Source organism: Alteromonas gracilis, from assembly GCF_036870955.2.
Classification (GTDB): Bacteria; Pseudomonadota; Gammaproteobacteria; order Enterobacterales; family Alteromonadaceae; genus Alteromonas; species Alteromonas gracilis_A.
On record NZ_CP145482.2, the window covers coordinates 1,845,487 to 1,903,157 of the forward strand.

At 45.3% G+C, this 57,671-nt stretch carries 41 protein-coding genes, 4 tRNA genes and 6 pseudogenes (2 of these 51 only partly in view); 33 read left to right on the forward strand and 18 right to left on the reverse strand.

What is annotated here, in order from left to right; translation table 11 throughout:
- A pseudogene (locus V6N89_RS08985) lies at positions 1-2,694 on the reverse strand (TonB-dependent receptor); it reaches 13 nt to the left of the window's first position.
- 356 nt (positions 2,695-3,050) lie between these two features.
- Here V6N89_RS08985 and V6N89_RS08990 point away from each other — a divergent pair.
- The 8 genes and pseudogenes from V6N89_RS08990 (at position 3,051) to V6N89_RS09025 (ending at position 12,389) form a co-directional block, all read left to right on the forward strand.
- A complete protein-coding gene (locus tag V6N89_RS08990) occupies positions 3,051-3,971 on the forward strand; it encodes a diguanylate cyclase domain-containing protein (RefSeq protein ID WP_338517259.1) in 921 nt (306 codons plus the stop codon).
- Position 3,972: 1 nt separating this feature from the next.
- Positions 3,973-4,806 carry a hypothetical protein gene (locus tag V6N89_RS08995; RefSeq protein WP_346993670.1) on the forward strand — a complete coding sequence of 278 codons (834 nt, stop codon included), beginning with the start codon at positions 3,973-3,975 and terminating at the stop codon, positions 4,804-4,806.
- 13 nt (positions 4,807-4,819) lie between these two features.
- Positions 4,820-5,137: a helix-turn-helix domain-containing protein gene (locus V6N89_RS09000; RefSeq protein ID WP_346993671.1), complete on the forward strand. Its 318-nt coding sequence runs from the start codon at positions 4,820-4,822 to the stop codon at positions 5,135-5,137.
- A gap of 104 nt (positions 5,138-5,241) precedes the next feature.
- Positions 5,242-6,589: pseudogene (locus V6N89_RS09005) on the forward strand (Na+/H+ antiporter NhaC family protein).
- A gap of 247 nt (positions 6,590-6,836) precedes the next feature.
- A pseudogene (gene hrpA / locus V6N89_RS09010) lies at positions 6,837-10,851 on the forward strand (ATP-dependent RNA helicase HrpA).
- Between the two features lie 265 nt (positions 10,852-11,116).
- Positions 11,117-11,419 carry a PilZ domain-containing protein gene (locus V6N89_RS09015; RefSeq protein WP_015067025.1) on the forward strand — a complete coding sequence of 101 codons (303 nt, stop codon included), beginning with the start codon at positions 11,117-11,119 and terminating at the stop codon, positions 11,417-11,419.
- A 250-nt stretch (positions 11,420-11,669) separates the two neighbouring features.
- On the forward strand, positions 11,670-11,861 hold the full coding sequence (locus tag V6N89_RS09020) for a DUF2061 domain-containing protein (protein ID WP_338517262.1): 192 nt from the start codon (positions 11,670-11,672) through the stop codon (positions 11,859-11,861).
- Positions 11,862-11,966: 105 nt separating this feature from the next.
- The gene (locus V6N89_RS09025) at positions 11,967-12,389 is read left to right on the forward strand and encodes a TraR/DksA C4-type zinc finger protein (protein WP_338517263.1); all 423 of its coding nucleotides are present in this window, start codon (positions 11,967-11,969) and stop codon (positions 12,387-12,389) included.
- Between the two features lie 74 nt (positions 12,390-12,463).
- Here V6N89_RS09025 and V6N89_RS09030 read toward each other — a convergent pair whose 3' ends face one another.
- A complete protein-coding gene (locus V6N89_RS09030; RefSeq protein WP_346993672.1) occupies positions 12,464-13,657 on the reverse strand; it encodes a class I SAM-dependent rRNA methyltransferase in 1,194 nt (397 codons plus the stop codon).
- Positions 13,658-13,894: 237 nt separating this feature from the next.
- Between V6N89_RS09030 and V6N89_RS09035 the strand changes: the two are divergent.
- Positions 13,895-14,874: pseudogene (locus tag V6N89_RS09035) on the forward strand (NAD(P)H-quinone oxidoreductase).
- An 8-nt stretch (positions 14,875-14,882) separates the two neighbouring features.
- Here V6N89_RS09035 and rnhA read toward each other — a convergent pair.
- Entirely contained in the window at positions 14,883-15,347 is a 465-nt protein-coding gene (gene rnhA, locus V6N89_RS09040; protein WP_338517264.1) for a ribonuclease HI, read from the reverse strand.
- A gap of 142 nt (positions 15,348-15,489) precedes the next feature.
- On the opposite strand from rnhA, the gene dnaQ reads away from it, so the two are divergent.
- From dnaQ to V6N89_RS09080, 8 genes are all read left to right on the forward strand, one after another.
- The gene (dnaQ, locus tag V6N89_RS09045) at positions 15,490-16,206 is read left to right on the forward strand and encodes a DNA polymerase III subunit epsilon (RefSeq protein ID WP_338517265.1); all 717 of its coding nucleotides are present in this window, start codon (positions 15,490-15,492) and stop codon (positions 16,204-16,206) included.
- Positions 16,207-16,314: 108 nt separating this feature from the next.
- Entirely contained in the window at positions 16,315-17,814 is a 1,500-nt protein-coding gene (locus tag V6N89_RS09050) for a TIGR03503 family protein (protein ID WP_346993673.1), read from the forward strand.
- 220 nt (positions 17,815-18,034) lie between these two features.
- Positions 18,035-18,111 (forward strand) — tRNA-Asp (locus V6N89_RS09055).
- Positions 18,112-18,141: 30 nt separating this feature from the next.
- Positions 18,142-18,218, forward strand: a tRNA-Asp gene (locus tag V6N89_RS09060).
- A gap of 30 nt (positions 18,219-18,248) precedes the next feature.
- Positions 18,249-18,325, forward strand: a tRNA-Asp gene (locus V6N89_RS09065).
- Positions 18,326-18,356: 31 nt separating this feature from the next.
- Positions 18,357-18,433: transfer RNA gene (locus V6N89_RS09070), tRNA-Asp, on the forward strand.
- Positions 18,434-18,739: 306 nt separating this feature from the next.
- Positions 18,740-19,438, forward strand: coding sequence for a lipoprotein-releasing ABC transporter ATP-binding protein LolD (gene lolD, locus V6N89_RS09075; RefSeq protein ID WP_338517267.1), 699 nt, complete (start codon positions 18,740-18,742; stop codon positions 19,436-19,438).
- A complete protein-coding gene (locus V6N89_RS09080; protein WP_346993674.1) occupies positions 19,438-20,664 on the forward strand; it encodes a lipoprotein-releasing ABC transporter permease subunit in 1,227 nt (408 codons plus the stop codon). Before lolD ends, V6N89_RS09080 begins: the two co-directional genes overlap by 1 nt.
- 80 nt (positions 20,665-20,744) lie before the next feature.
- On the opposite strand, the gene V6N89_RS09085 is transcribed toward V6N89_RS09080, so the two are convergent.
- Positions 20,745-22,091: a dicarboxylate/amino acid:cation symporter gene (locus tag V6N89_RS09085; protein ID WP_346993675.1), complete on the reverse strand. Its 1,347-nt coding sequence runs from the start codon at positions 22,089-22,091 to the stop codon at positions 20,745-20,747.
- Between the two features lie 116 nt (positions 22,092-22,207).
- On the opposite strand from V6N89_RS09085, the gene V6N89_RS09090 reads away from it, so the two are divergent.
- Entirely contained in the window at positions 22,208-24,754 is a 2,547-nt protein-coding gene (locus tag V6N89_RS09090) for an Ig-like domain-containing protein (RefSeq protein WP_346993676.1), read from the forward strand.
- A gap of 61 nt (positions 24,755-24,815) precedes the next feature.
- Here the strand turns inward: V6N89_RS09090 and astB are convergent.
- Positions 24,816-26,159 (reverse strand): annotated as a pseudogene (gene astB, locus V6N89_RS09095) (N-succinylarginine dihydrolase).
- 394 nt (positions 26,160-26,553) lie between these two features.
- On the opposite strand from astB, the gene topA reads away from it, so the two are divergent.
- The 3 genes from topA to V6N89_RS09110 all read left to right on the forward strand — a co-directional run bounded on the left by topA (position 26,554) and on the right by V6N89_RS09110 (position 30,480).
- Positions 26,554-29,214, forward strand: coding sequence for a type I DNA topoisomerase (gene topA / locus V6N89_RS09100; protein ID WP_346993677.1), 2,661 nt, complete (start codon positions 26,554-26,556; stop codon positions 29,212-29,214).
- 107 nt (positions 29,215-29,321) lie between these two features.
- A complete protein-coding gene (locus tag V6N89_RS09105; RefSeq protein ID WP_338517269.1) occupies positions 29,322-29,873 on the forward strand; it encodes a DUF2058 domain-containing protein in 552 nt (183 codons plus the stop codon).
- Positions 29,874-29,880: 7 nt separating this feature from the next.
- The gene (locus tag V6N89_RS09110) at positions 29,881-30,480 is read left to right on the forward strand and encodes a GNAT family N-acetyltransferase (RefSeq protein WP_346993678.1); all 600 of its coding nucleotides are present in this window, start codon (positions 29,881-29,883) and stop codon (positions 30,478-30,480) included.
- Here V6N89_RS09110 and V6N89_RS09115 read toward each other — a convergent pair.
- Genes V6N89_RS09115 through V6N89_RS09125 form a run of 3 tightly spaced genes read right to left on the reverse strand, consistent with a single transcriptional unit; the run spans position 30,432 to position 32,571 of the window.
- Positions 30,432-31,433, reverse strand: a complete 1,002-nt coding sequence (locus V6N89_RS09115) for a pyridoxamine 5'-phosphate oxidase family protein (protein WP_338517271.1) — start codon at positions 31,431-31,433, stop codon at positions 30,432-30,434. The genes V6N89_RS09110 and V6N89_RS09115 overlap by 49 nt on opposite strands.
- A gap of 3 nt (positions 31,434-31,436) precedes the next feature.
- Positions 31,437-32,087, reverse strand: coding sequence for a glutathione S-transferase family protein (locus V6N89_RS09120; RefSeq protein WP_346993679.1), 651 nt, complete (start codon positions 32,085-32,087; stop codon positions 31,437-31,439).
- A gap of 22 nt (positions 32,088-32,109) precedes the next feature.
- Positions 32,110-32,571, reverse strand: a complete 462-nt coding sequence (locus V6N89_RS09125) for a nuclear transport factor 2 family protein (RefSeq protein WP_338517274.1) — start codon at positions 32,569-32,571, stop codon at positions 32,110-32,112.
- 179 nt (positions 32,572-32,750) lie between these two features.
- Here V6N89_RS09125 and V6N89_RS09130 point away from each other — a divergent pair, with 179 nt between their 5' ends.
- The 5 genes and pseudogenes from V6N89_RS09130 (at position 32,751) to V6N89_RS09150 (ending at position 36,125) form a co-directional block, all read left to right on the forward strand.
- Positions 32,751-33,017, forward strand: coding sequence for a helix-turn-helix domain-containing protein (locus V6N89_RS09130; RefSeq protein WP_338517275.1), 267 nt, complete (start codon positions 32,751-32,753; stop codon positions 33,015-33,017).
- Entirely contained in the window at positions 32,950-33,660 is a 711-nt protein-coding gene (locus V6N89_RS09135; RefSeq protein WP_338517276.1) for a LysR substrate-binding domain-containing protein, read from the forward strand. The genes V6N89_RS09130 and V6N89_RS09135 overlap by 68 nt, the downstream gene beginning before the upstream one ends.
- Before the next feature lie 218 nt (positions 33,661-33,878).
- Complete coding sequence (gene yegQ, locus V6N89_RS09140) at positions 33,879-35,225, forward strand: tRNA 5-hydroxyuridine modification protein YegQ (protein ID WP_346993796.1); 1,347 nt, start codon at positions 33,879-33,881, stop codon at positions 35,223-35,225.
- A gap of 3 nt (positions 35,226-35,228) precedes the next feature.
- Positions 35,229-35,480: a YfhL family 4Fe-4S dicluster ferredoxin gene (locus tag V6N89_RS09145; RefSeq protein ID WP_338517278.1), complete on the forward strand. Its 252-nt coding sequence runs from the start codon at positions 35,229-35,231 to the stop codon at positions 35,478-35,480.
- A gap of 144 nt (positions 35,481-35,624) precedes the next feature.
- A pseudogene (locus V6N89_RS09150) lies at positions 35,625-36,125 on the forward strand (GNAT family N-acetyltransferase).
- A 42-nt stretch (positions 36,126-36,167) separates the two neighbouring features.
- On the opposite strand, the gene V6N89_RS09155 reads toward V6N89_RS09150, so the two are convergent.
- The 4 genes from V6N89_RS09155 to V6N89_RS09170 all read right to left on the reverse strand — a co-directional run bounded on the left by V6N89_RS09155 (position 36,168) and on the right by V6N89_RS09170 (position 41,518).
- Positions 36,168-36,806: a hypothetical protein gene (locus tag V6N89_RS09155; protein WP_338517279.1), complete on the reverse strand. Its 639-nt coding sequence runs from the start codon at positions 36,804-36,806 to the stop codon at positions 36,168-36,170.
- The gene (locus tag V6N89_RS09160; protein ID WP_346993680.1) at positions 36,803-38,992 is read right to left on the reverse strand and encodes a xanthine dehydrogenase family protein molybdopterin-binding subunit; all 2,190 of its coding nucleotides are present in this window, start codon (positions 38,990-38,992) and stop codon (positions 36,803-36,805) included. The genes V6N89_RS09155 and V6N89_RS09160 overlap by 4 nt, the downstream gene beginning before the upstream one ends.
- Before the next feature lie 2 nt (positions 38,993-38,994).
- Positions 38,995-39,456: a (2Fe-2S)-binding protein gene (locus V6N89_RS09165; protein WP_346993681.1), complete on the reverse strand. Its 462-nt coding sequence runs from the start codon at positions 39,454-39,456 to the stop codon at positions 38,995-38,997.
- Between the two features lie 202 nt (positions 39,457-39,658).
- A complete protein-coding gene (locus V6N89_RS09170) occupies positions 39,659-41,518 on the reverse strand; it encodes a serine hydrolase domain-containing protein (RefSeq protein WP_338517285.1) in 1,860 nt (619 codons plus the stop codon).
- Between the two features lie 149 nt (positions 41,519-41,667).
- Here V6N89_RS09170 and V6N89_RS09175 point away from each other — a divergent pair, with 149 nt between their 5' ends.
- Entirely contained in the window at positions 41,668-43,845 is a 2,178-nt protein-coding gene (locus V6N89_RS09175) for a winged helix-turn-helix domain-containing protein (RefSeq protein WP_346993682.1), read from the forward strand.
- A gap of 231 nt (positions 43,846-44,076) precedes the next feature.
- Here the strand turns inward: V6N89_RS09175 and V6N89_RS09180 are convergent, their stop codons facing one another.
- The 5 genes from V6N89_RS09180 to rne form a co-directional block, all read right to left on the reverse strand.
- Positions 44,077-44,916 carry an RDD family protein gene (locus V6N89_RS09180; RefSeq protein WP_338517287.1) on the reverse strand — a complete coding sequence of 280 codons (840 nt, stop codon included), beginning with the start codon at positions 44,914-44,916 and terminating at the stop codon, positions 44,077-44,079.
- Positions 44,917-45,009: 93 nt separating this feature from the next.
- Positions 45,010-45,525 carry a response regulator transcription factor gene (locus V6N89_RS09185; protein WP_338517288.1) on the reverse strand — a complete coding sequence of 172 codons (516 nt, stop codon included), beginning with the start codon at positions 45,523-45,525 and terminating at the stop codon, positions 45,010-45,012.
- Between the two features lie 162 nt (positions 45,526-45,687).
- On the reverse strand, positions 45,688-47,292 hold the full coding sequence (locus V6N89_RS09190; protein ID WP_338517289.1) for a sensor histidine kinase: 1,605 nt from the start codon (positions 47,290-47,292) through the stop codon (positions 45,688-45,690).
- Positions 47,293-47,408: 116 nt separating this feature from the next.
- The gene (locus V6N89_RS09195) at positions 47,409-48,527 is read right to left on the reverse strand and encodes an oxidoreductase family protein (RefSeq protein WP_338517290.1); all 1,119 of its coding nucleotides are present in this window, start codon (positions 48,525-48,527) and stop codon (positions 47,409-47,411) included.
- 139 nt (positions 48,528-48,666) lie between these two features.
- Positions 48,667-52,059: a ribonuclease E gene (gene rne / locus V6N89_RS09200; RefSeq protein ID WP_346993683.1), complete on the reverse strand. Its 3,393-nt coding sequence runs from the start codon at positions 52,057-52,059 to the stop codon at positions 48,667-48,669.
- A 784-nt stretch (positions 52,060-52,843) separates the two neighbouring features.
- On the opposite strand from rne, the gene rluC reads away from it, so the two are divergent.
- Both rluC and V6N89_RS09210 read left to right on the forward strand, forming a co-directional pair.
- On the forward strand, positions 52,844-53,791 hold the full coding sequence (gene rluC, locus V6N89_RS09205; protein ID WP_346993684.1) for a 23S rRNA pseudouridine(955/2504/2580) synthase RluC: 948 nt from the start codon (positions 52,844-52,846) through the stop codon (positions 53,789-53,791).
- Positions 53,788-54,480, forward strand: coding sequence for an HAD-IA family hydrolase (locus tag V6N89_RS09210; RefSeq protein ID WP_338517294.1), 693 nt, complete (start codon positions 53,788-53,790; stop codon positions 54,478-54,480). Before rluC ends, V6N89_RS09210 begins: the two co-directional genes overlap by 4 nt.
- Here the strand turns inward: V6N89_RS09210 and V6N89_RS09215 are convergent.
- Positions 54,477-55,097 (reverse strand): Maf family protein, encoded by a 621-nt coding sequence (locus V6N89_RS09215; RefSeq protein ID WP_338517295.1) that lies wholly within the window; start codon positions 55,095-55,097, stop codon positions 54,477-54,479. The two genes, V6N89_RS09210 and V6N89_RS09215, sit on opposite strands and share 4 nt — an antisense overlap.
- A 166-nt stretch (positions 55,098-55,263) precedes the next feature.
- Between V6N89_RS09215 and yceD the strand changes: the two genes are divergently transcribed.
- The 4 genes in view from yceD to V6N89_RS09235 are tightly spaced (at most 15 nt apart) and all read left to right on the forward strand, a layout consistent with a single transcriptional unit that may run on beyond the window.
- Entirely contained in the window at positions 55,264-55,797 is a 534-nt protein-coding gene (yceD, locus tag V6N89_RS09220; protein ID WP_346993685.1) for a 23S rRNA accumulation protein YceD, read from the forward strand.
- Positions 55,798-55,800: 3 nt separating this feature from the next.
- Positions 55,801-55,971 carry a 50S ribosomal protein L32 gene (gene rpmF / locus V6N89_RS09225; RefSeq protein WP_012518206.1) on the forward strand — a complete coding sequence of 57 codons (171 nt, stop codon included), beginning with the start codon at positions 55,801-55,803 and terminating at the stop codon, positions 55,969-55,971.
- A 15-nt stretch (positions 55,972-55,986) separates the two neighbouring features.
- A complete protein-coding gene (gene plsX, locus V6N89_RS09230; protein ID WP_338517296.1) occupies positions 55,987-57,012 on the forward strand; it encodes a phosphate acyltransferase PlsX in 1,026 nt (341 codons plus the stop codon).
- On the forward strand, positions 57,009-57,671 hold the 5' portion of the coding sequence (locus tag V6N89_RS09235; RefSeq protein ID WP_338517297.1) for a beta-ketoacyl-ACP synthase III. Its footprint extends 303 nt past the window's final position; only the first 663 of its 966 coding nucleotides appear in the window; it begins with the start codon at positions 57,009-57,011; its stop codon lies beyond the right edge, outside the window. The genes plsX and V6N89_RS09235 overlap by 4 nt, the downstream gene beginning before the upstream one ends.

Here is a 57,671-nt window from a genome sequence, read left to right on the forward strand (position 1 = left end):
CAGGTAAAGCCTAGTTCGAATGTACGTCCATACGATTCGTACTGGGCATTTCTATTGCGGGTATCGAAATAGTTGTAAAATGGCTCATCACCGAGGTTCACGCCGTTAAAATACACTTGCATGCTACTGTTAATGTAATAACGCGCCATAAAATCAATTTGCATATGGTCGTCTTCAAATCGCAGCATATCGCCATCTATTTCTTCAAAATTGTCGCTTTTATAGGTGGTTGCTAGACGTACACTAAAATCATTGGCTTCATAACCTACAGTAAGGTTACCAATGCGATCAGATTGATTGGGAAGGCTGGTTTCAAATTTCTCACCGTCCAAAAATGTCGTTGCATCTGAGTCGGTGAAGGTGGCATTTGCAGCCACAATGAAGCCATTGTTAAACGCTTTTACCCATGAAAGTTCAACACCAGTAAGGTCTGCAGAATCGCCGTTAATTGGCTGAATGACTTCTTCAAAACCTTCCCATTCGGCCGTACCAGCTACGTCTGCATAAACCACAAAATTGTCGATTTTCTTGTAAAATAGTCCCGCTGAGATAACGCCTATATCGCCGGGGTAGTACTCAAGAGAAACATCAAGGTTCTGTGCTTCATACGGTGTTAATTCTGGGTTACCGACTTCTGCCTCGCGTTCAGTAACAAAAACACCGTCATCGTCTTCTGTGGTGCTTTCGATGATTTGAAATGCAGCCACATCTTCAAACCTAGGGCGAGAAATAGTTTGTGTGTAGGCTGCACGTACTTGAAGCTTTTCTGAGAAGAGGTATCTTGCGTTTATACTTGGCAGCCAATGATCATAATCACGCTCTGCTTGCCATGGTGTGTTAATGACTTCTTCTACGTCGGTCTGTTCGTTTTCGACAAGCTCTACACGCATGCCTGAAGTTGAAAAGTCAGTGCGCTCATAACGTATACCTAGCCACAACTCTAAGTTTGTCGATATCAATACTGCCCATTGCGTATGCAGCAAAAATATCTTCTTCATTGATATAGGTTGCTCCACGAGACTCAACTTCAGAGTTCAGAGTGTCAATCTCAAGGCCCTGACGATTGTCATTGAAAAAGCTGCGCATTGCTGAGCGATGTAAACCTGGGCCAAAATTATCCAGTGAATAGTCGGGCGTAGCGGCGCCAAATTGTGAAACGGAAACGTCATCAAAATCACCATCAAAAATCGTTATGCGGCTATCTCTGTCTTTTTCTCGACTGCGGTACTTGGTACCCATCTTAAATTCACCAACGTAACCCCCAATATTCATTGGGCGCGCTACATCAATTTTTACGCTAGATTCTGTATCTTTGGTGTAATTGTCTTCAAAGCTGATTTCATCAACCTCGTAGGTTGAGAGATCCTGCGCCTGCGCATTTTGCACAACGATAGGGCGTCGAGTATTTAAGTCGCTTTCGATGCTGGCGTTGTCTGTTTTGAACAGATAGTAAAGCGCGTTAGGCTCATCTTCATCTGACTTGGCGTATCCTAGCTGCCAGTCTAGCTGCCACGTTTTAAGCTGGTGCTCGCCACCAAGCGCTAGAGTAAAGATACTCTGGCTTTCATAGCGGTCTTTACTCTCTCTTTCAATTTCAGAGTCTTCGCCGTCAAAGGTGAAAATATTTGCCTGGCGGTATTCATCATCAGAGAACTCGCTGTAGAGAGTTCGAAGAAAATACTGGTTATTAAAATCAGGGCGGTAATCGATGTTAACCGCGCTGCCTAGGCGCTCACGGGTTATGGTGTAGTGACGCTGCTCTAGCTCATCATCGCCGTTACTTTCTACATTGTCTGAACCAAAATCTCTATCAAAGTAAGAAATAGCCGCTGCCACACCCCATTCAGGCGTTAGCTTTTTGGTAAAAGTACCTGAAACCTTGGGGCTGGTTTGGTCGCGCAAGTCATTCTGACTGGCTTGCACGGTTACGCTTGCGGTATCACGTGGCTTATCAAACGCACTGACACTTTTAACCGCTACCGAACCACCAATGGCATCACCGTCCATATCTGGTGTAACAGACTTTGAAACCTCAAGAGTTTGTATTAGCTCTGAAGGGATGACATCAAGTGCAACAGAGCGTACGCCAGACTCAGGCGAAGGAATGTTTAAACCGTTTATGGTGACATTGTTCAAATTTGGATCGATACCGCGAATACCAACAAAACGGCCTTCACCTTGGTCACGCTCAATGGACAAACCGGGAAGGCGCTGTAAAGACTCTGCCGCATTCTGATCTGGAAATTGACCAATGGCGTCGGCAGAAACAATAGAGGAAATTCGGTCTGATACGCGTTGCTGGTTAATTGCGCTGGCTTGCCCACTACGCTGACCTCGTACCAATATTTCATCGATAGTATCGCCACTGCCAAGAACCACCGCAGCGCGGGCAATGCCACTATCCTCAACAATAACAGATTGAACAACGGTGTCTTCGCCTAAGTACGATATTTCAAGGGTGTAGGTCCCTGGTGGAATAGAGGCAAAGCGAAAGCTTCCGTCGCGGTTGGCTTCTGTTGTTAACCCTAGTTCTCGTATTTTAATTTTCGCGCCGTGATAACTACGCGCTTTAGCGGCATCTTTTACCGTGCCGATGACGATACCGTCGCTAGCGTAAGAGGGAGTAGCAACACCAAGGCCGAGTGCAGTAATGCAGGCCAAAGCAAGTGATGAATAAGCAGTTCTCGTTTTCATTATTGTCCCAAGTGAAATGTGTGTTGGTTAAGTGCGCATTTACCCTAGGAAGCGTGAATGACAGTTCTATGACAATTTATTGATGTAAATGAGTGGGTTAAGCGTTATTTGGACTTTTTAAAAGAGCGTGAGCTAAATTGACCCCTTAAATAACATGTTGAATTTAAATAACAATATTGGTGTATCTCGTTGTTTTGGTAATCTGTTGCAATGAAGTTGTCATATCAGTGAGCCAAACTGACCCTCGACAATAACAACGCTTTTAGGCAAGACTCCGGCCCAGACCTGCAATAAAGTGCGCCCTGATACTCAAGATGTTTACTGAGGCAACAGCGCAAAACTAACGAGAATTACTCATGTTTACATTAACCAATTCCACACAGTTTAAACGCCACAAGTTGTGGCTAGTGTTTACGTTAGGTGTGGTAAATGTGGCGGCGTTATTGGCTTTGTCTTTTGGCAATGCTAAGCCATTTGGTGTCATATCAGGCTTAGATGTCGTGGGTGAGGGCAGTATTGTATTGCTAACGCTCGCATGGATGTTAGCCGCGCTGGCAAGTCGTCCTCCGGGTAAGGTCACAAGCTCATTAATGGTGGGGTTAGGCTGCTTTCTCTTTTCGGTTTCCCTCGACTTCTTGGACGAGTTTCTTACCTACCCTGACCACGCCCATTGGATAAGTATGATTGAGTCATATCCTGCGGCACTTGGCATGTTGATAATGACAGGGGCTTTGTACCAATGGCACTTAGAACAACGCGCATTAAATCTTCAACTTCGCAGGCGTGAGTGGGACTGTCGTGATCATCAAGACATCGACGCTATCACTCAGCTGTATCGCGCCGAGTATTGGAAAAATCAAATTCATAAATTGCAGCAAAAGGGGTTAACCAGTGTTGTTGCCATTATTGATATCAACGGTTTTTCAGCGTTTAACTTGCGCTATGGTCAACGAGAAGGAGACCGTTACTTACATGAGGTGGCGCAACTTATCGTGATGAACTTACGAGAACAAGATCTCGTGTGCCGATATGCGGGAGACCGCTTCGCTATTTTATTGCCAGAAGTCACTTTACCCAAAGCCCAAGCCATTATTGATGAATTGAAACTAAGCATTGAGTATATGGCATTTAGAAACCGAACACATTCAGAAGCCATATACACAACCGCGAGAAGTAGCTTATCGGTTATTGAGCCTGGTGATAATTTACCTACCGTCTTGCGTGAGTTATTAATTCGCGTCGAACAGCACCCACAGCATCCACAGCATGTGGCGTAATATGATACTCACTCAAGAGCTAGGCAAAGCCTCAGATAGCCAAGATCAAGGCCCACATTACGGCTTAGATGTGAAGCGTCACGACGTTTCATCAATATCAGCGCCTGAGTTATTGTTTGACAACAAAAGCGATACATTGAGTCAAGAATGTGTTGCGTTGTGCACTGACAAAGTGATTTTGTCTTATGATTTGGTGCGCGCGGGTTTGGAAGTCGCGACGCCTAGAGGCGCGAATAAGCACAAGATACTGAGAGGTACAGGCATTTTCGATGATGCTATCGTACCAGATATGCAAATAAGTGTAGGCCAATACCTCGCTTTTCTTGAAAACATTCGCAGTCAAACGAAAGGGCATGACATTAGTTTTCTTATCGGCAGTGCTCTGGCGCATTCACTGATACAAAAGGGGGTAGGCTATCCACTTTGGTCACAAACTCAGCCTGATGCCTCTCAGTGTTTAGTCTCTATCTTTCGTTTCTTGTTTTACGGAAACGAAACAAAGTGGCGCGTTTTTCCACTTGTGTTTTTTCGTGAGTTTAACGTCAGCAATAAATGCATATTTATCGCCGAAGTTAATGTAGATAGTTCAAAACTAGCGCAATTTATTCTTGAGATAGGGCTATGCGCGCTGGTGGCGCTGCTAAAACACATTACAGGTAAACGTGTGCCTTTGCGCTATACGTTCAGGGTAGTGCGGCCTAGACATATTGCTGATTTTGAAACCCATTTAGGGCTACATAGTGCATTTCAAGCGCCGCTAAACAGCGTTAGCGTAGACACAAATTTTTCATCGTTTGAGCTAGGTGACTTCCGAAGCGGGATCCTTCACACATAAAGACGATATGCTAGTGACAGCGTCAGCAATGCTGTTACCCGACATCGTGCGCCATCAATTGTATCATTGTCAAAATGCCGCACTGTCTATCATCGCTCAGCGATGTAATATGAGCGTGGCGACATTTAAGCGTAAGCTCAAAGAATATGGAGCAAGCTACCGCGCACTGCACGAAGAGGTGCAATATCATCAAGCCATCGTATTGTTGTCACTTGCCAAACTCAGCAATGAAAAAGCCGCCAAAGCAATGCACATCTCTGACTTACCTAACTTTCGTCGGGTGGTAAAGCGACTGACAGGGAAAACGCCGAGTGAGCTTAGGGGCATTTAACGCTAATTCCCTTTGCAATACGCCAAAAAACTTTTATCCTTTTCAGCTTTATTTCGCCATTGCTTCAACACCTTGTCGCATGACCGAAACCGATGCCATTTTAAATCAGAGAGTTATTTGTGCACCAAAATCAAACCATAGCGCCAAACCCTTTGGGCCTTACTCCCATTTTGTTGTTTGTTGTCCTTGTTGTTGTAACAGGCATTACGACCAATGACATCACGGCAATGCCTATTCTTGTAGCGTTCTTTATTAGCGCGGGCTATGGCTTATGTTTGAACCCCAAAGGCGAAAAGGTGAGCTTTTCTCAAAAGGTACAGACCTTTTGTAAAGGGGGCGGAGATAAAAATATTATCCTGCTGGTGTTGATTTTTTTACTCGTAGGTGCGTTTTACGCCGTTACTATTGATATCGGGGCGCGCGACGCGACGGTGAACATGGCTTTGCAGTTTGTGCCATCGGCTCTTATTTTACCTGGCTTGTTTCTAATTTGTTGTTTCATTTCGTTTGCCATGGGCACGTCGATGGGTACTATCACGGCACTCTCTCCCATTGGTGCAGGGCTTGCCAGCAGCCTTGGTTTACTCGGTTGAAATGGCGCTGGGGATTGTGGTTGGTGGCGCAATGTTTGGAGATAACTTGTCATTTGTCTCAGACACCACGATTGCGGCCACACGCACACAAGGCGTGCAGCTTAAAGATAAGTTCCGCGCCAACCTAATGGTGGCGTTGCCCGCGTGTTTTGTCACCATGATATTGCTACTGCTGGTAGACGTGGATACCTCTGGCATTGTAGAAAGCGGTGATTATGATTTTTGGCGTATTGTACCTTACCTTTGCATTATCGCTTTTGCGTTAACGGGCTTTAATGTCATAAGTGTACTTGCGGTTGGCATAGCCAGTGCCTGTGTTGTGGGGCTATTGCAAGAAAGCTTTACACTATTGTCGATGATGCAAAGTATTCAAAAAGGCATGGGGTGGATGCAGGACCTTGCAATGATAGCCATTACCATAGGCGGTATTGTTGCCCTAATGCATGCGAACGGCGGCATTACGTGGTTAATTGAACGTTTAACGCGAAAAGTAACCACGAAAAAAGGGGCCGAATTTAGCATTGCAGGTTTGGTGAGTTTCTTAGACATTACAACGGCCAACAATACTATCGCCATTGTCACAGCAGGCCCTATCGCAAAAGACTTAAACGAAAAATATGGTGTTGACCCTCGTCGTACTGCGTCTTTGTTAGATATCTTTTCGTGTAGCTTTCAAGGTTTAGTGCCATACGGTGCACAGCTGCTCAGTGCCGCGGCTGTGGTAGGTATCTCACCTTTAGCCATTACGCCTTATTGCTGGTATCCCATGTTAATTTTCGTCTTTGGTGTTGCGGCGATTTGGTTCGGATTTCCGCGCTTCAAAGAAGCGCAAGACGACGAGTTAACCCAAAGCCCTTAATAAACCGTATTAGCTAGCTGCAAGCCACTTGCCAGTGCTAATCGGGGCTGCCTTATGCTGGCTTTTTTCGGCGGTATCTTCTAGGATCACCGCCTATTGCTGTTATGGCCAAACTATTCGCATTGAAAAATCGCTAATGAGATAACGCGCTAAATATGGTTATCCGCTTAAGGGGATTCGCCGTGTTTTCGGGCGCATGTTATCGCGACAGGCCTAGATGTTTTGAACTATTCTTTAGGATGCAATTTTGTCTTCACCCATTGCCATTAAACCCCTTTATACAAAACTTGATGAATGCTTAAGCGTAGATAAGTTTCGATTGAAGCGCCGAATTACCCAGCTCTCTCAAAAACTTAACAGCAAAGCCGACGGCCGTTCTGCCGCATCAGAAAAAAAGAACGAAAAAAAGGGTGAAATAAAGGGCGAAATCAAGAGCCAAAATGCAAATGGCAGCGATACGAAAGAAGGTGTACAAAGCGCAAAAGATAACGTTAGCGCTCAGTTTAAAAAGCTAGCGCAAGATATTGAAGCATCAATTGCAAAACGCGCGTGGCGCAAAGACAATCTGCCAGACGTAGAATATCCACCGCTGCTTGGTAAGCGACAAAAAAGAAGACATTAAAGCGGCAATCGCCAACCATCAAGTTGTAATTGTGGCGGGGGAAACGGGCTCGGGTAAGACCACACAGTTGCCTAAAATTTGCTTAGAGCTTGGACGTGGTGTGGACGGTATGATTGCTCATACACAGCCCCGCCGTCTTGCTGCGCGAAGTGTGGCAACGCGCATAGCCGAAGAACTCAACACCCCCTTAGGTGAAAAGGTGGGCTTCAAAATTCGCTTTAGCGATCAGGTTAGTGAACGAAGTTACGTCAAACTGATGACTGACGGTATGCTGCTGGCCGAGATGCAGCAAGACAGGTTCTTAAATCAATACGACACCATTATCATTGATGAAGCCCACGAACGCAGTCTGAACATTGATTTCTTGCTAGGTTATTTGCGCCAACTGTTAGATAAGCGACCAGATCTCAAGCTTATCATTACCTCAGCAACGATAGACCCAGAGCGTTTTTCTAAGCACTTTAACGATGCACCCATTATCGAGGTAAGCGGCAGAACCTATCCCGTTGAAATTCGCTATCACGCGCCCGAGGATAACGATAACGACTTCGACCAAAGCGAAGCCATTGTTCACGCAGTTGATGAGCTTATGCGCGAAGCGCCAGGCGATATTTTGGTGTTTTTAAGTGGCGAGCGCGAAATACGCGACACGCAGGATGCGCTTAGCAAGCAGCATTATCGCAATACTGAAATAGTGCCGCTCTATGCAAGACTCTCGGCGGCAGAGCAAAACCGTATATTTCAGTCGCACAGCGGCAGGCGAATTGTACTTGCGACCAACGTGGCTGAAACGTCGTTAACCGTGCCTGGCATTAAATATGTTATCGACCCTGGATTTGCTCGTATATCTCGATATAGCGCACGCAGTAAAGTTCAGCGTCTACCTATCGAGCCGATTTCACAAGCCTCTGCTAATCAGCGAGCAGGGCGATGTGGGCGTGTTTCTGACGGTATATGTATTCGATTGTACAGTGAAGACGATTACTTAGGGCGTCCTGAGTTTACAGATCCAGAGATTCTTCGTACTAACTTGGCGTCTGTTATTTTGCAGATGCTGGCGTTAGGTCTTGGTGATATTGCCGCATTTCCGTTTGTACAGCCACCGGATAACCGTAATATCAATGATGGTTTTAGATTGTTAGAAGAAATTCAGGCCATTGTTAAGCGCAAAGGGAAGATGCAGCTAACCCAGTTAGGACGACAAGTTGCCAGACTACCCATTGATCCGCGCTATGCTCGCATGGTGATTGAGGCGCAGCGCACGAATGCGCTTAGCGAGGTAATGATTATTGCAGCAGGGTTATCCATTCAAGACCCACGCGAGCGTCCTCAAGAAAAGCGTCAGCAAGCTGACGAGAAACACAGTGAATACCACGATAAAGATTCTGATTTTATCAGCCTTTACAATTTATGGGTGGTGTTTAGAACACAGCAAAACGCGCTGAGTCAAAACCAGCTAAGAAAATGGTGTAAGCAACAATTTATCAATTACTTGCGAATGCGCGAATGGCAAGACATTGTTAGTCAGCTTAAAAAGTCCATTGCGGAATTGGGCTTTGGTACCACCAAGCAAGAGGCCGACTATCAGGCTATCCATCAAGCTATTGCAAGTGGTCTATTGTCTCATATGGGCTTTAAGGACAAAGATCGCGAATATTTAGGATCACGCAATACGCGTTTTATGATCTTCCCAGGTTCTGGGTTGGCGAAGTCGCAACCCAAATGGGTCATGGCTGCTGAATTGGTTGAAACATCCAAGCTCTTTGCCCGCATGGTGGCAAAGATTGACCCGAACTGGGTTGAGCCTTTAGCAGAGCATGTGGTGCAACGCAGTTATTCAGAGCCCCACTGGTCTAAGAAACGCGGTGCGGTAATCGCGTTTGAAAAAGTCACGCTGTTTGGTTTGCCTATCGTGATGAAGCGCGCCAAGGTGTACAGCTTGATAGACCCGCCTATGTGTCATGAGCTGTTTATTCGAGAAGCGCTAGTAGAAGGTAATACCAAGCTCAACTACGACTTTTTACAAGAAAACCAAGCGTTACTTGCACAGGCTGACGAGTTTGAACAAAAAACACGTCGTAGAGATCTCATTGTGGATGATGAGGAGCTGATCAGCTTCTATGCGAAACGAATTCCCGTTGAGGCAAACAACGATGCCGCATTTAAAAAGTGGTTTAGGCATAATGGCAGCAACGATGCACTGCTCTTTACAGAGGAGGACGTATATCGGCAGCAGCCGGGTCAATCTGTGGCGAATGCCTTCCCAGATGCATGGCGACAGGGAAATATTACACTCCCTCTGAGATACAATTTCGAGCCAAATGCTGAAGATGATGGTGTGACCGTGGTTATTCCTCTGCCTGTACTTAATCAGGTGGATGATGTTGGTTTCGATTGGCTTGTGCCCGGCCTACGACAAGATTTGATTGTAGGTATGATTAAGACGCTACCTAAACGCTTGCGTCGCAACTTTGTACCAGCGCCAAACTTTGCACAAGCGTGTCTTGCCGATATCAGTGAAGTGGATAAAAACAACCGTCCTGTGGCTATTGTCGACGCGGTGAGCGATAAACTGCGCAAAATGACGGGCGTTGTTATTGAAGCCGAAGATTGGAACTTTGAACAGTTAGACAAGCACTTAAAAATGCACTTTGCGGTAGTAAACGACAACGGTGATGACATTGCCAAAGGTGATGATTTACATGCACTTAAACAGCAATGTGCAGGCCAAGTGAAACAAACCTTTGAAAAGGCCGCTACGCCAGAGCTTGAACGCAGCAATATTTCTCAGTGGGATTTCGAGAGTTTACCTGACACATTTGTTCAAAAAGTAGGTGGGTTTGAAGTACAAGCGTTTCCTGCACTAGTGCAAAAGGGTGATAGTGTTGATATTGCGCTAATTGACGAAGCCGAGAAAGCCCAAACCCTGCATAAGCAAGGGGTTAATGTGCTTATAAAAAATGCAATGCCATCGCCACTTAACTACTTGCAGAATAAGCTGCCTAATAAAGCCAAGCTTGGGTTGTACTTCAACCCATTTGGCCAAGTAAAAGCGCTTATTGATGATTGTATTTTTGCAGGCATCGATGCCATTGTTAGCGACTTCTGTAAAGCCAATAATACCGACATTAGAAGCAAGCACGATTTTGAGGCTTGTTTGGATATTGCTCGCGCTGAAATCAACGATAGGGTGCTAGAAATAGCGAAGCGCGTTGAGCAAGGACTCACGCTTGCGCATCAATGCCAAAAACAAATGAAAGGCAACGTGCCACTAACCATGATCAATGCATTGGGTGACTGTAAAGCGCACCTCGCATCGTTGGTATTCCCAGGTTTTGTGTCGGATATCGGTGAAGCTAGGCTTGATGATTGGAATCGTTACATAAAGGGGCTTGCACGCCGTTTAGAGAAGCTGCCTATTGATCCAAATAAGGACCGAATGCATCAGGCAACGGTGGAGAAATCGTTGAAAGAGTGGGAGAAGACCTGTGCTAAATATCCGAAAGGCAAAGTACCCGATGCGCTAAATGATGTGCGCTGGATGATTGAAGAGTTAAGAGTATCGCTGTTTGCACAACAACTTGGTACTGCTTACCCAATATCGGCAAAACGTATTACGCTTCATTTAGATGATTTTTAGTGGGTGAGCCGTGTTGTGTGCTGCGCTAAATTGCACCAAAGTAGGTGTGGCGCATGAGGTGGGGCAACATTAGCTTTACAAAGTGACAGGGTTTCATTTAAAGACTATAGTTGAAAATTGAAATGGCGAGCGACGTTTTGATAACGTTCTCGCAGTGATGAATATTTGAATAATAATTAAACAGTCTGATTGACAACTGATCATCAGCGCCCTATAACAACAAATGTAGTCGTAAGCGTTACGCTAATTTACGGGAGAAGTAGACATGTTGGGATACGACGATAAGCGAAATTTTTTCAGGATGATGGTAAATTCGCCGTGTCAGTTGCAGATTACTGACGATGAGTCGAGCCGCACCATGCAGGCAATGTGTAAAGATATCAGCGCAACAGGTATGTCATTAGAGGTAGATGAACCGTCTATCGAAGTGGGTACACAGGTAAGCGTTGCTATTGAGTCTTCGAGTTCTCAAATACCTTCTTTGGCCGCACTTGCAACGGTTGTACGTTGTGAGCCAGAGTCTGAATCTAGCTGCATAATCGGTGTTGAAATATCTCAAATGAAATAACTCCGTTTATTGGTCCAGAGAACGGTAATGGGCTGAATAAGGGCCATAACGCCAGTAAGAAAAAGAGCAGCGCTCTAAAGGGTGAGGCGAATCGACGTATTCGTCTTGCCACTAATCAAAAAACTCGAACAAGGTGTTCGAGCTAATCTATTTTACTCTTCTCTCATTATTAATAATAATTCTCATTAACGACTTACACGTCTGGTGCAATTGCGATTAGCAACCGAGCATTGTTTACGAGGATTAGACTATGAAAAAGACAGTAACGTTTGCCATTATGCACTTTACCGTTGCATTTAGTGTCGCTTACCTACTTACCGGGAGTCTTGTGGTAGGTGGTGCGGTAGCGCTTATTGAGCCAGCAATCAATACTGTTGCCTTCTACTTTCACGAGCTGGCATGGGCAAAAGGAGCAGAGTCAAAGTTATCAGCCACAGCTTAACAGTGCATTTTTTGTTTCTCTTCGACATCCATATTCATATTTGGTGTTGACATGAATGTTATAATATAACATTTATAGTGAGCATAAGTGTTTATGGAATTGATTATGAGCCAAAATTACACCAAAGAATCGATACTTGAAGCGTCTGAAGACAGTTATATGGACGAGGGGCAATTAGCATTTTTCAAGGATATGCTCGAAACGCTCAAGGACAGTACGATGTCTCATATCGAAGAAATGAAAGCCTCTCTTGGCCAACCGCCAGAGATTAATGATGAGGTTGATAGGGCACAGTACGAAGAGGAATCAAGGTTGTCTCTTCGCATTCTAGATAGAGAGCGAAAGTTATTGGTGAAAATTGATAAGTCGTTGAGGAGGATTGCGGATGGAAGCTATGGATATTGTCTCGAGACCGATGAGCCAATTGGTATTCCCCGGCTCTTAATTCGCCCAGTGTCTGAATACTGCGCTGACGTTAAGCAAATCAATGAAGGGAGAGAGGTTCACTTCTTCTCACAGCGTAAATAAGCAATTCATAATCAAGCTTAAATGTTGTAAGTCATTTGACGGCGCTAGATAAGCGCCGTCTGCGTTTTTTTCATTCAGTCGTCAGTGACTTCACACACCAACCCTTTTAAGTAATACCCCTCAGGATAACTGCCGATGATAGGGTGGTCAGAGGCCTGATTTAACCGAGCAATAATTTTAATTGTACGGCCAGCATCAAGCGCTGCATCGGCGACCACTTTTTGGAATAAATCGGCTGGCATTAAGCCTGAGCAGCTAAATGTGAGCAACAAGCCGCCTGACTTCACGGCGTGGATGCCATACATATTGATATCTTTGTAACCTCGCGCGGCGCGGTTTAACGATGCTTTGCTATCAACAAATTTAGGCGGATCTAATATCACCATATCAAATTGGGTGTTCTTTTGATGGTATTCACGTAAGGCTTTAAATACATCTTGGTTGATGTATTGGGCTTTGTCTTCCTCAAAACCATTAATGGCAACGTGGTGTTTTGCTAAATCAAGAGCAGGCTGAGATACATCTACATTGGTTACCGACTTTGCGCCGCCAGCGAGTGCATAGCAAGAGAACGTACCGGTATAGCTAAAGCAGTTTAATACGTCAGCGTCTTTCGCATAGTGAGCGGCAGCGGCACGGCTGTCGCGCTGGTCAAGATAAAAACCTGTTTTGTGACCGTTTTCAATATCAACGACAATGTTAATACCGTTCTCTCGAACGGTTACCTGCATAGGCGGTTCGCCGTGAAGTACGCCAGTCACTGGCTCAAGGCCTTCCTTTTTACGTACATCAACGTCGCTGCGCTCATACACGTGTACGTCAGGCATTAACTTGGTAATCGCCCACACTATTTTGCTTCGGTGTTTGTCAGCACCAGCGCTTAGTAATTGTACGACAGCGACGTTGTCATAGACGTCGATGGTAACACCGGGTAGTCCGTCACTTTCTGACGCAATCCAACGAAAGGCATTTGTTTTCTCTGAGTCGAAGAGGCGCTTGCGCAATTGCAAAGCCGTCTCTAAGCGTCGTAGGAAAAATCCATTATCTATGCTTTCGTCCTTCTTAAATGTCCACATACGAACACGGATTTTTGATTCTGGTGAAAATGCGCCACGTCCCAGCCAGTCGCCCTCAGCATCAAATACATCAACGGTATCGCCCATGCGCGCCCGACCTTTTACTTCAGCAACGGCACTTTCAAATACCCAAGGGTGCTTGCGGCGAAGTGACTTATCTCTAGAAGGTTGCAAAATGACGTGTGCTGACATGGAAAATCTCGTGTGTAATAGTAGCGCTAAACGAAGGCGCGATTATACGCAAATCCAAAAAGACTTAAATCGTTTAATGAAACGTACCGCAAAGGTCAACACGCTCTAGTCAAAATTTCTTTGTAAGTAACGCCGAGAAAAATTGAACGATTGTGGATTGAAGGCGTAAGTAACTGAATAATTATAGCCACTATCAAGCGTTGTGCTGATTACGAGCGCTTATTGACGGAGACGTTTATGCAGTATGTCGATTATGACAAGGGATGTGCACCTCATGCACTTACGGTAAAAACCTGCGACGATTTACTAACGCCTATAGATAAAGTTAAAGTGAAAGTGTATGCATTTGGTATTAACAGAGCCGACACGCTTCAGCGCCAAGGGCACTATCCACCTCCGCCTGGGGAAAGCAATATTCTTGGGCTTGAGGTGGCGGGCACCATTGCTGAAGTAGGCGATAACGTCAGTAAGTTTAACGTAGGTGATACGGTGTTTGGTCTTGTTGCTTAGGTGGCGGTTACGCAACAGAAGTTGTGGTTAATCCAGCGCATTTGATGCATATACCAAAAGGGTTACCTTTTCACGAAGCAGCGGGGCTCGCTGAAGTTTTTCTGACTGCTTTTCAATGCCTTCGCACAATTGCGCATATCAAACCTGCTCAGAGAGCGCTCATTCATGGTGGAGCAAGTGGCATTGGGCTGGCGGCAACACAGCTATGTCAATACTGGGGAGTACACTGCGCAGTGACCGCTTCAAGTGAAGAAAAGCTCGCAAAATGCAGTGAAAACGGTGCTGAACAGTTAATTAATTACACAACGCATGCTTTTGATGACGTATTAAAAACCGTATGGCCCGAAGGGGTGGATATGGTGCTTGATATGGTGGGGGGAGACTACTTAAATCGCAACCTGAAAGTACTCAAGCAAGATGGCGTTATAGTGTATTTGGCTATGCTTGCAGGGCGCTATGCCGATAACTTGGATATGGCTTTATTACTAGGAAAGCGAGCGTCTATCATAGGCACTACGCTGCGCAATCGAAGTGATGAATACAAAGCTCGTCTTATTGAGGATTTTTCTGGTGTTTGTCTTGAGGCTTTTGCCATAGGTGAGCTTAAGGTCAATATAGATACCCATTATCACATTAGCGACATCGACAAGCCTCACGTTCGGTTAGAAGATAATAGTACGCAAGGAAAAATTGTGGTGTCGTGGTAACGTAAACGCTATGCGAAGCCTTGGTCAACTTGAGTGGGCTTGGCTTCTGCTGCGCTTCGTGCCAATTCATCGCAGCGTTCGTTTTCTGGGTGTCCAGAGTGGCCTTTTACCCAATGCCAATTAACCGTGTGCTTTTGTACAGCCTCATCAAGCCGTTTCCATAAATCAGCATTTTTAACTGGCTTTTTATCAGATGTACGCCAACCGTTTTTACGCCAATTATGGATCCACTGATTAATGCCATTCTTTACGTACTGGCTGTCGGTGGTCATTTCTACAATACAGGGCTCGGTTAAGCTGTTTAGCGCTTCAATAGGGGCAAGCAATTCCATGCGATTATTGGTGGTATGGGCAAAACCATCACTAAGCTCTTTGCGATGTTGTTTATAAATAAGTACGGCACCATATCCACCGGGGCCAGGGTTGCCTAAGCATGAGCCGTCGGTATATATGTGTAAGGTTTTTTGAGCCATGAGGTTCCTTGTAACTGTCGCACGCGAAATTGCGGTTTGCGTAAACGAACGTATTTTGATTTATCTGATCTTTTCCCTTAGCGTCTGGCAAAGGGGTTGATATACTAACAAAAAACAAAAGCGTAATAATAGTAGAGGTTACATGCGCCAAATTGTTCTAGATACTGAAACCACAGGTATTGAACCCAAAGAAGGCCACCGAGTTATCGAGATTGGCTGCGTTGAACTTGTAAACCGTCGCCTCACGGGTAACCACTTTCACGTCTACATTAATCCCGGCCGCCATATTGAGCAAGAAGCAATAGATGTTCACGGGATTACAAATGAGTTTCTTGCTGATAAACCCACATTTTCTCAAGTAGCCCAAGAGTTTGTCAGTTTTATCAAAGGCGCACAGCTGGTTATACATAACGCACCATTCGATGTTGGATTTATGGATCATGAATTCAATATGGAGCCAAAAACAAAAGGCGTAGTCACCAATGATATTTGTGATGTATTAGACACGCTTGTACTTGCAAGACAAATGCATCCTGGGCAAAAGAATAACCTAGATGCATTATGTAAGCGTTACGGTATTGATAATAGCCACCGTACACTACACGGCGCATTGCTTGATGCCGAGATCCTCGCCGACGTATACCTGTTAATGACAGGGGGGCAAACTAAGCTTAAATTAGCCTCATCTGGAGGTAGCGATACCGATTCAACCGCTATCCGCCGAATCGAACGAAAAGCAAATAAATTAAAGGTTATTAAAGCTAGCGCCGATGAATTAACACAGCATGAAGCACGTTTAGATATCGTGCAAAACGCAGGTGGGAAGTGCTTATGGCGTCCTCAGGTAGATGAGGCGTAGCAAAGCACCAGTGACACCAAATTAAACGTCTTAAAAGCTAACCAGTGATTGCAGGAGCAACGTAGCGTGAGAGTGTGGTTTTATAGTTTACTTCTTCTAATAACTTTTATGCATTCTCACGTTGCCGCACAATCGCAAGCTGCACAGCAAGATGCGGCAAGACAGCAGCTAGAGGGGGCTATTAACAATACCTCCATGTCTGACAACGCACAACAAGCGTCGTCAGTGCCAGAAGAACCCAACACCGTGCCAGCGGGGGAGGCGCCGTCTCCACTAAGCAATCTGGGCGATGATTACACTAATTCTATCGAACTACTTCGAAACCGTTTTCGTGTTGATTACAACGTTGAAGAAATCACCATGGTGTTTTTCCGTGAATACGGCTCTGCGCCTGTGGTGCTAGTGCGCCCCGATGGGTCAAAATTGTTTCAGGGGCGGGTAGATGAAGAGCGTGTCGAATGGTATGACTCTGATACATACGACATGATCAAAATTAAGAACCCTGTTCCAGGCCCTTGGCAAGCCGTAGGCCAAGTGCTGAAAGGCAGTAGGGTTATGGTGCTTTCCGATGTCCAGCTTCATGCCGACCCTTTACCTAGCATTCTGTTTGCAGGGGAGATTTTAAAGTCGACAGCATACCTAACTAACGACGGTAAACTTATTGAAAATAAGCAGTTTAGGGATGTGGTTGATTTAGATATTGAGTTTATCAGCACCAATAACCCGAACTACGATAACTTTGGTGCGGACGATCAAAACATTGCCACATTCCAAGACAATGGCAGGGGAATGGATGAGCGGCCTGGCGATGGCGTCTTCACTGGTCAATTCAATTTGAAAGTGGCAGCAGGGGAGTGGAAGCCTATTTTCAAAGTAAAAACCCCTATGTATACCAGAGAACAACAGGGCGCCAATATCATCTTGTATAAAAACCCGGTGATGATTGACGTCCAACTTGATGGTGGCGGTGAGGGGTACCATAAGATAATTATCGATGTTGATAGAGAGCTTGTTGATATTGCATCGCTGCTTATTGATGGAAAAGTCAGGTTTCCCAACACTGATATGCAGAACTTCTCTTTGACAGAAGGCGGCAATGAGGCGAGAGAGCACCTGATTGTGGCATATGAAGAAGGGATCTTCAGAGTAAAACTAACCGCGTATGGGACTACGGTTGACGGTCGTGATTTTATTTTAGATGTACCCGAATACACGTTTTTAGCGGAAGGCCCTGTTGAGCCAGAGGTTGAAGACCCGTTGATTGACGGTAAAGACCCGATTGTAGATGGCAGCGAGCCGATGATAGACAACAAGCCACCTATGATGGCAGATGATATGGCTATGCAAGAGGAGAATGATGAAATAGACAGTGCTACTTTGACTATTTTATTGATTGCGGTGAATGGAACCATTGTTGTCATTGGCGTGGTCGTTGCGATTGTTATTATTATGAAACGTAAAAAAGGTGCAGCCAAAAAGCCAGCTGAAGCAAATAAGACCGAGGGTGGAACATCGGATGCATCGCTTACTATTGAAAACGAACCCAAAGGGGTTAAAAAGCTGTTTTCGATATTTAAAAAGAAACCCAAAGAAGGGGGCAATAAATAAAAGCGTGTTTTCGACACAAGCCCCTTTTATTGCGCTGTTTATTTATTCACTTTGAATTATATTTCGTCACAATGTCTAAATTACAGGCAAACAAACCGCAGATGACAATTTTATTAATAAAAAGCGTTGACTCCACATGGGGGAATACGTATTATCTGCGCCGCAGTCAGGGGACAGGGCAACAACAGCCAAGTCAAATGACTGATAACATTGAAGATGTGGAGCGGTAGTTCAGTTGGTTAGAATACCGGCCTGTCACGCCGGGGGTCGCGGGTTCGAGTCCCGTCCGCTCCGCCACTCTTTCAATGGTATAACTAAAAGGTCTTCGGAGCGGTAGTTCAGTTGGTTAGAATACCGGCCTGTCACGCCGGGGGTCGCGGGTTCGAGTCCCGTCCGCTCCGCCATTTAGTTATACAGCGCATTCTCGATTATGTGGAGCGGTAGTTCAGTTGGTTAGAATACCGGCCTGTCACGCCGGGGGTCGCGGGTTCGAGTCCCGTCCGCTCCGCCATTTATCGAAACAAGCGCACATCCCATTATGCGGAGCGGTAGTTCAGTTGGTTAGAATACCGGCCTGTCACGCCGGGGGTCGCGGGTTCGAATCCCGTCCGCTCCGCCATTTATCTTTGTTGCTGGTCCTCTATTAGAACAAAGGTAAATGGCAAATTATTTTCTTAAAGCATTTCTATTACTTCCTGATATTCAATTTGAACGACTTGTTCTTTTTAGTCTATTGCTTGTGTGTTTTTCTTATGCACATCCAAGTGCAACGATCAGACATAGCTTCAGTCGGTCACTACGCCATAGCCGTTGCTTCTTAATTACTCAGTTACAATAAAAAGCACGCTGCGATACTATTTTTCCATTGGTGTTGTAAGGGTTTAACGATACCATTTAGTTTTTGATGAACGAGAAGAAATGTCGTATGCAGGATGTGCTAGTTTGCCGCAATATCAGTAAAACTTATAATGAGGGTGATGCCGATACGCCCGTGCTTAATGACGTTTCGCTATCGATACAAGCTGGTGAGCATGTAGCCATTTTAGGCAGTTCTGGTTCGGGAAAAAGTACACTTCTGCATATTCTTGGGGGTCTAGACTCGCCCACAAGTGGTGTCGTTGAATTTAACGGAAAGGCGCTAAATGCCTTAAATTCAAATGCTCTGGCTAAACTCCGTAATGATGAAATGGGTTTCATCTATCAGTTTCACCATCTTCTTGGTGAATTCAGTGCACAAGAAAACGTAGCCATGCCACTTCGAATACGAGGGCTTAGCACCAAAGAAGCAAACGAAAAAGCAGCCCTGTTGCTCGATGAGGTAGGATTGTCTCACAGAAAAGAACATCTTCCTTCTGCAATGTCAGGCGGCGAGCGACAGCGCGTAGCTATTGCTCGAGCTTTAGTAACAGAGCCTACTGTCGTGTTAGCTGATGAGCCAACGGGTAATCTCGATGACTCAACCTATGAGCAGATATATCAATTACTTAAATCTTTAAGTGAAAAGAAGCAAACCGCATTTGTCGTCGTTACTCACGATATTGCGCTGGCACAAAGAATGGACCGCGTTTTGCGCATTAAAGATGGTGAGTTGATTGATACAGACAACGCCAAGGAGCGCGCGTAATGTTGGCATTGGAGTTGGCCAATCGGTTTCGAAAAACACGGGCGCAGCAGCGTTTTATTTCCTTTATTTCTATGTCTTCAACTGTAGGCATTGCATTAGGGTGCTTTGTGTTAATTGTGCTCTTAAGTGTTATGAACGGCTTCGAAAAGGAATTAACTCAACGTATTTTAAGTGTTGTTCCTCACGGTGAAATGTTTAGCATTGATAAACGAGGCATAGACAATCTAGAGGCCCAGCTCTATCGCTTTGAACAAGACCCACAAATTGCCAAGGTAACGCCTTACACAACACTTACTGGCATGCTGCAGTATAAAGGTGAGCTTAAAGCCATCAGCGTGACCTATGTGCCTATCACGAAAGAAAACAAAGCGTATAAAAATCAAGTGACCGATGAGCATTGGCGAGCATTTGCCAATGAACCAAGTGGGCTATTAATAGGTCAGGGAATTGCTGACACGTTGGGTTTAAGCATAGGAGATACCGTTCAGGCGTTGATCCCTCAAGCAACAAGCGATTTAACGTTTGAAGCACCGAAAACAGTTAGGTTAATTGTGACAGGTGTATTGTCAATTGGCGGTGAACTAGACAATCAAATCGGGCTCATGCACCTAGAAGCCGCAACACGTGCTGCGGGTATTTTAGGTGAAGCACAGGGCATCAGATTCGTTTTTCACGACCCTTTTATCGCGCATCAAAAAATACGCGACATTGGCTATACCTTTCCACAAGCTGTGTACATGTCAGATTGGACTCGTACTCAAGGACACTTATACAACGATATTCAGTTAGTCAAAGTTGTGGTGTATATCGCCCTTATATTGGTCATCGCAGTGGCATGTTTTAATATTGTTTCGTCGCTTGTCATGTCTGTGAGAGAAAAGCAGTCAGCTATCGCTATTCTTAAAACGATGGGGGCATCCGATGCACTGATTCGAAGTACGTTTATTTTTCAGGGTGTGATTAACGGTGCAGTGGGTGTTTTCTTTGGTGTACTTGCAGCGCTGCTCGTAGCACCAAATTTGTCTGGTATTGTAAAATTCGTAGAAAGTGCGCTTGGCATTGAACTGTTATCTGGCGATATATACTTTATCGATTTTTTGCCTTCGCTTCTCTACTGGCAAGACGTTGCAGTTACCGCGTTTGTGGCATTGGTGTTAAGCGTTGTTGCAACAGTTTATCCAGCGATAAAAGCGGCTAAAGTCAATCCATCCTCGGCGTTGCATTAGTGCGTTAATATCATCTAAAAAAGGCAGCCTAGGCTGCCTTTTTTGTTATTGAAATGCGGTTAACTCAGTTGGTGCGACCTCTAACTGTTTTGTTCAAAGTGCTTAAAGTCTACATCTTCTTCTTTCTGGCCTGCTTTAGGGTCGTTAAATACCGACTCATCTAATTCGCCTTCGCTTTTAGCTACTACACATGACACCATACAGTCGCCAGTAATGTTTACCGCAGTACGTGTCATATCAAGTAATCTATCGACACCGATAATAAGTGCAATGCCTTCTACTGGCAGGTTAACTTGTTGCAGTACCATTGCCAGCATAATGAGGCCGACACCAGGTACGCCCGCTGTACCAATAGACGCAAGGGTTGCGGTAAGCACTACCATCATATAATCGCCCATTGTCAGATCTACAGCGTAAACCTGCGCAATGAATACAGTAGCTACACCCTGCATGATGGCTGTGCCGTCCATATTTATTGTGGCGCCTAGCGGCAGAGTAAATGAAGAAACAGAATTACCCACGCCAAGTTTATTCTTTGCTGTTTCCATGGTGACTGGCAAGGTTGCACTGCTGCTTGATGTGCTAAAGGCAAACAACGCCGCGTCGCGCATTTTCTTAAACAACATTATGGGGCTTAGACCCGAAAGTAGTTTTAGCAAAATAGAGTAGGTTACTAAACCGTGAATGATCAGAACCGCAAATACCAAGAAGAAGTATTTGGCTAACTTGAATATGGTGTCGCCACCCACGGTTGCAAAAAGTTTCGCCATCAACACGAACACACCATAAGGCGCTAAATTCATGATGATGGTAACTAATCGCATAATCACAGTGTTAATGTCTTCAAATATTGCAGTAAGGCGTTTACCTGCGTCACCTGTCATTGCCATTGCGATACCAAAAAGTACAGCAAATACAATAATTTGAAGCATGTTGCCCTGTGCCATTGAATTAATGGGGTTGCTAGGGAACATATTTACAATAACGTCAGCCAGGCTAGGGGCTTCTTTTGCTTGATACGATACTTCGGTAGTAAGGTTTGCGCCTTCTCCGGGCGATACGAATAAAGCCATACTCATAGCCAGTGATATAGCAATGGCTGTCGTGACAATATATAAACCAACAGATTTTGCGCCCAGGCGACCTAATTTACTGGGGTCGGATAAAGTGCTGGTTCCACATATCAGTGAGACAAAAACTAGCGGTACTACCAGCATTTTTAAACTGGCGATAAATATTTGTCCTAAGGTAGAAAATATACCTTCAACAAGAATGTTATACGTTGAGAACTCGAAACCGAATATCGAAAAAGCGAAATCTCCGCTATCATCAAACAGTAGTTGGAGTAGGACACCGATAAAGATACCGGCAGCCATGCCGATAAAGATGCGAGCGGTTAAACTGTATTTGTGTGCAGATGAAGACATTAATGTTTCCTGTACATTTTTTATATTTTTTAATCTCACGTAGTGTGCCAGATTCAGTTGATTTTTAAACATAAAAAACGACGCAATTGTCAATAAAAGAGGTTCAGGAACGAATTATGTCGACATTCGCGAAGACGCTAAGCGTAATTAGCGCAATATTTATGCTAACAGCATGTGGTGGGGGCGGTTCTTCAGTCTCTCGTGTAGACACCGATAATGGTAATGATGGAGATGACGGGACGACCAACCCGACGTATACCATTTCTCTTTCTCTAGAAAATGCATCGGGCGCCAGTGATAACAACTTATCAGAAGACAACAGCCTCACAGTTGTTGCAACGGTGACAGATCAAGACGGTAATCCGCATGCTGACACATTGCTTACGTTTTCGCTTAGCAATGCCGCACTCGCTGAATTTGCTAATGACACGGGCACGGCTCGAACCGACGCTAATGGTGTTGCGCGTCTTGGTTTAAACGCCAGTACAGCGTCTGGTGATGGAGAAATTACAGCGACGTTAAGCACAGGTGAAACCGGAAGCACGACATTTTCTGCTACTGCCGTGACAGCCGTTCCAACCGAACTAACTGTTGCGTTAACGCTGCAAAATGCAGCGGGTGAAGAAGATAACGCGCTATCGACTGATAACGGTTTGGTGGCGCTTGCCACAGTGACCAACGCATTAGGTGAGCCACAGGCCGATTTACTGCTAACATTTTCATTAAGCAATGACGATTTGGCGTCTTTTACCAATGATACCGCGACGGCATTAACTAATGACGAAGGGGTAGCAAGCATTGGAATGACTGTTGGGGAGTCTTCAGGCGACGGTCAAGTAACCGTTACTACAGCGACGGGTGAGACTGCCTCAACGACGTTTAGCTCTGCAGGCAGAACAGCCGTAAGTGAAGAGCCTGCGTCTTTAGAGCTTTTCGCCAATAGCATTCAGCTGGCGTCAAGCGGAAGTGATGATGTTGAGCTTATTGCATTGGTGAAAAACGATCAAAGCGTGCTAATGGAAGGCGTAGACGTTAGTTTTTCTGCTCAAACAGGCTCGGGTGTTGAACTGCAGCTAACACAGCCACAAACTGAAGCCGACGGTACAGCTCGAGCTATTTTAACGTCGCAAAATGACGCGTCTAACCGTACGGTGACTATCACAGCTTCAACAGGTTCGCTGTCGCAAACAGTAGATATTACGATTACAGGCACAGAGGTGACTATCAACGGTGCCTCGTCAGTTATTCTAAACGATAGTGTAGACTACACTATTCGAGTGCAGGACTCTGATGGCACGTCGATTTTAAATCAAAATGTTGTACTAAGCGCCGCAAACGGCACATTGAGTGCGACAACGGTTAATACAGGGGCCAATGGTCAAGCTACGGTGCGCTACAGTGCGACAACATCTGGCCAAGATACCATTACTGCTAGCGCGCTAAACGCATCTGCATCATTTACTATTCAAGTTCAACAGGATGAATTTAACTTTGTAAATTTACCTACTGAAGAAGTACCCGTGGGACAAGCGCAGACAATTACCGCTCAGTGGAGACAAAACAACACACCAGTCGTCGGAGAGAGCATAACCTTTAGCGTATCGCGCGGAGAAATCGCGGGCAACGCAACTGTTGTTACCGATGCAGATGGTCAAGCAAGCATAGAAATCAGCTCTACGAATGCTGGCATTTCATCTATAACAGCTACGGCAGTTGACGGAAGTGGTAATGTCCTAGTTTCTGCGTTGACGCAAATTGAGTTTATAGCGACAACACCGCATACCGTTATTGTAGATGCCTCTCCTGATTTACTCGGTCCAGATGGACAGACAAGCACAATAAGTGCAGTTGTGCGTGATATTGACGGTAACCTTGTCAAAAATAGTGTGGTCAATTTTACGGTTTCAGATGTATCGACGGGTTTTGTATCTCCCTCACAAGCAACCACTGATAGTAAGGGAATTGCTACGACAGTGTTTACTTCTGGGTCTGTATCATCTCAAGATGCCGTCGTAGTAACCGCGTTTGTCGCAGATGACTCAACCATTGAAGACAATGTTGTGTTAACTGTTGGAGCACGTGCATTTGACATCTCTATAGGTACGGGTAATGAAATAGAAGAACCAAACTCTACATCTTACATCAAGCGATTTGGTGTGTTTGTATCAGATTCCGTTGGCCGACCTGTTAGTGGTGTCAACCTTACGGCTTCAGTTAACCCTGTGAAATACGTTAACGGTGGTGAGTATCGCACTGGATTTTGGGTGTTTAATGATGAAGATTCAATCTGGGTTCCAATTACCAATCAGAATTGTGAAACTGAGGATGTTAATGACAATGGGATCTTAGACACATCTCCAAGAGCAGAAGACACCAACGGAGACGGTCAGTTAACACCTGGATTGGTTGGTACAATTTCATTTGCAAACGGAGCCGTGACGGATGAAAACGGTTATGCAGAGTTGGAATATAGGTATCCAAGAAGTTATGCAGTATGGTATGACGCCGCCATTACTGTATTCGGTCAATCTACTGGTAGTGAAGCCAAAGCAAGTATGATGTACACCTTGGGTGCTTCGGCAGAAGACCTCACAAACGAAGGTGCATCACCACCAGCCAATCCATTTGGAGTGACTGACCAATGTACGGAAGTTACACCATAATGTAAGATCAAAAAAGCTAAGCAATATGCTTAGGCTTTTTGTTTGACTAAGCTAAGCTATCTTATCCTTGCTGGAACGGATACACAGAGCCAAGCTTTAACAATTGCGTTAGCTCATCAAGCGCAGTGCGTGACTCGATAAGTAGCTGTGGGTCACGAAGGTCATCTTCGCTTAATTGATCGCGGTAGTGCTTATCAACCCAAGCATTTAATCGGGCGAATTGCGTATCGTTAATTAAGGTATTTTGGTTAACCGCTGCAAGTTCCTGATCGTTCATCGCAACGCGCAAACGCAAGCACGCTGGACCACCACCGTTTCGCATACTCTGCTTAACATCAAAATAGTTTACAGATGTTATAGGCGTGCCCAACGTTACTAACTTGTCCAGGTAACGTTTAACAGCGTCGTTCTCTTCGCACTCAGTAGGTGCAATAATTGTCATGTCGCCGCTAGGTAAGGTGATGATTTGTGTGTTAAACAAGTAGGTCTTAACAGCGTCTAGCACAGAAACTTCATCAGTAGGCACTTCAATGAAATGTAGCGGCTGGTCGCCGAATTTTGCTTGAAGCTCTTTCAAGCCTAGCCTCTTTCTGATAGAAAGCTTGCTCGTGGAAGAACAGCACGTTTTGGTTGCCAACGGCAATTACGTCGTTGTGGAATACACCTTGGTCGATAACGTCTGGGTTTTGCTGCATGTAAACCACACCGTCATCATCAAGGCCATGTAGTCGAGCAACTGCCTGACATGCTTCAAGCGTTTGGCGCGCAGGATATTTCTTAGGTGCAGGCTTACTTGTGTCAAAAGCGTGTCGGCCGTATACAAATAGTTCAACACCAGCTTGGCCATAGTTGCTGCACAAACGGGTATGGTTGGCAGCACCTTCGTCGCCGAAGTGTTCGTTGTCTGGCAAATGTTGGTGATGCGCGAAGTGTTTTTCATTTGCAAAGGTGCCACGCAAAATGTTGCCCGTTACGTGAGGTTCAAGTGAGCGGTGAAACTTGTTTGTCAAGTTTGCAGGGGTAAAGTGTACCCGTCCATCGGCAGTATCGGCGCTAGGAGACACGGTAGCAGCATTTGCAGTCCACATACTACTAGCAGAGCAACATGCTAAGAAAATCTCGCGAGATTGCTTTGCAGCGCTTTCAAGCACTCTAGCGTCTGAGCCAGTGAAACCCAATCTTCGAAGTGCAGCGATATCAGGACGCTCTTGCGGTGCAAGTACACCTTGAACCATCCCCATATCAGCCAATGCCTTCGCTTTTGCAAGTCCTTGTTTTGCAGCTTGCTTTGGGCTGCTAACTGCATTTGCATTATTTAAAGAAGCAACGTTACCGAATGATAAACCTAAGCATAGTTATGGGTTGGACCAACAAGACCATCAAAATTGACTTCAAACTGCTTCATACTTTCCCTCATTCTTGGTGTTTTCACATTTGACTTCTATGCTGCATTGGCAATAGAGACACAAATGATGCACTTTTTTACCCGTTGGGCTTAGGCGCTTCTGTAATAAAATTTGCTGTGAAATTTAACCGCAAACTCATCACATTCAGCGTTGTAATGGCTGGCATTATACGGCTTTTAAAGGCAATGCCAATCGAGGTGGTTAAAATTTGAACTGTTTTTGTGTGCGTTTAAAGCAGTAGAAAGAATAAGTATGAAGAAGATCTTGTTTTCCATTCACTTTGTAGATATATGTTAAAAAAGAGCGAGTACCCTATATATAGTGCAAGGTTGCTCCAATTTTCAGTATTTGACGTAATAAGTCATTTAAAATCAATAGGTTTAGTTCAATTATATGGCAAAATCACTGGTCATAGTCGAGTCACCAGCCAAAGCGAAAACGATAAATAAATATCTTGGCAAAAATTTTATCGTAAAAAGTTCGGTTGGCCATGTGCGAGATCTTCCAACGAAGGCTTTAGGCAAAGTTGAGCCTAAAAAACCAGCAAAAGAACTCAAAACTTTGAGTGAGGAAGCGCGCAACGAATACCTTCGTCGACACGAATATCTAAAGCTTGTAGATCGAATGGGTGTGGATCCAGAAAAAGACTGGAAAGCGCACTATCAGGTGCTGCAGGGTAAAGAGAAAGTGGTGAATGAGCTCAAGAAGCTCGCAAAAGACGCTGACACTATTTATCTCGCAACCGATTTGGACCGCGAGGGAGAGGCCATTGCATGGCACTTGCAGGAACTGTTGGGCAAGAAGGATAAAACCTACCAGCGCGTGGTGTTCAATGAGATCACCAAAAATGCGATTCAAGACGCGTTTTCTGACCCAGGCGAATTGAACATTTCTCGCGTTAACGCACAACAAGCCCGCCGATTCCTAGACCGTGTTGTGGGCTTTATGGTTTCACCGCTGTTGTGGAAAAAGATCGCCCGTGGTTTGTCAGCAGGCCGCGTTCAGTCGGTAGCGGTTCGCCTGGTCGTTGAGCGCGAGCGAGAAATTAAGGCATTTGTACCAGAAGAATTCTGGGATGTTCACGCAGACTTAACTAGCCAGCAAAAAGCTGCACTTCGCATGCTAGTGGCTAAGCACCAAGGCAACGCGTTTAAGCCTAAAAATAAGGCCGAAACTGATAAGGCGCTTGCTGACTTAGAAGGTGCGAATTACAACGTCGAAAGTCGCGAGTCTAAGCCTACGCAAAGTCGCCCTTCAGCACCGTTTATTACCTCTACACTTCAGCAGGCCGCCAGCACGCGCTTAGGGTTTGGCGTAAAGAAAACGATGATGATGGCGCAGCGACTTTACGAAGCGGGTTACATCACCTACATGCGTACGGACTCAACCAATTTGAGCCAAGAAGCCGTAGATAGTGCAAGAGCGTATATTGCTGATAACTTTGGTAATAAGTATTTACCTGATTCACCTATCCGCTATGGCAGCAAAGAGGGTGCACAGGAAGCGCACGAAGCGATTCGTCCGTCAAATGTTAGTATCAGTGCTGCGAGTTTAGGCGATATGGAGCGCGATGCACAACGTCTGTATGAGTTGATCTGGCGTCAATTTGTGGCGTGTCAAATGACAGCTGCAAAATACGACGCCACTACAATTAAAGTAGCGGCAGGCGACTACGAGCTAACGGCAAAAGGGCGTGTTCTTAAGTTTGATGGATGGACTCGCGTTCAACCACAATTGCGTAAGAAAGGCGACGAAGAATTAATGTTGCCTGATGTACAGAAAGGCGATGTGCTGAACTTAAACGCGCTTGATCCTAAACAGCACTTTACTAAGCCAGTAGCGCGTTTTAACGAAGCGTCGTTGGTAAAAGAGCTTGAGAAGCGTGGTATCGGACGTCCTTCAACCTATGCGAGTATTATTTCCACCATTCAAGACCGCGGCTATGTGCGTCTTGAAAACAAACGCTTCTATGCTGAAAAAATGGGTGAAATCGTCAACGATCGTTTGATGGAAAACTTTGATGATTTAATGAGCTTTGACTTCACGGCAAACATGGAACAACAGCTCGACGATATCGCCGAGGGCAATAAAGACTGGAAAGATGTACTTAACGATTTCTACAGCGGTTTTTACGGTAAGTTGTTAAATGCTGAGAAAGACCCTGAAGAAGGCGGTATGCGTTTGAATCAAGCCGTGCCAGCCGGTATTGAATGCGACAAGTGTGGACGTGAGATGAACGTTCGTACTGCATCAACCGGGGTTTTCCTTGGTTGTTCGGGGTATAACCTACCGCCAAAAGAGCGTTGTACTAATACCATGAACCTTACGCCGGGTGATGAAGTCGTGAAGGTTGATGACGAGGAGGAGCTTGAAACAGAAGCGCTTCGCTCGAAGAAACGTTGCCCTAAATGTGGCACTGCCATGGACAGCTATCTCGTTGATGAGACTCGCAAGCTTCATGTTTGCGGTAACACGCCAACCTGTGACGGTACTTTGGTTGAAACCGGTACGTTCAAGATAAAAGGGTACGACGGCCCTATTATCGAATGTGATAAATGCGGCAGTGATATGGAGCTCAAAAACGGTCGCTTTGGAAAGTATTTCGGATGTACTAACGAAGAATGTAAGAACACGCGTAAGCTGTTGCGCAACGGCGAAGCTGCGCCACCAAAAGAAGATCCGGTAGATTTACCAGAATTGCCGTGCGAAAAGTCTGACGCGCACTTTATGTTGCGAGATGGTGCATCGGGTATTTTCTTGGCTGCGCACAATTTTCCGAAATCGCGCGAAACTCGCGCGCCTAAAGTGGAAGAGTTAGCGCGCTTTAGAGATAGAATTTCGCCTAAATTCTACTATCTTGCGGACGCGCCACAGAAAGACCCAGATGGAAACCCTGCTATTGTTCGGTACAGCAGAAAGACCAAGCAGCAGTACGTGATGTCTGAAAACGAAAGTGGAAAGGCAACAGGCTGGTCTGCATGGTACGACGATGGTAAATGGCAAGAGCAAGCGGCCAAGAAACCCGCGGCTAAGGCAAAAGCTAAAAAGAAATAGCCTTTAGTATTTCGCATTGTAAAGCCCGAGTATTCTCGGGCTTTTTGCTATCAGGCAAACGTTGTACAATGCCACAAAGCGTAAAAAGTATTAATAGAGAGTGCATTATGGCCTCATTACAGGACCAATTATTAAAAGCTGGGCTAGCAGATAAAGCCACAGCAAAACAAGCGCGTGCAGATAAACGCAAAAAGCAAAAGCAAAAAAATAAACAAAAGCAACCTGTGCTAGATGAAGCCACTGTTGCAGCGCAGCAAGCGGCCGAAGAGAAAAAGGCGCGCTCAAGAGAGCTTAATCAGCTTCAGCAGCAAGAACGCGAAAAGCGCTCTATTGCCGCGCAAGTGCGCCAACTTATTTCGGTGAATAAGCAAGAGCGAAAAGGCGATACGGTATTGAACTTCACTCACGACAATGTCGTGAAGCGTATGTACGTGAGTGAAGAAATGCACAAGCAAGTGACAAAAGGGCGCTTAACCGTTGTATTGTTGGATGATGCCTATGAACTTGTACCAACGCCAGTAGCAGACAAAATTTCGCAACGTGATGCATCTTCCATTGTGTATCGCGCAGATTTAGATAAAAGCGGTAATGACGGTGTGGATGAAGACGAAGAAGATTGGTACGCCGATTACGAAATACCAGACGATTTAACGTGGTAACTCGTACATGACCCGCACGGATAGCAAGATTTTAAGGGAAGTAAAAAAAGAAGGTGTAACTTACCGTTTAGTTACACCTTCTGCGTATTACGAATCAAGTTTTAGGCAGTATATTTCTGAGTTAGGTGAGGAAGAGCGTTATCCGTTTGTACTTGACTTAAAAGCGGATGATTTTGCTAACTATTTAGTGCGTCTTACACAGTTTAGAGACGGCATAAACATACCGAAAGGTTACGTCGACAGTTCAACATTTTGGTTAGTGAGCGACAATACGTTGTTAGGTGTATCTAACCTTCGGCATAGGCTAAACAAAGAAATAGCGCATGTCGGCGGGCATATTGGGTTAGGTATTAGACCAAGCGCGCGGGGCAAAAAGCTAAGTAAGTTATTATTAGCTTGGACCTGCGAGCTGGCTAGAGAAAAAGGGATCGGTGAGCCGCCAAACAACGCAATCCACATTCATTGCTATTCACACAATGCCCCATCCAAACGAATGATTGAATCGGTTGGCGGCCACCTGCAATCAACAGTAGAAGATGGAGATAGCAATGTCTCTCGCTATGTTGTCCTCCAACCCCCGGTTTTGTCGACCGCTGGCGAGTGTTGAATCAATTGATGCCGAAAGGGATAGCAATGTTCTATGGTTGTCGATTGAGTGATGTCAATTTGAATAAACCTTTCTGCCCCTTTAAATTCTGGCATGAGTTGTTTGTCCCAAATGATTGCAGCGCGGCCCTGTAAAAAGTGAAGTGTTCCGGTGTCATTATCAAAAAAACACAGGCCAACACGCTCATCAACAAGTATATTACCGATAGTGTTGAAGAATTTGTTACCGCTAAAATCTGGGATTGTTAGCATATTATCATCTACGCTAACAAAGCCTGATTTTCCACCGCGGTGCGATACGTCAATGCCTTCATTTACGTTTTCACCAAGGCGCGCGTGCCGCGAGGCTATAAAGAAAGTGTCTGCACTCTCTACTACATCACGCAACCTTTGACTTAGGCCTTTGGTTGTAGTCACTTGAACGTTAGTGTCAACATTTGAAGAAGTGGCTTTGGTAGACTCTCTTGTATGAATATACTGCGGGCAGTTACCAAAACTTTGTTCAACAGAAATATGCATATCCGTGTCTTTTAAGTGGTTTATTACGCCGTTCAGCCTATTGCGCCTTTTAGTGGCAAGCTCTAAGCCAAGCAGGCCAATTTTGCTGCCTGTGTTGATATCAAGACCGAGCTGCGTATCTATTAATTCAAAGGCAACGCTAGCGATAGACATTTGAAGACGAGTGTCCGATGGTGAACGAATATACCCCTCATCTCCCCAAACGGGTACGGCAACAGGATGTCCTGACTGGTCGAGTAGACCTAACATCATCAAAGGGCCAGACTCAAAAAATGCTCTGTGTTGTTGGGGCATGAATGGTCTTATGAATCCTTTTGTTCGCTCTGCGATAATCTTAGACAAACCAACGGTGTCACTAGTCGACATGTCTTGAGCAAGAACTTCACCCTGATGGAAAGCACTATTAACGTCATTTGGTAAGTGAGGGGTTTTCATAGTTTAGGCCCTAGCCTCAGCGATAGGTGAGCTTTGCATTGCGACAAAATTTGCCAACGATTGAATGTTACTGATCCATACATTGATGTTTGGATAGTTGATTAGCGATAAACCACCCTCTGGAGCGTGTGCAATATAGCTGTACATAGCAATATCTGCCGCTGTCAGTCGATTAGAGACCAAATACTTTTCGTTTTGTAACGACAAATGGCGTTCCATTGTCGTCAGCAACGACACCGATGCACTAAGAACACGATCTACATCAATGTTAGCGCCAAACACGTACTCTAATCGTGCCGCTGCAGGTCCTTTTGCCAATTCGTAAGCAGAGATAGAAAACCAGCGCTGAATATTTGCGATTTCTTTAGGCGTTTTCCCTAACCACTGTGATGGTTCATGTGTATAGGTATTAGCCAAATAGGTAAGTATGGCGTTTGAATCTGAGACCGTATTATTGCCATCAATGATAACAGGAACTTGGCCAAACGGATTCATGTTAAGGAACGCGTCACTTTTGTGTTCTGCAGCACCTAGGTCTGGATTGATGGCTTCAAAAGGAACATCAATTAAATGCATGAACAATGACACTTTATGACAGTGTCCAGATTTCGGGTGTTGATAAAGGGTAATGTGTTGGTTGTTGTCAGTTTGCATAATGTTATCCTCTTCGATTAAATTAAAGTGCAAGATCAGATAGGCTTGGAAAGTCATCGGGTCTTTTCGTGCCTTCCCATGTCAAACGGCGATCTTCAAACGTGATAGGGTGTTCGTTAATACTGGCAATTCGTCGTTCCATTAAACCTTCAGCATTAAATTGCCAGTTCTCGTTACCGTAGGCTCTGAACCATTGGTTTGAGTCGTCGCGGTATTCATAGGCAAACCGCACCGCAATGCGGTTGCTTTGGTGAGCCCAAATTTCTTTTACCAGCCTGTATTCCAATTCTCTTTGCCACTTGCGCGTTAGAAAGCTCACTATTTGTGCTCTACCCGAAATAAACTCAGCTCTGTTACGCCATTGACAGTCAAATGTATAGGCATTGGCTACCTGCACCGGGTCTTTGGAATTCCAAGCGTTCTCAGCCAAACGAACTTTTTCAGCGGCAGTTGCATCGGTAAAAGGGGGAAGTGGTGGTCTCATAAGTTTTTCCTTGTATCGCACGATGTGCTTTTCATCAGTTACTTGTTGAACATGTATTCATCATATTTGTTGTTTCTAATTAAATAATTGTGTAATTATGAAAAAGATAATTTCATTTTTTGTAATAGTCGGGATGTTCCGAAAAATCTGCTAATGCGTTTGATTTAATAAAGGTCGTCATGGATAAATTGTTTGCGATGAAAGTGTTTGTGGTAGTTGAAGCGCAAAACAGCTTCGTGCTTGCTGCTGAAGCGCTTTCTATATCAGCCCCTGCGGCAACACGGGCCGTTTCCTGGTTAGAGCAGTCGCTGGATACCAAGCTATTTCATAGAACGACAAGACGTATTCGTCTTACCGAAGCTAAGCAGTCAGTACTTGGTGGATGCAAAACGGATATTGGCGGACATAGAACATGCAGAAGCGCAGATAACGGGTATTCACTTTAAACCAAGCGGGCAATTAAACATTACTGCGCCAATACTCTTTGGTGAACGCTACATAACACCTATTATCGCGTCTTTTTTACAGGAGTACCCTGACATATCGATAAACGGGTATATGTATGATCACATTGTTGATTTAATTGAAAACAATATTGATGTTGCAATTCGAATAGGGAAACCGAAAGACTCTTCGCTTTATGCTACAACGGTGGGCTATGTGGGAAGAGTGACCTGTGCATCTCCTGCTTACCTAGAGTCGCATCCAGCAATAAATGTACCTGAGGACTTAAAGCAACATGAAATAGTTTACCCTACGCGTTTTAATGAGCCCGCCGTATGGACTTATCACATTGAGGATAAGCCAATAGCGGTAAAACTCAAACCGAGGTACCAATGCAATCAAAATAGAAGTGCTATTAATGCCGTAAAGCGAGGTTTTGGTATTACTCGATGCATGGCATATCAAGTTGCACAGGAGTTAGCCTCTGGAGAATTAGTGAGCGTGCTGGGGGCCTACGAAGACGCGGTGTTACCCATTCAAGCCGTGAGTTTAGAAGGGCGTCATAATCAAGAGAAAGTCAAAATCTTTATTGATTACGTAAAAAGTGCTCTAGCAGATAACGCTTACCTAAACGCAAAAACGTAGCGAGTTCACAACATTGTTGATCTCTATCAAAGCCTTGCAATCTAACGCTTGCTGCTTATGAGAACCATAAATAGAATCCGCCGCTTTCAGTTAAAGCGTCTAGTAGCGGTTTATTTATGCCAAATCAAATACCCAATATTGATTCACCCTCACGTGCGTCTTCACTTTTACCCGTAGCAACTCCTGAATTGTTAGCCCCAGCGGGCAGTTTACGTAACATGCGTTATGCATTCGCCTATGGCGCTGATGCTGTTTATGCAGGCCAGCCTCGCTATTCGTTACGTGTAAGAAACAACGAATTCAGCTTAGAAAACTTAGAGGTAGGTATAAAAGAAGCCCACGCAATGGGCAAAAAATTCTATGTTGTCAGCAACATTGCACCTCATAACAGTAAAATTAACACCTACCTTAAAGATATTGCCCCTGTAGTTGCGATGAAACCAGATGCGCTAATTATGTCTGATCCTGGGCTAATCATGTTGGTGCGTGAAGCATATCCAGAAATGCCAATACACTTAAGCGTTCAAGCCAATGCCGTGAACTATGCAACGGTAAAGTTTTGGCAAACCCAAGGTATCGAACGCGTGATTTTGTCCCGAGAACTTTCCCTTGAAGAAATCGAGGTAATTAGAGAACAAGTTCCTGACATGGAGCTTGAAGTCTTCGTTCATGGCGCGCTTTGTATGGCGTACTCTGGCCGCTGTCTATTGTCGGGTTACATGAACAAACGCGATCCCAATCAAGGCACTTGCACAAATGCGTGTCGTTGGTCTTACGATGTCAAAAGTGCACAGGAGAATGAAACCGGAGATATTGTTCAAGCAGGTGTAACTCAAGTAGATCCAAACACTGTTATTCCTACCCTTGGCGACGGTGAGCCAAGTACTAACGTGTTTATGCTTGAAGAAAAAGAAAAGCCCGGTGAACTTATGCCTGCATTTGAAGATGAGCATGGCACCTATATCATGAATTCAAAAGACCTACGCGCAGTTCAGCATGTTGAGCGTCTTACCCAAATGGGGGTACACAGCTTAAAAATAGAAGGTCGAACTAAATCTCATTATTACTGCGCCAGAACGGCACAGGTGTATCGCAAAGCCATTGATGATGCGGTGGCGGGCAAACCGTTTGATATGAACTTAATGGCCAGTTTAGAAACCCTCGCGCATCGTGGATACACCGAAGGATTTCTTCGCCGCCATGCCCATCATGCGTACCAAAACTATGAATACGGCCACTCGGTAAGCGACAAGCAGCAGTTTGTGGGCGAGGTGGTGTCGCGATGCGAGACCACAGGTTTTGCCATTATTGATGTGAAAAACAAGTTCTGTGTGGGGCACGCACTTGAATTGATGACACCGCAAGGTAACTTGCATTTCGTACTCGACAGCATGCTTGATAAACATGGCCGTGCTATTGATGACGCCAAAGGCTCGGGTCATCAGGTTAGAATACCCGTACCATCTGATATCGACTTATCATACGCATTATTGTTGAGGAACCTAAGCGAAGGCGTTGATACTCGCAATCCGTTTAAACAAGACAAGCCTCATGCAAAGGGGTAACACGTGGCCCTTAAAATATTAGCTACCTGCATAAATTGTGATATGTGCGAGCCGGAATGTCCGAATCAAGCTATAATTATGGGGGACAAAGTGTTTGAAATTGACCCTGCTCGCTGTACCGAGTGCGTGGGGCATTATGATGCTCCAACCTGTGTAGCGGTTTGCCCAATAGACGTCGTAAAGCCTGATCCACTTTACAGGGAAACCCTCGATGAATTGGCTGATAAGTTCATTGCGCTTACTAGCGAGCTTTGACTAAAAAAGCAGATGCGCTACCTTGCAAAGGCATACTAAGCGCATTTGCTTTTCACTTATGGAAAATGTGTCTTGAATATTTAAGTCAGTAAGGCATCATCAAGGAATAGAAGATTACAAAAATACGAGTGAGGTCATGCGGTTATGGAGACACCAGCTGCGGGGACAACAGGCACAGAGAACACAGTTACGTGGAAAGCGCTTACCTTTGACGAACTGAGCAATAATCAGTTATTTGAGTTACTGAAGTTGCGCGTAGACGTATTCGTTGTCGAACAAACTTGCCCTTATCCTGAGCTGGATGAAAAAGACCGTCACCCCCAAACTCACCACTTGATGGGCATTAAAGACACAGAGTTAGTGGCGTGTGCACGACTTTTACCAGCTAAGCTTGAGTTACCCGTCAGTAAGCATTGGGCGCGTGGCTACGTGTCAATCATTTAGAGGGAAGGGGCTGGTAAACTGCTTATGCAAAGTGCTATCTCACACTGTGAGAATCTGTGGCCAGGTCAAAGTATCGAAATTGGCGCGCAAGAATACCTTAAAGGTTTTTATGAAAGCTTTGGTTTTGAGGCGACGTCTGACATGTATCTTGAGGATGATATTCCGCATATCGATATGATAAGGCCAGCTCACAATGGTTAGTCCATAGTAAGCTGACCTTAAGTTTCGTGTTTTATCGTTAAACTACATACTTTGAGAAGGGCAGTGCGCCCCTGATTTTACCCAAGCTTTTGCAAGTGCTCCCGCTTCTTCCTGCGTGCCAGGCGCTTTCTGTCGGCCCTTGCCGGGATGAAAACCCCAGCCTACTAAGCCATCTTCGGCAATGTGCTTAACTACGGCATCAAGCGATTTTCCACCATTGCGATCAGAGTCTTTCAACTGCGCACAAATCTCGCTCAAGGATTTGCCTAACCATTTTTGCTTAATGGGGGCGGCTTTCCACGGCGCGTGACCGGGCATTGACCACCCTTCTTTCACATCCACATTTTCAGCTCCATGACAGGTACTGCACATCATGCCGGGCACACCAATATCCGCAACGCCACGCTGGACAGGCGGCATGTGAGGCTTTTGTTCATCACCTTGCAATAGCACATCTTCAACATGACAATTAACGCACCTTGGGTGCTGAATGACTTTCCCCAGTTCCTCAAATACCGCTTTGGAATAAGCTTCCTCTGACGTTAGATGTTTAAAATCCTCGGGCGCTTTTAACGAATCGCGCTCATCCTGACTATGATTGTGAGCGTGAACACGCTCAAGCAATGTCGCACCTAGCAGCGTAATTGTGATGAACAGAAGCGTTACTTTGATGTGGTTCATGATGCCTCCTGTGCGCGTCGTATCGCTTTGTTCATCGGGAGGTTGGTGATCATTTGACCTGTTAGTGAACGCCATGCGTTGGCCACAGCAGGACCAATCGGTGGTACGCCTGGTTCTCCGACGCCTGTGGGAGACTCCCCTGATGGAACGATAACCACCTCGACTTCTGGCATAGATGGCATTCGCAATGGGTGATAGGAGTCATAGTTACTTTGTTCAACTATGCCACCTTTGCCAAGCGTTATTTCTTCGTCAAGTATAGCGCCAAGTCCAAATCCAATACCGCCTTCCATTTGTGCTCGCACTATGTCTGGATTAACTGCCAGCCCGCAATCTACCGCACACCATACGCGCGTTACTTTGGGGAGGCCTTCACTATTTTTTGTCACTTCAGCAATTTGTGCGACATAGGTACCAAACGACTTGTGTACCGCTATACCTCGAGCATGGCCAACCGATGTTTTACCAGCACTGTCAGCAAGTGCAACGACTGCATCTAGTACGCCTAAATCTCGAGGTGAGTCTTTTAGCAGCTCTCGACGCCCCTCAACAAGGTCGATTTCAGCTCTTGATAAGGCGTGATCAATGGCTGTCTCTACAACATACGCAGTGTGTGTGTGACCTACTGAGCGCCACCACAATACGGGCACGGGATTGCTCATGGTATGCAACGAAACTTCGCGGTTTGCGACGGCGTAGGGGAAGTCACTCGCACCTTCTACTGATGTTGGATCGATTCCGTTTTGTATCATTTGCTCAAATGGCGAGCCTGCCACAATAGACTGAGTAGCAATAACATGGTGCCACGCACTAATATTTCCTTTGTTGTCGGTTCCCGTGACCACGCGATGCACGGTAAGCGGTCTATACCAACCGCCTTGTACGTCATTTTCGCGTGTCCACATGAGTTTGACAGGAATACCTTTGGGCTGCGTTTTAGCAATTTCTGCAGCTTCTTTAGCAAAGCCACTGGTAGGTTGAGCGCGTCGACCAAATGTACCGCCCCCTAACTGTGTTTTTATTGATACGTGCTCTGGCTTAACACCAAAAACCGACGCTACTGTGCCTTGATCGACAGTTTGAAGTTGACTACCCATCCAAACCTCGACGGTTCCATCTTTATTGGCTCTGACTACCGCGTCCAGTGTTTCCATAGGAGTGTGCGCAAGATAGGGAAAGGTATAAACAGCTTCAAACGTGCTTTGTGCGTTACTAAGCGCTGAACCTATGTCACCATGACTTGTAGCTTTTATTCCTGTACTTTTGGTTTTGTCCACATATTCTTGCGTTATTTCCTCAGTAGAGCGCCTTTCCGCTTTATCCGTATTCCAAGTGAGATCAAGCGCACCTCTACCTCTCATTGCCGCATACGTTGAAGTCGCGACGACCGCAACGCCGCTACTTATTGGGTAGACGCCCAGCACACCAGCAATTTGTTTTGCTTTTGAAGCATCTAGCTGTTTTAGCGTTGCGCCAAAATGGCTAGGGTGTGCTATTGCCGCATAGCGCATGTCAGGCAGCGAGATATCCTGTGTAAACTTGGCGTTGCCATTAGTTTTAACTGCCGTATCAATTTTCGGCACTGTTTTCCCAATATAAATAAATGAATCGGGAGATTTTAGGGCTGGTTTTTGGTTGGGCTCAATTTTTGATGCCGCTTCTGCCAACTCTCCAAAGGATGCTTTTTGGCCTGAGGCGTTGTGATAAACCATGCCTCTATCTACTTTGATACTGCCTGGGCCAACATTCCATTTACTTGCTGCGGCTCTTACCAGGTTGTCGCGCATCATGGCGCCCGCTTTGCGCATTTGCATGTAGCTATTTGCAAGTCCCGTAGAGCCGCCTACACCTTGAATGCCGAATGCGAAATTTTTGTATAGCTCAGAATTGGCAGGTGCATGTTCCGCTTTCATTTGTGACCAGTCTGCATCCATTTCATCAGCAACCAGTGTAGCCATGCCGGTAAACGCACCTTGGCCTATTTCAATGTGTTTTACTATAACCGTAATCGTGTTGTCCGGCTTCAAATGAATATAGGCATTGGGCTGTATAGGAGTCTCTTGACTTGCAACTGCTCGGTTTCGAAGAGGCAAATACAAACCAACAATCAAGCCTGTAGCAACACCGACACTTGCTTTTAAGAATTGGCGGCGATCAAAAACTGCTTTTTCTTGTGACACATGCATGGTTATGCCTCCAATTCAGCAGCAGCATTTTTGATAGCTTGACGTATGCGCACATAAGTGGCGCACCTGCAGAGGTTGCTTACCATGCCTGCGTCAATATCTTCATCCGTGGGGTTGGGCTTTTTCGTAAGCAAGTCTACTGCGCTCATTACTTGGCCTGACTGGCAAAAGCCGCACTGCGGTACATCTAAAGATTCCCACGCTTTCATTACGGCAGCTGCTGTCTTGTTATCTACTCCTTCAATAGTAGTGACAGTGCTATTGTTAACGGCACTGATGGGAGTAACACAAGAGCGAACGGCATTTCCATTAAGGTGCACAGTACACGCACCACATTGTGCTTTACCGCACCCATATTTAGTGCCTGTCATGTTAAGTTCATCACGCAATACCCAAAGCAGCGGCGTTTGACCGTCTACTTCTAGTTCGCGCTCATCACCATTTATGCGCATCGAAATCTTCATAATGTCTCCGGGCTTTTTTGTCAGACTGCGACAAACATTGTTTTGTGTGTGATTAGTGAACTGCTGCTAATCGAGGTAATACTAAAGCGCCCGTAAAGTATGAGCGCATTAGATTAGTAAGAAAGAAAATAACTTCTTAAAGTACAGTTAATATACTGGCTACGTGTGCACTGCATATAAGTTCATTGGTTGAGTGCATTAATCAAGCCCAAGTGCGCAAACCAAGGACGCCAAACCAGCCCAGGTAAATGACAACAATTGCATTTGCAACAATAAATGCCGAACTCACAAATCGTGTTGTTGTACGGTTAAACAGTGCATAGTGAGTTACCAGCTTCCAGAATGCGAACAAGGTGGTGGGTACAAGCAAAATACTGCTTATCATTAGTCCAACTGAAACAAAGGTTACCGAGCCTAAACGGGGGATTGGGGCGAGTAAGCCAGCAGTTAAGCATCCTATAAAGATCCATGTTATTAGCACACAACACACTAGGCTCAAATACAGGTTTCTTTGGTCTGGGGAGGTATAGCGCCCCTTGTATGCACGAACTAGCCATATAAGAGTAAATGGAAGGAGTAGCAACGCCAATAAAAGCCATATTGCGCCTACAAACTTATCAGACCATGCATCAAACGCTGATATTTTTTTAAAGACCCGATCTCCATAATGAAGCACATCACCCAGCACGGGGTCTTGAGCAAATATCGCAACCACATGCCCCTTATTATTGATAAGTCGCCCGTCTTGTCGATAGCGTAATTCGCGCTTCCAGCCAGCGAATACAGCGCTCGAAAACACGGTGTGTGTGGGTGTAATACTCAGTAGGTAAGGGGAGATGAGCCTCTCAAGAAACCAACGAACTTGATTTCGGGGGTTATGATAACGATAGTAACCCTCAAGCGTATCAGGTAAAACAGCGCCTTGGCTTTCTACCGTCGAATCGTTTGGTTTGACTGTAGTTACTAAGTGCTTATCTGCTAAGTACTTATGCAGCACATTCACAATTTGTCTAAATGCCGCGTCGTTATCGCTGTTTTGCAACACCACAAAACCTGATTGGTGAGCAGGCAAATAAGCGAGTTCAGAGCGCCATCCTCGAAAAGCGCCATCGTGACCGCGATAAAGCCAGCCATCATAAAAGCGAGCGTGATTAAAAATACCGTACCCAGACTCAAAATAACCCAAATTGGTAGTGTACGAATGCTCTACTCGTTCATAAAGTTCGTTACTAAATAACCTGTTATCGCGTTTAACCATGGCTTTGAGCAGCTCAGTCATATCTGCAATGTTCATGGTTACGTTTCCCGCGTACGACATCAGCACAGGCTTATACCTGCGAGGGTTCTGTTGATTGTCATACCCTAATGCGACGTTTTTCGGATAGTTTTCAAAACTCGTATTCTTAATGCCAATAGGAGAAAGAATGTATTGCTTCGCATAGGAAGAAAAGGGCATACCTGTTATGCGTTCAACAATTAACGCTGCCACGGCTGCAGCGGTGTTAGTGTATGCATGTCTCGTACCCGGCGGCCACCGAGAACTACGACTATTGGGGTTTACCGCTAAAGCCTCTTTCAGCGAAACATTCAACGTATTGTCAAAGGCGTACTCGCGTAAAGACATATCATCCCAGCCAGTGGTATTTTCGAGTAAGTGTTTGACCTTGAGTGGATGAGTGGTGCGCCATGCATTTTCAAATGCTAAGTCTGGCAGCAGCGTATTGACCTTGTCGTCCAAACTGACCTGCTGTGACTCAACCAACTGCATTACCGCTATGCCCACAATCATTTTACTTACTGAGGCAATCCGGTATTTGGTACTGCGCGTTGCAGGGTGTTGGTTTTCAATATCCGCGAAACCAATAGTATTAATATGCGTGTCGGTATTGGGCGTAATAAGCGCATACGCCACGGACGGTACGTCATATCGCTCAGCAATTTTTGCAATGTCTTTATCAAGCTTACTTAAATCTTGGGCGCTATTTGCTGACACTGATGTAAATATCATCAAGAGTAACAGCAGTATTGATGGTGTGTGGGTTGCCGGGGTAATTGGCTGCAAAAGTTTCTCCTTAAAGATTCAGGTAACAAGAGGCACTTTCACGGTAATAGGGGTAAGCGGAGATGTTGTAGAAAACTTTTGTTATCTCTTGTTATGGGGTATAACAAATGTAGTGTTCACAAAAAGTCACATCACTAACCTATTAATTTATGTATAAAAAATCAAAAAATAGTGTCGTATACCAATTCGGTGATTTTACGTTGTGTCCTGCAAGTGAACGGCTTTATCTGGGTTCACAGATCATTAAATTAGAGCCTCAGCTTTATTCGCTTCTGTGGCTTTTTGTACAGCACCCTACAGTTATCGTGTCGCGGGACACCATTGAACGTGAAGTATGGATGAGAAGGCTGGTTACCGATGAGTCGATACGAGCAGCGCTTAAAAAGCTCAGAGACTGCTTAGGGGATGATGCTCGCGCGCCAAGATATTTGAAAACCATTCCTCGACAGGGATACAAGTGGTTGTCACCCGTTACAATCACTGAACGCGATATACTAGACGATAAAGATAGCGATAAAACTAGTCGGCCTAGCAATGTGAAGCGAGTGACAATAGGCGTTTTTGTTTTATTTGCGGTTGGTTTTACCGCATTAACGTTGCTCGAAAACGGAAGTAAGCATGCCAACCCGAGTCAAACAGGGGTCACTGTAACTCAGATGACAGCCTTAACGGGCTCTGAAGTTAATGCAGATTTTCACCAACCCACGAATAAGTTGGCATTCTTATTTCGAGAAACTAAGTCAAGCCCACAGCAGCTTTATATTAAGCGTTTCAATGACAACAGTGTTACTAGGCTTAGCTGGGATAATGCTAATTACAGTGACAGCCATTGGTCTGCCGATGGAAGCAGACTCGCTTTTACGCGGTTGCTCGATGGTCGGTATGGTTTTCACATTTCTTCTTTTTCTGATAATGGGGATGTCGAGCAGGTCGAAACATTGCTATCAAGCGAGTTTGATGGAAAATTTATTATTGGCTGGCTGCATAATGACGCGGGCTTACTACTGGCTGAAAAACTGAGTGATAGTAAAGTCCATGGCATATTTGCTTATAACTTTGAACAAGAAACAATGGTAAAGCTTACCAGTCCAAATGTGTCTGGCCGCGGTGACTATAATGCCGCGTTATCTGAAGACGGCAAATGGCTCGCGCTGTTGCGTGAAGAGGTGGCTAAAGAAGCGACGCTCATCGTTATTAATCTTGAAACTGGGGATGTTGCAGGAAAAAGCGTACTTCCGTTTGTGCCCAGTCGACTTGTTTGGCACGAAAACGCATACGTTGTCATGACCAGTTTTTTTGGCGATCATGCCCGTTTTTCTCTAGTATCGAACAGCCTTACAAAGGCCGTGGCGCTACCTGAAAACACCCTTGATGTATTCGCTACGTGTGGGGCTAGGTGTTACGTAATGCGGCAACACAATGGAAATTTCCTTGATCTGCAAGAAATGCCACTTGCTGCTTTGGTAACAGACAGCAGCAGTAAGAATATCGCTCCACTACTTCAGAGTGGTCGGTTGCTCAAGCGAGCAGGGGCGCAGGACTTTCCTCAGTATTTTTCTAAATCGCAGGGGGTGTTTTTTGTCACACTAAAGGGCAGAGAACAACGCTTTCAAGTAATGACATCTGAACGGGCGACGGTAGACGTTGCTAGGTTAGATGCGAAATACACGATAAACGCGTTGGCTCTTTCACCAGATGAACGTCATTTTGTTGGCATTAGTGACGGGAGAATCTTTCACGGTTCAGCTCAAAACGGTTCACAAAAGGCGATTTCCGGCAAGGTAGACAAAACACCACCATTGGTGAAGTTTCTTACAACTTCATTAACACGATATGAGAATCCCTTTTGGGCTCAAGATAGCCAACATCTCTATGTCACTGAGATTACAGATAACATTCCCCGAGTGGTTAAACTGAATACGTCGTCACTCGAATCTATGCCTGTCGTTGATAACATGCTTGCGTTTAAGTTATCTGACGAAGATGCTTCTAAGGCGTATGGCGTTACGCCCACGCTCGACCTTGTAAGTTTGCAGCAACACGATGGGGTTTGGCTTACTCAACGCAACTGGGGCCGAGTCCCCTCTGCAAGTCCCAACCGTTGGCTTGTAAGTAAAGGTGATATTTATTACACCAAACATGCTATGCCAGAAGCATTTTTGTGTAAGAAATCACAAGCGCACGACATGGTTGAAAGTGAAGACACGTGTTGGTCTATTGGCGACAACCGCTTTCGATTGCAATTCGATTTAGATAGTCAGCAACAAAACCTTGTATTAGTCGAATCGTTGGGCGCTCAAAGTGACATAATAAAACTTCAGTGGTAAGTGTGATAAACACGCTAGCTAGCGGCTATTAATGTTCTGTTAATCTTCTATTAATGTTGCGCCAATGATTCTGAAAGAAGAGAGAAGTATAATGAACTCATGGATGCGAGAGTATTCATTAGTGTGTTCTCCTTGACCCAGACTATGTGGTCATTCGATACCCTATACAGGTCGTCCCAAGCCTAAAAGGGTTGTGTGTTAGCCCAGTATTGTGTACTGGGCTTTTTTTGACTAGCTTGTTGCGTCAATGACGAGAGTTTCTGAAATTTTATCTTGAATAGCTTGGCGGTTTGGGTCCCAGCAAATTTGAAGGAACCCTAATAAGCCAGTGGCAAGGCCAGCGCCATAGCCGCCATACCTGCCAAAGCTTTCCCACAATGATAAACCGCTACCATCAAGTTTTAGCACTCGTATATTCATTACACGTTTACCAGGCGTTTTTCCATTAAACCAAGCTGTGAACACGCTGTAGTATAGTGCGGCCCAACCAAACCCTAAGCCAAGTTCAGCAATTATGCCTTTTGTCCATTCGACAATGCTGTATGGAGAATTTTGGCTCGTTGATGGCATATCTGCTTCATTGTCTACGTAATCTATGTAGTCTGCGTTGATTGACGTGTCAGTTTGTAGGCTAGGGTTATCGACGGCAACATCTAGTGCGAGTAACAGCGTCCAAAACAACATAATGGTGCCACCCACTTTTAGACACACGCGGGTAGTGCGTCTGCTTGCATTGTGCGTCAGGTTATTACTTGCCTTATAGAAAGTAGCCGTGGCAATAATACAAAGGAACAACGCGTTTAGCGAGCTTAACAATGCCACACATAAAAGGTCGATACACTGCGCTGTGCCGCGCTGAAATGGTGTGGCCAAGCGTTTACCTAACAACGCGTCGGCTACACCAAAAGCATAGGGTGTGACTATGTCTTTTCTTTCTGCTGTGATAGCTGAATCGGCGCCTGTAAAGCCCATGGTAAGATCCTGAGTAGAGGCCTGTGTAGTCTCCTGACTGACACCGTGTTCAACATCTGCGTTTTCATTGGGGGGTATGTTTTTTACTTCTCGTGGCATAGAACTTCCATTTTCAACGGCAAAGAGCTAACCCCATTACTCTACACCGTTGTTCGTGCCAATTTAATCTTTAAATCGACTTTTAGCCTATGCCTATTTTGTAGCTAGGCGGTAGCCATTACCTCTTAACGTTTCGATATGAAGTGAATCGCATTCGCTGAGCTTCTGGCGAAGTCGACTAATATACACATCAACCACATTTGTGAGGGGATCGCTATGGCTTCGCCAAACACGACTTAAAATCCTCTCTCTAGAGAGTACTTTCCCAGCATTTTCGACGAAGTAGTATAAGGTATCGTACTCTAATTTCGTTAAGCTAAGCTCTTCGCCATTCAATTTGGCAATTCTAGATTCTTCGTCTATTACTAGTGGGCCAACGGCAAGTAGGTCTTTTTCAACTGAAACATTCACGCGCCTGCTCAGGGCTGCAATACGCGCTAGCAGTTCATCGAAATCAAATGGCTTGCACAAGTAATCATCAGCACCTTGCTTTAAACCATTAACCCGTTCTTTCACATCGTCAACGGCAGTCAAAAGGAGCACCATAGGGGCGTTTGGCACGCTTTTTATAGAGCTCAATAGCTCTACACTATCTTCATCACCAAACATGCGGTCTAGAACAGCAATGGCTTAGCGTTTCCTGCCTGATGCGTGTCACCAAGTTATGTAAATTGCTTTCCTCTACACACTCGTAACCCTCTGCTGAAAGTCCTCTTGATATGAAACGCAATAGCGGGGCTTCGTCGTCAGCGATTAGAATTTTCATTTTGGTTACTTCTCTTGGTTGTTGTCGACGTTATGCTGAACAGGTATTTCTGTTGGCGCACGTTGGTTTATTGGAAGGGAAAGCGTGAATACGGATCCTTTGCCCAGTGTTGAAGAGGCACTAAGATGACCTGAGTGGGCTTCTGCAATGGCCTTAGCTATCGAGAGGCCTAACCCCATGCCGTCCCCCTTACGCTTAAGCCTGACAAATCGCTCGAAGATATGGGCGAGGTCACTTGATGAAATACCGTCACCGCTATCAACAACATTCATATGTACATCACCTTTGCTAGTTGTTACTTCAAGGGTGATAGGTGCTTCGGGATGTGAATATTTGTGAGCGTTTTCAATTAGTATGGTTAACGCCTGGATAACACGGCCTTCATCAATAAATATGTGAAGAGGGGTGTTAGGGCCCCAATTAAGAATAAAGTCTCTAGGTTTGGTTACTTTCTGCCACAGATTGGTTTGCTGCTGAAGTAAGGCCTGTAAATCGCACTTTCCTATGTCAAGGTTAAACTCGTGCATCTCAGCGCGCGCGAGTAACAGCAAGTCATCAACAAGCTTACTTAAGTTTACAGATTGCTCTAATATGGTTTGAAGCGTTTCTTGGTAAATCTCGTTACTGGCAGAATGTTGTCTTAACGTTACTTGTGCTTCACCGCGAATAATGGTGAGAGGTGTTCGTAGTTCGTGGCTGACATCCGCCATAAATTGACGTCGTTTGGCGTCTATTTGTGTTAGTTTGCTGTTTGCTTCCTTTAATGCTCTGGTTCTCGTTTCAACTTCAAATTCAAGCTGTTTTCGATAAGCGGAAGCTTTATCTTCGTGTTCTGAAAGGCGTGCAATCATTGAGTTCAATGCCTTAACTAGGTCAGTAAATTCATCGTCGAGCGTTTCAGGAAGGCGGTATTCGTAGTTGCCAGAAGCAATCGCATCAGTACCCGTTCGAATAACAGTAAGCGGTTGATAGAGCGCGTTGAACAACCAATAACAACCCAACACAATAAATGGGCATGTGATGAGGCCAAGACTTATGGTAAACCACACAATGCTTGAATTAAGTGTTTCTATACGCGCATTTATGTCACTAACCACACGCGTTTGGCGTATTACTGCAGAGTTTATAGACTCCCTGAATTGATTGTCTATTGTCATCTCAAGAAGATTTTGAAGACGCTGCTGCTGATCAAGAGGAGTACGATCATTACTTAATGCAATTGCTCTGAATTCATCAACGATGCTTTGTATAAGCAATTCAAGTTCGTCGGTGTCTTCAACGCTGCCTTGTGTAATTTCTTCTCCCAACGCATCACGCTGCTCTAATTCAAGTTGTTTTATTCGCGCTATCGACTGATTGATTAGCTGCTGTTTTTTGCGAACCTTTGCCTGATTAGCGTTCTTCCCGAAAATAAGTTCATCGGTAAGCTGCTTGAAAAGGCGATAGGAAATGCTCGACAATTGTTGGTGCTCAGAGAGCAACGCCTGGGCGAGCTGACTTTGTGCAAGGTTAGTGCGCGTTAAATGTGCCGATACGGCAGCACTGGCTAGTGCAATCAGTAGAATAAATGTTGAAAGCAGGCCAAATAAATAGAGCTTGCGCTTGTACATAGTAAATTCTTAGCGTTATTGTTTTAACTTTATTTAATCTTGTACGTAAATAAAAAGACAATAGCGCACTATAAGGTCGTGAATTTAAGAAAAATTGCCAGCAAGTGTCACACGGCCTAGCTATCACTTTGGTTAATGCGTTTTAGTGCTTTGTTCGTTTGTAACTGCAATTGTTCATTAATCTTCCAATGCTGGGGGCTCCACCCAGCTAGAAAACGATGAAAGTCAGCACAAGCGACGCTATACAGCTCTCGCCATTCGGCAATAACGTTTTCAATACAGATTTTTGAACAAAGGTGAAAAGAAGATTGGAGGCTCTGAGACAGTGAGTCTGTTTTTTGTGCATCTCTTAAAAGGAAAGCTTCCTTTAACGCTTCGAAATAAACTGTCAGACAGTTCTCTGTATGGTGTTTCTGATCGTCAGCTGAAAGGGCACTTCCAATAAAATATGCGACATCTTTTACGCCAACCCCAAACCCAACATATTGAAAATCAACAGCAGCACACGCGTTGTAAGACTGCGTGAAACAAAAATTTGCTACTTTAGCGTCGCCATGGATAACAGTTTGATAAGTCGCATTTGACAATGACTTGGCTATTTTGAAAGCTGCCTGCTTGAGTGGACTTTCGTCCATAGCGTTGTACTCGTCCTCACGAGTGCCCAAATGCCAATAGCTTCCTTCGTCCCATATTTTGATTTTTCTTTGATTAATCGCGTCTTTTTGCCCTAAGAACTGCGCGTGAAATGCGCCAAGCCATCGCAAAACGACTTTTGCATGGTCAACTGACAGCTTATCTGTTGTTTCCGTGAACCCCACATAAGCCAAATCTTCCATAACCAATACAGTATTATCGCCACACTGATTAACTGCAATACATTGAGGCACTTTACAGTGATCATTGGTTAAAGGCTGTAAATGGCGGTAGAAGTCTACTTCGAATGCGAATGACGCTAACTTCCGCAAATGACCCTTTCGACCATTCCAACCTCTTGGGTGATGCATTTCGTTTGGAGGTGAAGCGCATTTAGCCACTATTCGATGTGGTCCTTCCGAGGCTTCTTCGTGATCTGCCAGATCTTGTGGCTGAAAGGAGTCTCGCTCTTTGGACAATAACGCGCGAAAACAAACGCCGTAGCCGCTCCACAAGGTTTGAATTATTTCCACATCGCTAAGCTTTCCGCGACATGCTGATTCGACTATCTGGATAAAACGACTGTCTACTTTGGCGTTCATAAAACCTTCTTATATCTTGCGCGTTAAATAGCAAGATGACGGTAAATAGAGAGTATGAATGAAAAAGCCGCTTTAAAAGCGGCTTTTTTGTTCGTCTAACCCGGTACCTGAATCAAAGTCCTAGATACCACTTGTTGGATTATTTCTCTTCTTCGGCAGCAGGCGCTTCTTCGGCAACAGTCGTTGCTGAAGGTGCAGTCTCATCTGCGCTTTTCGGCAGTGTTGTTGGCGCTGACGCTTTAGACGACACCTGTGCCATGGCTGCAGTTTTGCCCGAAACCACTAAAGAGGGACGTGCGTCATCAGCTTTTGCTGTAAGTGCAACATCAACGAACGCATCATCTACTGATGCAGGTAGCGTCATTGCATGCGAAGCTCTGCGCTTACCTCTACCGCTGGCCGCTAAACTTGTGCTTATAGCGTTTACTGAGGCAGCATCTGTAGCTTTCGCTGATTCAGACGTTTTTGTTGCTTCTTCGCCGGTTTCAGCTTCTTGTATAGATTCGTCTGCCAAGTTGATTTCAACTTGTTCTGGCGCTTTGACCTCTTCAACGGCGTCTGCCTTTGCAGTATTTTCCGTATCTGACGTATTAGTGTCAGTAGTTGAAGGTTCGTCAACTGGCAACGATTCTGCTTCCACTGAAGGTGCTTTGTCAGCTGAAGGCTCTTCATCCGCTGACGGCTCCTCCGCCGTATTTGCCGATGGGGCATCGTCATTAGACGTTTCGTCTACAGAAGCTTTTTCGTCAGCTGAAGATTTTTTGTCCGCTGAAGGCTCTGCAGCAAGAGGGGCTTCAAACTGAAGTTCATCCTGTACCGCTTCGACATCTACTTTTGCTTCTTCACGCTTCGCTTCTTGAGTAGCAGGCTGTTCATCAGCTGCTTCCAATTTGCCAGGCTCTTGTGCTTGCGTTTCTTCAACCACAGGTTCATTGGCTTTTTGTGGAGCCGCTACTTCTTGCGCAGCACTGGTTGCTGGTGCCTGTGGCTCAAGTGAACCAGGCTGCTTGGCTTGCGTCTCTTCTGCCGCTGCCTGATTGTCAGCTAAACTCTCATCGGTTTGCTGTGCCTCTTTTTTACGGCGTTGTCCAGCAGCACGAACGTGGCGTGGCGAGCGTCTAGAACGTCCACGGCCTTCACGCTTTTGAGATCCATCGTCACTGTTTGCTTCTTTTGAATCCACCGCTGGCGCGTCGTTTAGCGTCTCATCAGATGTGGCTTTTACATCATTGTCAGCTACTTTTTGCGCTACTTCTTTAGTGTCTTCTTTATGCTCTTGATTGTCTGCGGTAGCCGCTTTCTCCACCTTTGCAGGTTTTTCTTGCTTAGGTTGCTTGGCTTGCTTCGGCTTGCTACCTGCAGCTTTGTGTTGCTGTTCGGTCGCGCCGTTGTCTGTTGCCGACTGCTGTGCTTCAAGATTGTCATTGCCTTGCTGGCCATTGTCATCTTTCTTCACTCTTACGCTGCGGCGTTTATCGCGACGTTTTCTGCGCTCTGCAACTTCACGCTTTTTCTGCGTTTGACTCTCTTGCTGTTCGCCATCCTGCTTTTCTTGCTTAGGCTTTTGCTGTTCGTCTCGTTGTTGCTGAGGCTTGCGCTGCTTGCGGCCTTTGTTATTACGCTTGTCGTCTTGCTCTGAACGTTGTTCATTACGCGATTTGCGATTATCTTGCTGCTCGCCATCTTTGCCTTGCTGAGGCTGACCGTTACGACGGTTGTTCTTATTGCGTGGCTTACGACGACGGTCATCGTTGTTTCGATTACGCGTGTTGCTGCCTTTGTTTCTAGGCTGTTGCTTTTTCTCATCAGCAGACGTCTTTTCTTCTTCGCTACCGAAAAGATCGCTAATCCATTTCCCTATGCGAGCAAATACAGAAGGAACGTCGCTTGTACTTGCAGCAGCAGGGGCTTCTTTAGGTGCGACCACAGGTGCTGCTGTGGGCGCTACTAGACCTTTAAGCGCAGGCTCTTCGCGTTTAACCGGCGTTGCTGTAGTTGCTTCTACTTCTGCTTCAACCGCAGGCATTAATTCAACTTCATAACTTGCGTCAGAAACAACATCGTCCGGGCGACGACGTAATACTTGGTAATGCGGCGTATCTAGGTTTGCGTTAGGAATAAGAAGCAGATTTACGCCGTGGCGCTTTTCAAGTAGCTGGATAGATTTGCGCTTTTCATTGAGCAGGTATGTTGCTACAGGGACAGGAAGCTGTGCCTCAATTTGCCCTGTATTCTCTTTAATACTTTCTTCTTCAAGAATACGTAAAATCGATAGTGCTAGTGATTCAGTGCCACGAATTGTACCGTGACCTGAACAGCGTGGGCACACGTGGTGCGCTGATTCGCCAAGCGAAGGACGTAGGCGCTGACGCGACATTTCTAATAAGCCAAAGCGAGAGATTCGGCCTAATTGAACACGAGCTCTGTCACTGCGAACCGCATCTTTCATACGGTTTTCAACTTCACGCTGGTGGCGCACAGGTGTCATGTCAATAAAGTCAATAACAACAAGACCGCCGAGGTCGCGTAAACGAAGTTGGCGAGCAATTTCGTCTGCGGCTTCTAAGTTAGTGTTTAGTGCGGTTTCTTCAATATCACCGCCTTTAGTAGCGCGCGCAGAGTTAATATCAATTGACGTCAGTGCTTCTGTTGGGTCGATAACAATAGAACCACCCGATGGCAGGCGAACTTCACGCTGGAAAGCCGATTCAATTTGGCTCTCAATTTGGTAGTGACTGAAAAGTGGTACTTCGCCACGGTAAAGTTTAACGCGGTTAGCGAAATCAGGGCGCACAAGCTGAATGTGCTGTAGTGCTTGTTCGTAAATACTGGTTTTATCGATAAGGATTTCGCCAATGTCACGACGCAAATAATCGCGGATAGCGCGAACAATTACGTTACTTTCCTGGTGAATAAGGAAAGGGGCTTCACGTTCTTCTGCTACCTCTGAAATTGCTTCCCAGTGTTTAAGTAAGACCTTTAAATCCCACTCCAACTCTTCATAAGACTTGCCAACCCCAGCAGTACGCACAATTAGACCCATACCGTCAGGAAGGTCAAGCTTATTTAGCGACTCTTTAAGTTCAGTGCGCTCATCACCTTCAATGCGACGTGAAATACCGCCTGCACGAGGGTTATTTGGCATAAGTACAAGGTAGCTTCCTGCTAGCGATAAAAACGTTGTTAGTGCTGCGCCTTTTTGGCCACGTTCTTCTTTATCAATCTGAATGATAACTTCTTGACCTTCCTTGATAACATCTTTGATGTTAGGACGGCCTTCAAATTTATAACCTTTAGGGAAGTAGGTGCGGGCAATTTCTTTTAGAGGTAGGAAACCGTGACGCTCTGCGCCGTAGTCGACAAAAGCGGCTTCTAGGCTGGGCTCTACGCGGGTTATTTTACCTTTGTAGATATTCGCTTTCTTTTGTTCGTGCCCTGGACTTTCAATATCTAAATCGTACAACCGCTGCCCATCTACGAGGGCAACGCGCAACTCTTCTTGCTGAGTTGCATTAATCAACATTCTTTTCATTGTATCTAACTCTGTTTTAGTACAGCCGTTACGACACAAAATTAAAGTGACATGTGCAAACCCTCACCGCGCAACCTCACGGCTGGACGGGGACCTTGTTGTAACGTCGCATTATCCCTGGTGGGTGATCGAGGCACTCTTCTATAGTGCGTGTATCATACCAACGAAAAGAGGTGCAAACTTGCTGTCGGCACGTTGACATTGTCTCGTCACACTGCTTTAAGGATGTCGGGAGCGACTAGCCCTTATTACTCTGTTCTTTATAACAAGCGAATTTAATGCTTTTCGCTTATTTGTCATTTAATTCTGTTAGCTAAACGGCAAACTTATTTTATGTTCGCAAGCAATGATTTCGCTTTATTTACGGCAGTGTAGTCGTTGCCTCTCTAGCGGGGTCGGTATGAAAGTTCTTTCATTGCTGATGCCACCGACGCTCAAACCATGCTTTTTCGTTTACAAGTTAAAACAACACACAGTTTTTTGAGTGTTGTTGTTTCGGTCTTGTTATTGTTTTTATTGACGATGAATTTTACGTAGCGGTCAGTTGGTTTTTGTACCTTTTGCGACCGTAATTGTTACGTAAAGTTATCCGTGTAAAAAACATCGACAATTATCGCACCAAAATGCGCAGTTAAGCAAGGACAGCACTTGAATAAATCACACTTATTCTTATTAATGGGCACTAAAATAACCGTCTTGGTCAAAAAAAACGCTGAAACAATAATTTTACTCAAAATTGAAGTTTCAGTGTGTGGACGAATAAGCATTAAGGTATACTTGGCGAATGAAAGATGAAGCACCTCAAAAAGTTCGTTTTGTAACGATAGAAGCTGACCTTGTAGGTCAACGAATTGACAATTTCTTGCGCACACAGCTAAAAGGCGTTCCTAAAAGCATGATTTATAGAATTCTGCGAAAGGGGGAAGTACGTGTCAATAAAGGACGTGTTAAGCCTGAGTACAAACTGCGAGCTGACGATTTAATAAGAATTCCGCCCGTTAGGGTATCGGAAGGGGCGCCAGCGCCTTCACCAAAATTAGATAAAATTGCTGCGTTAGAGTCTCATATATTATTTGAAGACGACCGACTACTGGTTATCAACAAACCTTCCGGTATGGCTGTACACGGTGGCAGTGGCCTAAGTTTTGGTCTTATTGAGGGGCTTCGTGCCTTGCGCCCTGATGCTAAGTTTATGGAATTGGTTCACAGGTTAGACCGAGACACGTCTGGATGTATTCTGATTGCAAAAAAACGTTCAGCGCTTCGACATATGCATGAGCAACTTCGAACGGGTAAAATGGACAAACGTTACAATGCGTTGGTCGCTGGCGAATGGCCCAAAAACCGTTTCAAAGTTAAAGCGCCTCTTCGAAAAAATATTTTGCAGTCGGGTGAACGCATGGTGAGTGTGAGTGATGACGGCAAACCTTCAGAAACCCGATATCGCATTTTAGAAGAATATGCTGGGGCTACATTAGTTGAGGCATCACCTATCACGGGGCGAACTCATCAAATTCGTGTACATTGTTTGCACGCGGGACATCCTATTGCATGTGATCCCAAATACGGTGTCAGTGAATTTGACAATGCTATGCGACAAAAAGGGTTGAACAGACTGTTTTTGCACGCGCGCAGCATTTCTTTATTGCACCCTGCGAATGAAGATCGCGTTACGTTTACGGCACCACTAGACAAAACACTTTCCGCTACGCTAAAAGCACTTGAAGTATGAATATAAAGGCTAAGCAAAACACCGTTACAAGCAAGCTTGTTGCGCGTTACAAACTTGTGATCTTTGATTGGGACGGCACCCTGATGGACTCTGCAGACAAAATTGTTAACTGTATGCAAAGTGCGGCAAGGCTGTGCGATATGCCTATTCCCTCTTACGAAGAAGTGGGACATATTATAGGTATTAGCCTTAAACCAGCGATAAAGCAGCTTTTCAACATTTCCGACGATGCGTTAGCTGAGCAGCTTGTGCAAGCTTACAAAGATGCGTTTATCTCCAGCGACAGCACGCCATGTCCACTGTTTGAGGGCGTCGTGCCCATGTTAGACACGTTGAAAAACGCACAGTGTACTCTTGCTGTTGCGACAGGAAAAGCAAGAAGAGGGCTTGATAGAGCATGGGCACAGACTAATACAGGGAATTACTTTAGTGGTTCGCGTACCGCTGACGAAGCCGAGTCTAAACCGTCACCAGATATGTTGCTTCAGCTTTTGGATGAGCTGGGCTTTGCCCCTGAAGAAGCGGTCATGATTGGCGATACCACCTATGACATGCAAATGGCTAAAACCATTGGTATGGATAGAATTGGGGTATCGTATGGTGTGCATGCGCAAGTGCATTTAGAAGCTCTAGCGCCTGTCGCAATGGTTCACTCAATAAAAGAGTTAGAACGCGCGCTGCTTTGTTAACGCGCGGCCAATGCCAGCAGGTCTACCTCAAAGTGTGTTGATAGCAAATCATTGAGTAACATAATGGGTAGGCCGATCAGGCTGTTGGGATCGCGGCTTTCAATGCGCTCAAAGAGCAACACGCCCATACCTTCGCTTTTAAAGCTTCCAGCACAATCAAGCGGCCGTTCTTTTTCCACATAAGCTCGCAGCGCGTCTCTGGAGTTGTGCCTAAATACCACCTTTATTTTTTCTACTTCAGTGACGGTAGTGTTTGACGAAGCGCGATGAAGACAAATTGCCGTGTGGAAAGTAACGGTTTTCCCTCTGCACGCGACAAGTTGTTCTACGGCGTTGTCGACAGTATGGGGTTTACCTAGTAATTGTGGCCCCTCAGGCGTTTCGACTAAAGCGACTTGGTCGCTCCCCACAATAATGTGGTTATCGAATGTACCTGCATGCTGCTGTGCGACTTTTTGTGCTTTTTGCCGCGCTAAACGTAAGCTCAATGCGGTTGCGGTCTCTGAAGGAAGAGGGGTTTCATCGATATCAGGTGCGCAAGTTTCTGCATGTATACCTATATTAGCAAGTAACATTTTGCGATACTGAGACGAAGAAGCGAGAACAAGGCTAGTCACTGAATTTCCTTTGTGTAGTAACGTACTGATGCAACAGAATGTTGTACATCGTTTTCATAGCCATAATGTTACTTTATAACGGTTGGCGATTAATAGTGCTTTATTCCTTGTGAAATCACAATTTTGCTTTGACACAAAGGGGTTGACCCTATATCATGCGCGCCCTATGCAGAAAGTGAAACTCCCTCATTCGGTTGAACCGACTAAAAGTGCCATGAAACGTTCCGATTACCGGGGCGTGATTGCGTCTAAAGATATGGAACGATTGAGCGAGGCGGTTGTCCGATGCAATGACTATGTGGACGCAGAAGTACAGTTCGAAAAAGACGCGCAGGGTCTTACTGTCTTTCACGGCCGCTTAGCCACGCAGGTTACACTTATCTGTCAGAGGTGTAATGGTGAACTCGATTATCCCGTGCAAGCGGAATTCTGTTTTACTCCAGTGCAGGGAGAAGAACAGGAAAGCGATGACATCATTCCCGAGGCTTACGAGTCGGTAGAGGTCAACGACCATGGAGAAGTTAATCTGCTTCAAATTTTTGAAGACGAGCTACTATTATCATTGCCCATTGTGCCCCTTCATGCAGAGTCGGAGTGCAAGGTAAAGCAAGATGATATGTCGTTTGGAAAGATTGAACCGGAACAAGAGCGACAAAACCCATTTGCGGTTTTGAAAGAACTTAAGCGAGACCAGGAGTAAGTTATGGCAGTACAACAAAATCGTAAAACGCGTTCTAAGCGCGGTATGCGTCGCTCACACGATGCATTGACAGGCGCGACTTTGTCTGTCGATTCAACGTCGGGCGAAACTCACCGTCGTCACCACGTGACCGCTGACGGTTATTATAAAGGCAAGAAAGTAATCGGCGCTTAAGTCGGCGACTACATTTTGTCTACACTAACCATCGCGTTAGATATCATGGGGGGCGATCATGGTCCCCCTGTTATCCTTTCTGCCGCCATAAAGGCGATCCAACTTCACCCCGATGTGCATTTCACACTATGTGGCGATGATGCTATTATCCAATCTGGTATTCAGAATTTAACCAACGTAGAACGACGTCGCGTTACCATCAGCCATTGCTCTCAAATTGTTGAAATGGGCGAAGCGCCAACGTCAGCGCTGCGGCACAAGAAAGATTCATCGATGCGTCGCGTCATCGAGCTAGTTGAAAGTGGCGAAGCGAACGCGTGCGTTAGCGCAGGCAACACAGGCGCACTATTAACGCTTTCTTTTTATTTGCTTAAAACCTTATCAGGTATTGATAGGCCCGCGCTTATCAACATGATGCCAACCATAAACCACCATAATGTTTTTCTGCTTGATCTTGGCGCCAACGTTAACTGTACGCCTGAGATTCTGTTCCAATATGGCGTTATGGGCTCTGTGTTAGCGCAAGAAGTCGCTGGTATAGCGTCACCTCGCGTCGCACTTCTCAACGTTGGCGAAGAGGATATCAAAGGCAATGCACAAGTTAAGTCAGCCGATCAACTCTTTAAAGACGCCCCAGGCATTAACTACATCGGATATGTAGAAGGTGATGACATTTTCACCGATCACGCCGATGTTGTCGTCACTGATGGCTTTACAGGCAACGTGGCACTTAAGTCAAGTGAAGGCCTTGCAAAGCTTGTCATAAACGAAGTAAGGCGTCAGTCACAGAAGAATTTCTATACACGTTTACTTGCAAAAATTGCGTTCCCATTACTGAAATCTATCTATAACAGCGTGAACCCCGACCAGTATAACGGTGCGAGTCTGATAGGATTGCGCGGCATTGTTATCAAGAGTCACGGAAATGCACAAAAAGACGCCTTTTATTATGCCATTGTGCAAGCAATGAAAGAGGCAAAGATGCATTTACCGGAAAAGATAAAAACAAAGATAGAAACGGTATTGTTGGAGCAGCTTTGAGCAAATATTCACGCTTTATAGGAACAGGTAGCTATTATCCCAGTGAAGTGCGTACAAACGCCGATTTAGAAGTAATGGTAGATACCAGTGATGAATGGATCACCGATCGCACGGGCATAAAAGAACGACGTATTATTGGAGCAGATGAAACCGCTGCTACTATGGGGGCAGAAGCCAGTAAGAAAGCCATTGAGATGGCAGGCATCGACCCAAAATCTATCGACATGATTGTGTGCGCAACCACCAGCGGCCGCTATGCGCTACCCAGCACAGCATGTGAAATTCAACGTATTCTCGATTTAGACGGCATACCCGCATTTGACGTAGCGGCAGCGTGTGCAGGTTACTGTTATGCGTTAAGTGTTGCGGACCAATACATTAAGTCTGGTATGGCAAAACGTATTTTGGTTGTGGGGACTGACTGTCTTAGTCGCCTAGTTAATCCAGAAGACAGAACTATGGTTATTTTGTTTGGTGATGCTGCAGGCGCTACCATCATTGAAGCCAGCGATGAACCAGGCATTTTGTCAACGCACATTAACGCATCAGGATCACACGGTGACCTGTTATACGTTGGCAACCCGACCCGTGGTGACGAACAGTCAGTGCACGAAAATTGGGGTGTAATGCGCGGTAATGAAGTCTTTAAAGTTGCCGTG

Bases quoted from the DNA above. Each gene is read 5' to 3' on its own strand.
- rluC (WP_346993684.1), top strand. From the start codon at position 52,844: ATGAAAGATGAAGCACCTCAAAAAGTTCGTTTTGTAACGATAGAAGCT.
- V6N89_RS09180 (WP_338517287.1), bottom strand. From the start codon at position 44,916: ATGCCACGAGAAGTAAAAAACATACCCCCCAATGAAAACGCAGATGTT.
- V6N89_RS09210 (WP_338517294.1), top strand. From the start codon at position 53,788: ATGAATATAAAGGCTAAGCAAAACACCGTTACAAGCAAGCTTGTTGCG.
- V6N89_RS09175 (WP_346993682.1), top strand. From the start codon at position 41,668: ATGTATAAAAAATCAAAAAATAGTGTCGTATACCAATTCGGTGATTTT.
- V6N89_RS09185 (WP_338517288.1), bottom strand. From the start codon at position 45,525: ATGTTTGGTGATGAAGATAGTGTAGAGCTATTGAGCTCTATAAAAAGC.
- V6N89_RS09080 (WP_346993674.1), top strand. From the start codon at position 19,438: ATGTTGGCATTGGAGTTGGCCAATCGGTTTCGAAAAACACGGGCGCAG.
- V6N89_RS09115 (WP_338517271.1), bottom strand. From the start codon at position 31,433: ATGAAAACCCCTCACTTACCAAATGACGTTAATAGTGCTTTCCATCAG.
- dnaQ (WP_338517265.1), top strand. From the start codon at position 15,490: ATGCGCCAAATTGTTCTAGATACTGAAACCACAGGTATTGAACCCAAA.
- rnhA (WP_338517264.1), bottom strand. From the start codon at position 15,347: ATGGCTCAAAAAACCTTACACATATATACCGACGGCTCATGCTTAGGC.
- V6N89_RS09025 (WP_338517263.1), top strand. From the start codon at position 11,967: ATGAGCCAAAATTACACCAAAGAATCGATACTTGAAGCGTCTGAAGAC.
- V6N89_RS09125 (WP_338517274.1), bottom strand. From the start codon at position 32,571: ATGAGACCACCACTTCCCCCTTTTACCGATGCAACTGCCGCTGAAAAA.
- V6N89_RS09130 (WP_338517275.1), top strand. From the start codon at position 32,751: ATGGATAAATTGTTTGCGATGAAAGTGTTTGTGGTAGTTGAAGCGCAA.
- V6N89_RS09015 (WP_015067025.1), top strand. From the start codon at position 11,117: ATGTTGGGATACGACGATAAGCGAAATTTTTTCAGGATGATGGTAAAT.
- V6N89_RS09110 (WP_346993678.1), top strand. From the start codon at position 29,881: ATGACCCGCACGGATAGCAAGATTTTAAGGGAAGTAAAAAAAGAAGGT.
- V6N89_RS09090 (WP_346993676.1), top strand. From the start codon at position 22,208: ATGTCGACATTCGCGAAGACGCTAAGCGTAATTAGCGCAATATTTATG.
- V6N89_RS09190 (WP_338517289.1), bottom strand. From the start codon at position 47,292: ATGTACAAGCGCAAGCTCTATTTATTTGGCCTGCTTTCAACATTTATT.
- V6N89_RS09160 (WP_346993680.1), bottom strand. From the start codon at position 38,992: ATGCATGTGTCACAAGAAAAAGCAGTTTTTGATCGCCGCCAATTCTTA.
- V6N89_RS09105 (WP_338517269.1), top strand. From the start codon at position 29,322: ATGGCCTCATTACAGGACCAATTATTAAAAGCTGGGCTAGCAGATAAA.
- V6N89_RS08990 (WP_338517259.1), top strand. From the start codon at position 3,051: ATGTTTACATTAACCAATTCCACACAGTTTAAACGCCACAAGTTGTGG.
- rne (WP_346993683.1), bottom strand. From the start codon at position 52,059: ATGAAAAGAATGTTGATTAATGCAACTCAGCAAGAAGAGTTGCGCGTT.
- yegQ (WP_346993796.1), top strand. From the start codon at position 33,879: ATGCGTTATGCATTCGCCTATGGCGCTGATGCTGTTTATGCAGGCCAG.
- yceD (WP_346993685.1), top strand. From the start codon at position 55,264: ATGCAGAAAGTGAAACTCCCTCATTCGGTTGAACCGACTAAAAGTGCC.
- V6N89_RS09155 (WP_338517279.1), bottom strand. From the start codon at position 36,806: ATGAACCACATCAAAGTAACGCTTCTGTTCATCACAATTACGCTGCTA.
- topA (WP_346993677.1), top strand. From the start codon at position 26,554: ATGGCAAAATCACTGGTCATAGTCGAGTCACCAGCCAAAGCGAAAACG.
- V6N89_RS09030 (WP_346993672.1), bottom strand. From the start codon at position 13,657: ATGTCAGCACACGTCATTTTGCAACCTTCTAGAGATAAGTCACTTCGC.
- V6N89_RS08995 (WP_346993670.1), top strand. From the start codon at position 3,973: ATGATACTCACTCAAGAGCTAGGCAAAGCCTCAGATAGCCAAGATCAA.
- V6N89_RS09085 (WP_346993675.1), bottom strand. From the start codon at position 22,091: ATGTCTTCATCTGCACACAAATACAGTTTAACCGCTCGCATCTTTATC.
- V6N89_RS09195 (WP_338517290.1), bottom strand. From the start codon at position 48,527: ATGAACGCCAAAGTAGACAGTCGTTTTATCCAGATAGTCGAATCAGCA.
- V6N89_RS09020 (WP_338517262.1), top strand. From the start codon at position 11,670: ATGAAAAAGACAGTAACGTTTGCCATTATGCACTTTACCGTTGCATTT.
- V6N89_RS09120 (WP_346993679.1), bottom strand. From the start codon at position 32,087: ATGCAAACTGACAACAACCAACACATTACCCTTTATCAACACCCGAAA.
- V6N89_RS09165 (WP_346993681.1), bottom strand. From the start codon at position 39,456: ATGAAGATTTCGATGCGCATAAATGGTGATGAGCGCGAACTAGAAGTA.
- rpmF (WP_012518206.1), top strand. From the start codon at position 55,801: ATGGCAGTACAACAAAATCGTAAAACGCGTTCTAAGCGCGGTATGCGT.
- V6N89_RS09050 (WP_346993673.1), top strand. From the start codon at position 16,315: ATGCATTCTCACGTTGCCGCACAATCGCAAGCTGCACAGCAAGATGCG.
- lolD (WP_338517267.1), top strand. From the start codon at position 18,740: ATGCAGGATGTGCTAGTTTGCCGCAATATCAGTAAAACTTATAATGAG.